Below are 44,796 nucleotides of genomic sequence, written 5' to 3'. Positions count from 1 at the left end.
GGCCGCCTCGATCAATTTGCGAAAGAATCTTGACGGTACCGCTCCAGAAGCCGTACGCTTGTTTCGGGCGTGCTGGTCGAATGCTCCAGCGTGAAAGACCTACGGGTGTAGCTTGCTCGGCCTGTTTGTCTCGATCTGTAACAGCTAGGACTGAAAAACTCGGCTACGTGTTACAGGTTGAGATTTTTCGGCTAGGTCTAATCTATTCATCTCGATCTGTAACAGGTGGGGGCGAAATAACCGGCTAACTGTTATAGATTGAGATTGAGAGGATTGGCCGGTACGTTTGTCTCAATCTGTAACAGGTAGACGCCCAAAACCGGTTTTAGTGTTACAGATTGAGACAATTCGGCCTGGTCGGTCCCTTTCATCTCAATCTGTAACAGTTAGGACCGAAAAACTCGGCTAGATGTTACAGATCGAGACAAACGGATTCTGACTCGCTCAAAAACAAAAAAGACCGGGGGCGGCGCGCCGTGTGACGTGCCGACCCCGGTTGAGAAATGGGGACAAGTTATGTGAGCAGGGCAATTACGCCAACTGCAAGTCGCTAGTCCAGACGACGGGTCTGCGCCACGTGCTTGTACCAGTAGGCGCTTGCCTTGGGCGTGCGCTTCTGGGTTTCAAAGTCTACGTAGAAGAAGCCATAGCGCTTGTTGTAGCCATTGGTCCAGGAGAACTGATCCTGCAGGCTCCACAGGAAGTAGCCGCCCACGTTGACGCCCACCTCCATGGCCTTAAGCAGCCAGCGCAGGTGCTGCTCGATGTAGTCGATGCGCGGCTGGTCGTCCACAAAACCGTCCTTGTAGGGGTCCTTGTAGCCCATGCCGTTCTCGGTGATGAAGATCTGCTTGTAGTTGGGGTAGCGCTGCTTAATGTAGACGAGCAGATCGAACAGACCCTCGGGATAGATGATCCAGTCCCAGTCGGTGGTGGGGATGCCGGGCTTGTTCACGTGCTCGCCAATGCCCTTGACGCGCCAGCGGCCGGTACCCTTCTCGCCCGTGCCGTTGTGGTGCAGGTCATTCTCGCCGTCGTAGGCCTTGAGGAAACGGCACTGGTAGTTGTTGACACCCAGGTAGTCGTTGTAGAGCGCGGCCTCGCGCATAATCTCGAGGTCCTTGTCCAGGATCTCGATGGTGCCGCCCGAGACGGCAGCCAGGCGGTTGGCGCACTCGAGGGTGTCGGGGGCATAGTCGCCGCGGAAGGTGGCGTCGAGCAGGAACTGGTTTTGCAGCACGTGCTCGTTGTTGGCGGCCTTGATGTCGGCGGGGTCGTTCTCGTTGAGCGGGTACTTGAACTCCAACGACTGAATGACGCCGATCTTGCCCTTAAAGCCGCCGTTGTGGAAGGCCAGTACAGCCTTGGCGTGGGCAAGCATCATGTTGTGCTCGCACTGGAAGGCCTCGGCCAGATGAGCCTTGACGCCGCCGGGGAAGGTGCCCTCGATGTAGGTGTTGGAGGCGTCGGCCCAGATCTCGTTAAAGGTGAACCAATAGGTCACCTGGTCGGCGTACTCCTTAAAGCAAAAGGTGGCAAAGTCCACAAAGGCGTCGATGGTCTCGCGGTTGAGGAAGTCGCCCTTCTCAAAGAGGGGCAGCGGCGTGTCAAAGTGATGCAGCGTGACAAACGGCTCAACGTGGTGCTTGTGGCACTCGGCGAAAAGGTCATGGTAGAACTGGACACCCTCGGGGTTGATTTCGCCGGTTCCGTTGGGGAAGATGCGGCTCCAGGCGATGGAGAGGCGAATGCCGTTGATGCCGAACTCCTCGCACAGCTCCAGGTCGACGGGGTACTGGTTGTAGAAGTCGGAAGCGGGATCGGGAGAGAAACGGCCCTGGGCCTCCAGGAAGTCGTCCCAGGCAACCTTGCCCTTACCGTGAGTGCGGGTCTCGCCCTCTACCTGGTAGGCAGCGGTGGCGCCGCCAAAGACAAAGTTCTCGGGAAACTGCGCAGGCGGGTTGGTGACGCTAGCAGGGTTAACGGACATGATGATCCAATCGTCTAAATCGAAGGGCCAGCCGGTCTTGGATGGTCGGCTGGCCCTGAGCGTTACTTACTTCGAGAGTTGCTCGCTTACGAAGGCGAGAGACTTGTCGCCGTTCTGGGAGAGCTCGATGTACTGCTTACCGCGGCAGGCGACGCACTTGTTGCCCACACGCTCGCAGTCTTTCTGCAGGTCGGCCAGGTAGCTGGCGGCCTGCGGGGCCAGGACGACCAGGTCAAAGTCGGGGAGCATGTCGACGTGGTTGCCATAGGCATCGGCGGCGGTCTCAAGATCGATGCCGCGCTCCTTGGCGGCCTTGGCCAGCGCGTTGGCGAGCAGGCCCGAAGTGCCGCCGCCCTGACAGAGCACGAGTACGCGCTTGCCGTTGAGGTCGCTGGCGGTCGTAGCCTCGGCAGCGGGTGCTGCGGAAGCGGCGGGGGCGTCAGCCTTCACGGTCTCGGCGGCAGCGCCGGCGGCAACACTCTTGGCGTCGGCCTTACCCTGGAAGGCGTCGTTGAGCTTGGCGGCCTTCTCGGCGTTCTTGGCGGCGAGCTCCTCCTGGGAGATCTCGGCCTCCTCGGCGCACTTCTGGGCGTCATAGGCACGGAAGAACGGGTAGTACAGGGCAAAGTCGATGACTAGGATGATGGCGAGCATCACAAAGGCGAGCGGCTGGAAGCCCAGGCCCATGATGGTGCCGATGGGGCCGGGGACGGTCCAGGGCAGGGTGTACATAAAGCCGTTCATGCCCAAGAAGTCGATAAAGATCTTGAGGATCCAGATGTTGGCGATCGGGGCAAAGACAAACGGGACAAAGAAGACGGGATTGAGCACGATAGGTGCGGCGAACAGCAGCGGCTCGTTGACGGCAAAGCACACAGGAACGATGGCGGCCTTACCGACGGCGCGCATCTCCTGGGACTTGGCCAGGAAGCAGAACATAAAGACCAGGACGAGCGTGGCGCCGGTGCCGCCCATGCAGACGACGAAGTACTGGGCTCCCTGCGTCAGGACGGCGGTGGCGTGCTCGCCGGCCTGGAATGCAGCCAGGTTGTCGGTCATGTTGGCAACGAGAGCGGCGGCGATGGCGGGCTCGACGATCGAGGGGCCGTGGACGCCGACGAACCAGAACAGGCTCATGGCACCGTAGATCACAGCGAGGCCGATGTAGCCGTCGGCGGCGGTGAACAGGGGCTGGAACACCTGGATGACGCCCTGGGCAAAGCAGAAGCCAAAGGCAGCGCGAAAGACGATGTCAAAGACCCAAAAGACGGTGATGCAGACGGAGAAGGGGATGATGTCCTTAAAGGTCTGCGAGATGTTGGGCGGAACCTGCTCGGGCATCTTGACGGTGATGTTGCGCTTAATAAAGAACTTGTAGATGATGCCGGTCACAAATGCAGCGATGAAGGCAGTCAGCAGGCCTTTGGAACCAAGATAGGTGGTGTTGAAGCCGCTGGCGGCGTCCGTGGCGATCGTGTCGCTCGAAAGGAGCAAGAAGCCGATGATGGCCGCGCACATGCACGAGATGAAGTTGATCTGGTTGTTCTTGGGCAAGTCGCGGTTCTGAGCGTCGGCGAAGTGCTTGGCCGTGGTGGCGGCGCAGGCGATGGCCAGGATGCCCATGGAGTAGTTGTAGCACTTCCACAGGGCGTTGTTGATGTCATCGGGCCAGTAGAAACCCCAGATGTTGGGGACCGAGGCTACCAGGCAGAAGATGGACGAGAAGATGATGATGGGGATGACGGAGATAAAGCCGTCGCGGATCGCCTTGAGGTACTTGTTGCGGGCGATCGCGTTGAAAAAGGGTTGGCCCTTTTCGATGATGGCGATGAGTTGCTCCATGCAATGCTCCTAAGAGTCGGTGGGTTAGCAACGATGGTAACTTTTGGCGTTCGGTTGCCAAAATGTTGACGTTGCCATTTTGCGACACAAAAAAAGACGCGAACTGATGGTTCCTGTGCCTGCGAACCGTCGATTCCTTATGCGTAAACGTTTGAGCCGCCCGGTGGCTCTGTGTTTGCACAATGGCAACGTTAACATTTGGACTACAAAAGCCGTTCGGGGAAGCAAAAATGTCGGTGAACGGTAGGTTTTGGGTGGTGAGCGTATGGCGGAGGAGGCGTTAGATATACTTAAAGACGTTTCATTTGACTGCGTAGGGTGCCACCAATGGCATCGTTGACATAGAAAGATCGACCTATGGCCGCTGTTAAAAAATCGGTTTCCGTTAAGGACGTGGCGCGTCTCGCGGGCGTCTCGGAGCAGACAGTCTCGCGTACGGTGCACGATTCGCCCAGCGTGCGCCCCGAGACCAAGGAGCGCGTGCGTGCCGCCATGCGCGAGCTGGGGTATCGCCCCAATTTTGCCGGTCGATCGCTGCGCCGCGGCAAGTTTAAGACTGTCGGCGTCGCCATGTTCAACATTACCGGCACCGGCAACCTCGACCGTATGGAGGGCTTTGCCGCCGCGGCCGACAAACATGGCTATGCCATCACCCTCACTAAAGTAGATGGGCATCCGTATACCCTCGAGAGCGCATCGTCGCGCATGAGCGCGCTGCCGGTGGATGGCATGGTTGTGATCATGAATCGCATGCCGGCGGACTTTGGCACCTTCGAGCCGCTGCCCGGTATGCAGACGGTGCTCGTTACCATGCTGGAGCACCCGTTCTGTTCAACAGTCGATAACGACCAGTTCGATTGCTCGCGTCAGGTTGTCGAGTACTTGCTGGAGCAGGGGCACAAGACCGTGCACTTTATCTCGTGTCCCGAGCGCTCGCTTTCGGGCATGCGTCGCGAGGAGGGCTGGCGCGAGACATTGCGCGCGCATGGTATTGAGCCGCCGCGACTCGTCCGTGGCGATTGGACGGCACAGAGCGGATATGCCGCCGGCCAGGTGCTTGCGGACGATCCGAACTGCACAGCCATTTATGCTTCCAACGATGCCATGGCCTACGGCTGCATTCGCGGGCTCGAGTCGCGCGGGAAGCACGTGCCCCAGGACGTAAGCGTGGTGGGTGTTGACGATAGTTTGGGCGATATCGTGCCCGATCGTCGCCTGGCTACGGTGCGCTTTGACAACAAGCGCGTCGGCATGTGGGCGGTCGACAAGATTGCCGGCGTCGAGGGCGCTGCACCCGGTGTGGAGCACATGCTGTTTCCGGGTGTGCTCGTCGAGGGCGATACGGTGCGCGATGTACGCTAGGGTGCGGACCTGTTTGGGTTGCCGCTAATTGTGTTCGAGAATGTTCAGATTGGTTTAAAAACCGTTCACGGGTGAAAAGCAACCGTTCACAGCTCGAAATTACGTTTTGCGCTGTTCTTTTTTGTTTGAATGTTAATGTTCCTGCCATACACAGCGCAGCGCGTATGCCCGGACGCGATGCTCTCCGTTGGTTCATATGTGAAAGGAACGCAATATGGCAACCAAAGAAGAAATCTCGATGGTTGGATTCGAGATTGTCGCATACGCGGGCGACGCCCAGACCGATCTGCTTGCAGCGCTCGATGCTGCTCGCGAGGGTGATTTTGAGAAGGCCGAGCAGCTGCACAAGGATGCCAGCGATGCACTTATCGGCGCCCACGACACGCAGACCAAGCTGCTTTCGCAGGAGGCCGGCGGCGGTGAGATGGAGATGACCTTCATCATGGCTCACGCTCAGGATACTCTCATGACCACCATGATCCTGGAGAAGCAGACCCGCTTTACCATCGATGCCTATAAGCGCATCGCCGCACTCGAGGCTAAGCTCGCCTAACGAGCTCTCACAACCAAGTCCCCTTCCAAAAGCTCTGCCGCTACCCGCGGCAGGGCTTTTTCTGCACTCCTCCAAGTTGCGGTGAAATAGGGACTGAATAGGGACCGGCGGGCGCAAAACAATCCCTATTCCACCGCAACTCATCCCGAAATAGTCATTGGGGACAGTCTTGGTGCCCGTTCGTCTTGCCGTTCGGTTTTTCGCTGGGTGGGTATACTTCCTTTCACATTAAACGCCGGACTGAGGAGGTATCCAAATGCCGGATAACGGGTCAATACAAAAAAGAGACGCGCACGAGATGGCTCATGGGCGTCCTGTCCAGATAACCGAGCACACGACGGTAACCGAGCTGCAGCCCAGCCTGTCCGATGTCGTGTGCGCAAATAAAAAGCTGCAGATCGGTATCATCGTTGCGCTCGTGGTACTGGCCTTGCTGTCGGGCTTTGTGGCTCGTCCGCATTTTGCCGATACCAAGACTTGGGACTCCACCATCGAGGTTATCGACCAAAAGAAAGGTAACGTACTGGCGCTCACGGCCTCGTGCGTGGCGCTGTCTGCGGGCATTACCGCGCTGCCGGGTGATACGGGTACGCCGGTCGCTGAGCAGCTCGCACAGCTTTCGGGCAACTTGGGCATCGTGCTTGCCGTGCTCTACCTCGAGAAATATCTGCTGACTATTTTGTGGTCGGTTGGCTTGGGCATCTTAATCCCGTTTGCGTTGGCGCTCTTTGCGGTGTCGCTTGGCATTCACGGGCGCTGGAGCACGAGCGCCGTCCTGCGCCGTGTGGCGACGCGCGTGTTGGTGGTTGCCGTGATCGGCATGGCGCTTGTGCCCGCGAGCGTATGGGTGTCGCAGAAGGTCGATGAAACGTATCGCGTAAGTATTGAGCAAGCTGAGCAAAAGGCAGCGGACGCTGCGAGTGCGGCAGACAGCGATAACTCCAAAGCAAGCAAGAAAAAGTCCGAGGCCACGGAGTCCAAAAACGTACTCGAGCAGTTGACTGACGGGGCCTCGAGCCTGGTCACGTCGGTAACCAGTGGTGCCAAGCAGATGACCGACGAGATCGTGCGGCAGGTGACCGATCTGATCGAAGGCGTCATCGTGATGATCGTGACCTCGTGCGTGATTCCTCTACTGGTGCTCGTGGCGTTCCTATGGCTAGGACACGTGTTGCTGGGGATCGATATCTCCGGTCCCGCGAACTATCTGACGGGTCGTTTTCTGAGCGCTCCGTCCAAACATGCCAAGAAGAGCGGGCAGTCTGAGTAGGCGGCAAAGCGATCTTTGGAAGATCAACCGTAAGAAGGGCAGCCGAGACACGTTCTCGGCCGCCCTTTTGTTTGTTGAACACATGGTCGCTACGTCTGCGCCGGGCTCAAACGGTCGCCAATCATCCGTGAATGGTATTTGTTCAAAATAGAACAAAGACAAACAAATAATTGTTGCAGTTGATGTTCGAATGTGTTCAAATAAACATGAACAGTGAAGAACCGCACATTCAGATGCCCGGACCTGAACGCGATTCAACACTTCCAAACAGAAACTACGCACCTGCGTATCTCTCAAGGAGGATGTCATGAGGGTTGTAATCGCTTCCGATGCCGACGGTATGTCGATGAAGGAGTCCATCAAGGAGATGCTCATCGCCGACGGTCACGAGGTCGTCGACTATTCCGAGACCCCTGCCGCGGACTTTGTCGATTCCGCGACCGCCGTTGCCAAGGACCTGCTGGAGCACAAGGATTCCCAGGGCTTCGCATTCGATAAGTACGGCGTCGGCTCCTATATGGCCGCCGTCAAGATTAAGGGCATGGTCGTCGCCAACATTTCCGACGAGCGTTCCGCCTACATGACCCGCGAGCACAACGGCTCGCGCATGGTCACCATGGGCCCGGGCGTTGTGGGCACCGAGGTCGCCAAGAAGATCGCCCGCGAGTTCCTGCGCGCCCAGTACGCCGGCGGCCGTCACCAGATCCGTGTCGACATGCTCAACAAGATGGCCTAACGAGAGCCACCGAGAACTCGAACTTCTACCTCAACTTGTGAATTCAGACGAAAGGACGTTCTGATGAAGAAGACCATCGCAATCGGTTGCGACCATATCGTTACGGACGAGAAGATCTATCTGGCCGACCGCCTGGAGCAGGCTGGCTACAAGGTGCTCGACTGCGGCACCTACAGCCACACCCGTACGCACTATCCCATCTACGGTAAGGCCGTGGGCGAGGCTGTTGCCAGCGGCAAGGCCGACTTTGGCGTGGCCCTGTGCGGCACCGGCATCGGCATCACCAACGCCGTCAACAAGGTTCCCGGCGCCCGTTGCGCCCTGGTTCGCGACATGACCTCTGCCCTGTATGCCCGTCGCGAGCTCAACGCCAACATCGTGGGCTTTGGCGGTAAGATCACCGGTGAGTTCCTGATGGCCGACATTATGCTTGCCTTCCTTGAGGAGCCCTACGAGAAGACTCCCGAGCACGACGCCCTGATCGCCAAGATTGACGCTTGCAATAAGGCCGACGCCGAGGCTCAGGCTGACCCGCACTTCTTTGACGAGTTCCTCGAGAAGTGGGACCGCGGCGAATACCACGACTAGTGGGGTTACGCGGTTTTGCCAAACCGCGTAACGGGTCGACGCTGCGCGGCGCTCAGGCACCCCATCTCGCCGCTCAAACCGTCGCTCGCGTACATGAAGTACGCGTCGCTCCTCTTTCGCGGCGACCTGGGGCACCTGAGCGCCGCTCGCTGACGTAGGGGGTACCAGCAGGGTTGCCGCTGTTGTTGGGAAGCGTTCTGGTTCGGCTAGCTGCTCCGATAACACGTTTGCTTGCTTGGCTTGAGTGCTTTGCTCTTGGCGGTCCCCGGCATTCTGCAGCTTTTCAATTGACGGCTCGCGTTTCTGTGAGGGGGCGCGGGTCGGTTTTCTATCAGCCCTATTGACTTGGCGGGCTGTCGTAAGAAAGGGAAGGCTCCTATGGAGTTTGTTCTTGATAACGGTTCTATTCGTGTGGCGCTGAGCACGGCTGGCGGATCGTTCACTTCGATTAAAGCCAGCGGTCGCGAGTACCTGTGGCAGGGCGATCCTTCGGTCTGGTCGGGCCAGGCACCCATTTGCTTCCCGATCTGCGGTGGCCTTCGTGACGGCCGCGCGATGACCATGGGCGGCCGCGAGGTCGAGCTCGCTCGCCACGGCTTTGCGCGCAAACAGGAGTGGAAGCTCGAGGAGCAGGGCGACAACATGGTTGCGCTGAGCCTAAGCTCTGCCGACCATGCCGAGTTGCTCGAGCAGTACCCGTATCCGTTTAAGATCGTTGCTCGTTACACGATCGATTCGGAAAAGGTGGCCGTGTCGTACGAGGTGACCAATGAGGGCACCGAGGACATGCCGTTCTTTGTGGGTGGTCACCCCGGCTTTAAGTGCCCGCTCGACGAGGGCGAGTCCTATGACGACTATGAGCTTCGTTTTGAGCGGTGCGAGGCCACCGAGCTCTGTACCGCCGTTCCCTCGACGGGCCTGATTGATGTTGAGCATCGCAGCAAGAACCCCATGATCGGCCAGAACCTGCCGCTTACCCACGAACTCTTCGACTTCGCGGAGACCATCTTTGACGTGCTCGAGAGCCGCGTGGTTACGCTGACCAAGAAAACCGAGGACAAGGGCGTGCGCCTGACGTTCCCCGATATGCCGTACCTGATTGTGTGGAGCAAGCCCGAGGGCGACTTTGTGGCAGTTGAGCCGTGGGGTGGTCTGTCCACCTGCTCCGACGAGGACGATATTCTGGAGCACAAGCGTGGCTGCCTGGTGGCCAAGCCAGGGGAGACCGTCATCCGCGGCTTTGAGATCGAGATCCTTTAACGAGTTATCGTATGTTTGGGGCCGCGCGTGTCGTGCCCCGGAAACAGGAGTTCAGCATGATTCTGACCGTTACCATGAACCCGTCGATCGATACGCGCTATCAACTCGACAAGCTGATCATCGACGACGTGAACCGCGTGACGCCTGAAAAGACCGCTGGCGGCAAGGGCCTCAACGTGAGCCGTGTGCTGCTGCAGTTGGGCGACGATGTGCTCGCGACCGGCCTGCTCGGCGGCCACATGGGTGCCTATATGGCCGAGCTTATGGATGCCGACGGCGTCAAGAACGACTTTGTGCCCATCGCCGGTGAGACGCGCATTTGCCTGAATATCCTGCACGAGGGCAATCAGACCGAGCTGCTGGAGAGCGGCCCGCAGATCGCTCCCGCCGAGCTCGAGGCCTTTACGGCTAAGTTCGCCGAGCTTGCAGCGAAGGCGGATGTTGTGACGCTTTCGGGCTCGCTGCCGCGCGGCGTCGATGCTGGCTACTATGCCGAGCTCGTCAAGATCGCCGAGGAGGCGGGCGCCAAGGTGCTGCTCGACACCTCGGGTGCATCGCTGGAGGCTGCGCTGGAATCTGACGCTAAGCCTGAGCTCGTGAAGCCCAACCTGACCGAGATTAACGGCCTGCTGGGTACGTCCTTTACGACCGATGATGTCGATGCCCTGCGCGAGGCGCTTGCCGCCGATGGCCGCTTTGCCGGTATTCCCTGGGTCGTCGTCTCGATGGGCGCTGCCGGTTCGGTGGGCTTCCATGAGGGCCGCGCGTTCCGCGCCAAGACGCCCGCGATTGCGGCTGTGAACGCGACGGGTTCCGGTGACTCGACCATCGCCGGCTTTGCGCATGCCATTGCTGCTGGTGCCGACGACGTCACGGTGCTCAAGACCGCCAATACCTGCGGCAAGCTCAACGCCATGGATCCCAAGACCGGCCACCTGGTCATGGACCGCTGGGACGAGATCTACAGCAACGTTGAGGTCGTAGAGTTGTAGCGGTTGCGACTCCTAATAGAATGAGCGTGGATAATCTCCTGCTTTTGGTGCCCATGCGAGCTCAAAGTGGGAGATTTTCCACGCTCGAGTCATTAGTCGTTGGGGACGTTCTTGTTTGACTAGTCGTTTAAGAGCGTCCCCAATGACTACACGCAAAAACGGCGCCCGCTGGCAATGTTGCCGGCGGGCGCCGTTGTCTTGAAGACGAAATGATCCGTTTTCCTCCGTCCCCAAAGGAATCATTACAGCGAGTCGATAAAGCGCTGTTGGGCGGCGCGGCCGGCTTCATCCCACTTAAAGACGCCGGCGTTGTCGAGCACGTGGCCAAACACTACGCCGACTTCCTCGTGCAGGATGCCGATGGCGCTATCCGCCGTAAGCTCGTCGGCGCGGCGGGCATAGACGTCCTCGGCCCACGCGGCATGGCTGCGGCAAAGGTCGTCGCCCTCGAGCGCACTGGCAAGGTCGTAGCTGGTATCGGCTTTGGCTGCCAGCAGGTGCTCGCGGACAGCGCCGAGCTCGGGAACCAGGCGCGGCGGAAGAATAGCCAGGCCCATAACCTCGATCAGGCCGATGTTCTCCTTCTTAATGTGGTGATACTCGGCATGCGGGTGGAAAACGCCCAGCGGATGCTCGTCGGTCGTGATATTGCAGCGAAGCGCCAGGTAGGCCTCGTAAATCTCGCCGCCGGCGTTGCCGCGGGAGTCGACGCGGCGGATGACGGGCGTCACGGTGTTGTGCGCTACGCCGTCGGCCGTGTGCGCGATAACGCCCACAGACTCGTCGGTCCACTCGCGCCAGGCGAGGATAATCTTCTCGGCAGCGTCGAGCAGCTGAGCGCGGTCATGCGAGCGCAGGCGCAGCACCGAGAGCGGCCACTGCAGCACAGTGCCGGTGACCTGGTCAAAACCGGGCATGCTAAACTGCGAGACCTCGGTGGCATGCATCATGGGGAACTCGTGCGCGCCGCCCTGGAAGTGGTCGTGCGACAGAATCGAGCCGCCCACGATAGGCAGGTCGGCGTTGGAGCCGATGAAGTAATGCGGGAACAGGTCCACAAAGTCGAGCAGGCAAGTCAGGCCCTTGCGGTCGACGTGCATCGGACGATGCTCGGAGCTCATGGCAATGCAGTGCTCGTTAAAGTAGGCGTACGGGCTGTACTGGAAGCCCCAGCGCTCGCCGTTGAGCTGGATGGGGATAATGCGCAGGTTTTGGCGAGCGGGGTGAGCGCCGCCGTCGGCTGCGGCGGAGCGTCCGGGATAGCCCTCGTTTTCGATGCAGAGCTGGCAGGCGGGATACTTCTCGCCCGTGTTCTTGGCGGCACCTGCCGCGGCGATATCGCGCGGATCCTTCTCGGGCTTGGACAGGTTGATGGTGATCTCAAGATCGCCCCAGTTGGTGGGGGTGCTCCATTTGATGTTGCGCGCGATGGCGGCGCGGCGCACGTAGCCGGCGTCGCAGCACAGGCCGTAGAACCAGTCGGTCGCGGCGCGGGGCTCGTTGACGCCCATACGTCCGTTGAACTCTTCGTTTACAACCGAAGGCCTCGGCATGAGCGCACCCATGATGCGCATGGCGATGCGGTCGCGGCCTGACGCCGTGTCCTCGGCGGCACCGTTGGTAACGGCGGCCTCGGAAAGCGCGGCAAGCGTGCCTTCAAGATCAAAGTCGGGCAGGGTATTGGGGTGCAAGAGCGAGAGTTTCTCAACCTGGAGCGCCCAGGCCATATCGAGCGCGGGACCCGTAACGCCGATGCACTCCAGAATGGTGTTGTATGCCCAGATGCGATCGTCCTGGCCGATCATCGATCGGTGGATGGCGTACTCGATCAGGTTCTGCGCAGCCTCGCGCACGTCGGTCATTACAGCCATGCCGCATAAGCCCCCTTGTCAGAGATGGCGTAGTGACGGGCAGAGCCCTCGCCCAGCCAGCCGTTCATCTTGGCAATGAAGGTGTCGACCAGATCGAGCGGCACGAAGGCCTGGATGGTGCCACCAAAGCCGCCACCGTGAATGCGAACGGCGCCGCGGCCGTCGAGCACGTGCTCGGCCAGCGCCAAGGCATACATGGAAGGCTGTTCAGATCCCAGCTTGGCAACGACATTCTGCAGGTACATGGCAGAGCTGGCGCCGGACTCGCGCGTCAGGGCCAGGAACTGGTCAATGTCGCCAGCGTTGAGCGCTGCCCAGCGCTTGTCGACCAGGCCGTTCTCGTACCAGTAGTGAACGGCGCGCAGGCAGGCGCGGTCGCCCAGCTTGGCGCGCAGCTCGGGGAGTTTAGCGTCAAAGTCGGCAACGTCGACCTCGCACAGGCGTGCCTTGCCAAACTCGGCGGCGACGTCCTGCATCTCGCGCGGAACGGCGGCGTAGTCGTCGGTAGCTGCCACATGGTCGGCGCCAACCTTAACGAGCACAAGCGCATAACCGTGATCCTCAAAGTTGAGCTCGAGCTTTTGGGTCTTAGGCTGGGCCTGGTCCTCAAAGTCCATGTAGGCAAGGCCGCCCAGGCACACAGCGGCCTGGTCCATCAGACCGCAGGGCTTGCCGTAGTAGTTGTTCTCGGTGCGCTGACTCATCTGGGCGAGCGTGACGGGCTCAATGGCGGGCGCGCCCCAGAGTGCCTCCATGGCACGACCGTACGCGGCCTCGACGGCGGCAGAGCTGGAAAGGCCGCCACCCGAGGGGGCGGAGCAGGTGAAGGCGAAGTCGAAGCCCTGGGGCTCAACACCAAGCGCTGCGACCTCGTGGGCCATACCGCGCACGAGGCTTGCGGACGTGCCCTTCTCGGACTCCTGAACATTCAGCGTGTCGAGGGTAATCTCAAACGTGGGGTAGCCCTCGTCGGCGACGCGGACCTTGTTGGAATCGGTTGCCACGGCGATGCCGTCGACGGCGACATCGAGCGAGCCGGCGATAACGTGACCGCCCTCGTGATCGGTGTGGTTGCCGCTGATCTCGGAACGGCCGGGCGCGTGCACATAGAGCACCTGGCGGTCGCCGATGGGGCCAAACTCCTCCTCAAACAGCTTGGTGAGGGCGGCGAATGTCTTTTCGTCGGGGGTGGTCATGGGAGTCCTTTCCTTGGCGCGCACGGGTGAGTTTTGCGTCGTTATGAGTACGTTAACAACTTGAAGCGGCATGAACCAAGTGTTCACGATGCCGCACGTTACGGGCTATGTTAACGTACTCATAACACAACACTTATCACTTTTTGAGAATCTGGTAATCGGTAGAAATTCAGCCGTGAACGGTATTGCCGTATGGACTTATAGAGCAGAAGAGTTGCGGATTGAAAAAGTAGAGTACGTTAACATGCGTTCGACGATAGCGGGCTTCGGCGCGGGGTGTGTTTCTGCCCGGGCCGGCATGCACGCTATTCAGATCTCGCAAGGGTGAAGGTGATCCTGTGGCAAGGCGCCCGTCCAACGATACAGGTACGCGTCCGGTCTCCATGGCCGACGTCGCCCGCGCTGCTGGCGTTTCGCAGCAGACGGTTTCGCGCGTCGCCAACGGCTTGCCCAACGTTAACGAGCAGACGCGCCAGCGCGTGCAAGCCGCTATGCAAGAGCTCGGCTTTCGTCCGAGTTATGCCGGTCGCTCGCTGCGCGACGGCCGCTACCATTCGGTCGGTCTGTGCGTCAACGATGTCACCAAGTTTGGCAACCTCTCAATGATCGACGGCATCGCCAGCGCTGCTCGCGAGCATAATTGCGCCATCACGCTGGTCGAGATGTCCAAGACCGAGGAGTTCTCGCTTGCCGAGGCAACGCGTCGTATGGCTGCGCTGCCCGTGGACGGCATCATCATCGGCATGAGCCGTATGGCGCCCGATTTTGAGACGTTTGATCCACTGCCGGGCATTGGCACGGTCATCGTTACCATGTATGCGCATCCGCGCGTGACCACAGTCGATTCCGACCATTACGGCTGCTCGCTGTTGCTTATGGACCATCTGTTTGAGCTGGGGCACGAGCAGATTCGCTATATTGGCGGCCCGTCGTTCTCGGTCGACGAGCAATTTCGTCGCGCCGGTTGGCAGGATGCGCTCGAGCGTAAACACATCGAGCCGGCAGAGCCGCTCGAGGGCGACTGGTCTGCTAACAGCGGTTACGAGGCCGGCAGGTACCTGGCCGAGCATGACCGCGCCATGACGGCGATTTACGCGGCAAACGACCAGATGGCAAACGGCGCTATTGCAGCGCTGCGCGATAGCGGCTTGCGCGTGCCCGAGGACGTGAGCGTGGTGGGCGTCGACGATTCGCTCGATGATTTTGTCGCACACAACGAGCTCACGACCGTGCGATTCGATCTACATCAGCGCGGACGCGAGGTATTCGAGCATGCGGTTCCCGAGGCGGGTGCGGCGGACAAAACCGTTGCCATTCGTATTCCCGGACAACTCATCATTCGACATAGCACGGCGATACCGCGCGCATAGTTTGTGCTGATAAACGGCGATTTATCGCATTTCAATAACAATCGGTAAGGATGCCGGCAGATAGCTGTTGGGATGCAGCCGAGTGTTATGATAGACGGGTTCTTTTGTCTATCTAGGAGGCTTTGCCTGATGGAGATCACCAAGGATATCCGCTACGTTGGCGTCGACGATCACGACATTGACCTGTTCGAGGGCCAGTACGATGTGTCCGAGAACGGTATGGCATACAACAGCTACGTTATCTTGGGCGAAAAGATTGCTGTCGCCGATTCAGTCGACGGCGGTTTTGTCGACGAGTGGCTCGGTAACATCGAAGCCGTGCTCGACGGTCGCACGCCCGATTACCTGGTCGTTCACCATATGGAGCCCGATCACTCCGCCGGCATCGCCGCCTTTATGGAGCGCTATCCCCAGGCACAGATTGTGGCCAGCATGGGCGCCTTCCGCATGATGGTCAACTACTTTGGCACCGACTACCCCGAGCGCAAGATGGTCGTCAAAGAGGGCGACGTGCTCGATCTGGGCGGTCACAGCCTAACGTTTGTCGGCGCCCCCAACGTTCACTGGCCCGAGGTGATCTTCTCCTACGAGTCTACCGACAAGGTGCTCTTTAGTGCCGACGGCTTTGGCAAGTTTGGCGCTAACGACATCGAGGATCCCGAGGGTTGGGCTTGCGAGGCTCGCCGCTACTACTTTGGCATCGTTGGTAAGTTCGGCAAGTTCGTGCAGGCCGTGCTCAAGAAGGCCGCTGATCTGGACATCCAGATCATCTGCCCGCTCCACGGCCCCGTGCTGACCGAGAACCTGGGCTACTACCTCGACACCTACAACACCTGGTCGAGCTATCAGCCCGAGGACGAGGGCATCACCATTGCCTACGCGAGCGTCTACGGCCATCTGAAGGCTGCCGTTGAGGAGCTTGCATCTGCGCTTGAGGCTCGCGGCCAGAAGGTTTCCGTCTTTGACCTGGCTCGCGACGACATGGCCGAGGCCGTTGAGGACGCGTTCCGCTATGACCGTCTGGTGCTCGCCTCCATCACCTATCAGGGCGAGATCTTCCCGTTTATGAGCACCTTCATCCACACGCTCGCCGAGCATGCCTACCAGAACCGCACCGTGGCGCTCGTCGAGGCCGGTTCCTGGGCACCTGCCGCCGCTAAGGTTATGACCAAGGAGCTCGAGGGTATGAAAGACATCACGCTGACGCAGAATAAGGTGACCGTCCTGGGTTCGCTCAACGACGCCTCGCGCGCTCAGATCGAGGTTCTCGCCGACGAGCTGTCCAAGTAGCGACACATTCACTTCTGATGCTCAACCACCACAAAGGAGACCTTTGTGGTGGGTTTTGTTTAAGCGCCGGCGATGACGAGATTTGGGCGGGTGTCGTCGGCGATCTCGGCGATTGAGATGGCGACGGCGTGATCGGGGTCACGGTCCATTACGATGGCGTTGACGTCGGTCAGCTCGGCAAAGCGGTACATGCCACGTCCGTTGACCTTACTGGCGTCCATGAGGGCGACACTTTGACGAGCGGCACCGACCATAGCCGCTTTGGTCTCGGCCATCTGCGGAAAGTCGGTCGTAAAGCCGCAGCCGGGAACAAAAGCGCCAGGGCACATGACGGCAAGATCGGCGTGGACCATTTGGAGCGCCTGCATGGTAAGTGGGCCGTGCAGATAGCGATGGCCTTTGCGCAGTGCCCCGCCCAGCATGACGACATCGACTAAGGGCATGCTCTCGTCGATGTAATCGGCAATGGTAATGTCGGCCGTGATGACGGTGATGCCATCGCGCTGGTCGAGGAGCCGGACGAACTCGAGCGCTGTGGTGCCCGAGTCGACGAGCAGAGTGTCACCATTGCCGACGAGTTCAATGGCGCTTTGCGCGATGGCCTGCTTGGCGGCGACGTTGACATTGATGCGGCGATCCTGCGTGGAAACGGTCAGGCGTTTGTGGAGCGATACGGCACCGCCATGCGTGCGGCGCAGCTTGCCTGCTTCGGCGAGCGCGTCCAGGTCGGCTCGGGCGGTGACGGAGGACACGCCAAAGGTCTGGGCGATTTCTGCTACCTGCACCGAGGCATTATGATCGAGCATCTCCATGATGGCGGAACGACGCTCGTCGGCGAAAGCTCGGGTTGTTGCGTGGGCCATATCTGCTCCATCATCGTCTGAAATTTGCAGGAATTGTGTTGACTCTATTTTCGTTCATTTTCTTTTTGAGTAAGAAAATACCTTTCGATTACTTATCTTTTCTATAAAAGAAAGACGATCAAGGCTCAAAACTCAATATCGAACACGCGCGCTCGGGTTCGATCCCTTCCGTTTGCTTTTCAAAAATGAAGGTTGAACCTCGCGCGATGACAATATCTCGCACGTGCAAAGCCGCTGAATTTCATACAATGAGCGCAGCAAAACGCAAGGTAAAACGCCTTGTGAACAACTACGCCCGATGTCCAGATGCGGGCGAGGGAGAGGAGCAAACGCTCATGGCACTTGTTACCACCGAAAAGATGCTCAAGGACGCTCAGGCCGGCCACTACGCCGTCGGCGCGTTCAACGTCGAGAACCTCGAGTTTGTTATGGCCGTTCTGGCCGCTGCCGAGGAGACCAAGTCCCCCGTCATCATGCAGACCACCCCGGGCACCATCAAGACCGCTGGTCTGGACTACTTCTACGGCATGGTCAAGGCTGCCGCCGAGCGCGCTTCCGTGCCCGTCGCTCTGCACCTCGATCACGGCGATGGCTATGACCGCTGCATGCAGGCTTTCCGCACGGGCTACACCTCCGTTATGATTGACGGCTCGCACGAGTCCTTCGAGGACAACATCGCCCTGACCAAGTCCGTCGCCGATGCTGGCCGCGCCATGGGCGTGCCCGTCGAGGCTGAGCTCGGCAAGGTCGGCGGCAAGGAGGACGACGGTCCCGCGGTTGAGGGCGAGAGCCCCTACACCGATCCTGCCGAGGCCAAGGAGTTCGTCGAGCGCACTGGCTGCACCTCCCTCGCTATTGGCGTTGGCACCAGCCACGGCGTGTACACGAGCGATCCGCACATCGAGCAGTCCGTGGTCAAGGCCATCCGCGACGCCGTCGACGTGCCGCTGGTCCTGCACGGCACCTCCGGTGTGCCCGATGAGCAGGTTGCCGAGGCCGTGAAGAACGGCATCTGCAAGGTTAACTACGCTACCGAGCTGCGTCAGGCCTTCACCAAGGGCTTCATGGCCTACATGGCCGAGAACCCCGCCTGCTTCGATCCCAAGAAGCCGGCCAAGGAGGGCATGCGCGAGATCACCGAGCTGGTTAAGATCCGCATGACCAACCTCAACTCTGTGGGCAAGGCAGAGTAACAGCAAGGGTACTCCGACTCGCTACATATCCCGGGGAGGGACGGGGGCTTAGTTCCCCAATCGTCCTCGGGCATGCAAAAAGCCTCGCTGCGCACTTCGTGCGGCGAGGCTTTTTGCCCCCTGCGGAAAGATTGGGGAACTAAGCCCTCGTCCCTCCCAGGTTGACCTACTCGAGGTCGTCGCCCTTGTGGCGTTAGGGCGGAAAATAATAAGAAGCCTTCGCGCTGCGGAATGATTTTGGAAACTAAGTACGGGGACCCGCCCAAGCCGTTCTGCTCAATCGCCCTTGTGGTGTTGGGGCTGAAAGGGTGGGACGCGTGGGTTATTTGGTTGTTAGGGTTAGTAGGTCGTTGGGGGTTTTGAGGTTGTAGGTGGCGTTTGGGATGTCTTGGTGTGATCCCCATGCCGCTCTGGCAAAACTGACCCCTGCCGAAGTTGCGCATTGTTCGTCGTAGACGGTGTCGCCAACGTAGACGACGTTGCCAGGATTCGCGCCCGTACGCCGGAGATATTCGAGCATGGGTGCGGGTGCGGGTTTATGTTCGGTTGTGTCTTCGACAAGGATGATGTGCTCAAAATACTTATCGAAACCAAGGGGTGCAATTTCTTTTGTGTATTCGTCGCGCGCACGTGAGGAGACGATGCCAAGTTTGCAGCCGCTATCGGCGAGTGTTGCGATGACTTCAAGCAAACCTGGAAACACGCTGATGGTGCTTTTAAAGCTGGCGGCAACTTGGCACCAGCGATCCAACGTTGCCTGCGAGTAGATTCCAAGTTTCTCAAGGGCATCCTTGCCGGGTATGCCGAGGGCAAATTCAAGCTCGTGTCGGGGGAGCGTTTTGCCGGTCTCTTCTTGGACAATCTGGACAAGCGATGATAGAACGCTTTCTTCTGTATCTGCCAATGTCCCATCAACGTCAAATACGATATGGTCAAAGTGCTTCATATGATTGCTCCTCTCTGTTGTTTGCCTGCAAGTTTGATGCGGTGACAGAAGAAAGGCTAGCGGGATTTCTGCCTGGTGCTATCGAGATTCTGCCTCGCTGCTCGATAGCTCGAAGGAGTGCATCCCATTTGTTCTTTAAATACCTGGCCAAGATGGCTTGCTGTCGCAAAGCCGCATTGGCGCGCGACTGTCTGGACCGTTCGCGTGGTGTGTGTCAAAAGTTCGCAAGCACGGTTTACGCGGTATGCGCGCAGATATGCCGCCGGGGTCGTTCCTGCGCAAGCTTCGATAATGCGGTAACACTCTCTTTCGCTTACGCCGGCTGCAGATGCCATCTGGGGCACATCTATAGCGGCTGCATAGTTCGCGCGGATATAGTCCAGGATTGCCTTGAACTGTACGTCGCGGTTGGTCATCCAAGAGGCGTTGTCGGAGGAAAAGAGCGGTTCGGCCTTGGCGTAAATCTGAATCCAGAGCTCTGACAAGCTATTCCGAAGCGCCATCTCGTTCTGCGGCCGTTGAAGGTCGTGGTTAAAGGAACTCTTTAGCAAATCGATAAAGGGCATATCGTCGGGGTTGGTGGGCGACCATTTGAGCACATCGACGCCTCGACATTGCAGTAAAGGATTGATATAGCGCTTTTGAAGGCGTCCCGCGGGATCGCCGAGCATCGACGGCTGAAAGATATGCAACATTTGAATGGCTGGTGCCGAATTGGGTGATTGCAGCGTGCTGTGCAAAACGCCGCCGTTGATAAAGCCGGCGGACCCTTCCTCAAAGCGTACGTGCTCATGAGCCGCGCGCGTTCGATAGTCAATCGCTCCCTGCTCCATGTAGAAAAGCTCAACTTCGGAATGCCAGTGCCAGGGGACGGAATTGCCCGGATAGCGAGCGAATTCTGCGCGTTCGGCAATATAGGGCCAGTCATCGGCGGTCTCGGGAAACGCTTCCTCGCGTCCTCCGCGGTGCAATTCTATGTGATCCATGTTTCGCATGGCATCAGTATAAAGCGCGATGGGCTTAGATTGCTCTTGCCTGTTCGGGGAACGCCTTGTTTAGGGATGCTTGGAGCTTTTCGAACGATGCTCGCAAGTTGAGGTTCTGGTCGGTTGAGCGTTTTGCTTTTGTGGTGGGGGAGTCGAGGAGGCCATTTCTCTGTGTCGGGGGGAAGGAGAAAAGGTCTGCATGTGTTAGGGATGGCTGCTGTGTTGCGTCATTGGAAGAATGCATGCTTATGCGGCCTCCTCGATGTCCACCAAAAGGTTGCGCACAGGGTGTGCTGCTAGGTCCCGTGCGTTGGCAGTATTATGCAGCGGACCGTTCAAAGAAGCGCTAAAGAAAGGCTTAACCTGGTTTGGTGTTACGATGAAACCGCAGGTCAAGGCTATTGAGTAACACTCTTGAAAGGTTTTGGGCTTAAGGGCTTTCTAAGGTTTGTGACGTGGATGTGGCTCGCCTGTGTGGGGCGTGTGAATGCTCGCTGTTAGCGCTGCGGCTCTGCAGCCCGTACCTGCTCGATGACCTTTTCCATCGTGGCGTCGATGCGGTCTTTTTTGAGCTCGCATTCCCAGATGGTTATGGGTGTCCAGCCCATTTGAGTGAGTGCCGCCACGGCAGCGCGGTCGCGCTCGACGTTGCGACGGAACTTTGCCTCCCAAAAATCAACATTGCGCTTGGGCTGGCTCGGGTTGCACTTGGGGCAGCGGTGCCAAAAGCAGCCGTTGACGAAGATGGCGATCTTGCGGCCGGGGAAGGCGATGTCGGGCTTGCCGGGTACCTTCCATTCCAAACGATAGCCCGTAAGGCCCGCGGCCCGTAGGCGCTGACGTACGAGCAGCTCGGGCTTGGTGTTGGCGCGCTTGTTGCCCTTCATGGACTTTTTGATGGCGGCGCGCCGGCGGACCAGTTCGCGCTCGTCAGCGGAGAGGTCCGAGGTATCGATGCCGTCCAGCAGGCCGGGCTTGGGGCGCTTTTTGCTGCGGCGCTTAGGTTTGCGCCTGGGTTTGGCGGCTGTGTTGGGCGCGGCGTCATCGGCGGCGCTTGCCTCAAGCCGGTCTTCCTTCAGCTCAATCAGGGCATCAATGAGCCCCTTGTCGGCGGGCATCCACTCAACGGTGGCAAGCGAGGTGCGCGGAATCCAGCGGATATCGAGCTGGCGGTCGTGCTTCTGAGGCTCATCGGATTCATCGGCGAGCGAGCAGTAGTAGCACTCCATGGAGAGATGAAAATCGGGGTAGTCATACTCAACGGTGTAGAAATCACGTAGGTTGGTGACCTTTACCTGTAGCTCTTCCATAAGCTCGCGGCGCACAGCGTCTTCGGGTGTTTCGCCGCGCATGAGCTTGCCACCTGGGAACTCCCACAGTCCCTGCATGTCGCCGTAGCCGCGCTGCACGGCAAGCAGCTCGTCAGATCCATCCTTGCGAATGATCCCAGCGGCAACATGAACAGTCTTCAACAGGAGTCCTCTCTCCACATCAACACATGGCAGGCTACCCTTACCTTACACAACGGTAAGGCAAGCGTAAGCCATATCGATGGTAGCCGACTCGGCTCCTTGCGACTATAGATGCCGTAGACTAATCGCAAGAAAGGACTCGGTATGCAAACCACCCAAATGGCGACCCCGGTACTGGAGGTCGCGCATCTCGAAAAGGTATATGGAGCGCTGGGCAACGTGACCCGCGCGCTCAACGACGTCAACTTTACCGTCAACCGCGGCGAATTCGTCGGCATCATGGGAGCCTCGGGCTCGGGCAAGTCGACGTTGCTCAACTGCGTGTCGACCATCGATGCCGCCACGAGTGGCGCCATCCGCATCAACGGCCAGGATGTGACGCGCATGAAGCAGGCCAAGCTCTCGCAGTTCCGCCGCGAGGAGCTGGGCTTTATCTTCCAGGATTCCAACCTGCTCGATACGCTCACGGCACGCGAGAACATCGCCCTGCCGCTCACCATCGCCCGCGCAAACTCGGCAGAGATTTCGACCCGCGTGCAGGATGTGGCAGCGCGCCTGTCCATCAGCCAGGTGCTCGACAAGTATCCCTACCAGATGTCCGGTGGTCAGCAGCAGCGCGTTGCCGCGGCTCGCGCGCTCGTCACCGACCCCACTATGATTATGGCCGACGAGCCCACCGGCGCCCTCGACTCCAAAAGCGCTCGTCTGCTGCTCGAGAGCCTGGAGGCCCTTAACCGCCGCCTACGCGCCACCGTGCTCATGGTCACGCATGACAGCTTTGCCGCCAGCTACACGAGCCGTGTGCTGTTTATCCGCGACGGCAAGATTTTCACCGAGCTGCGCCGTGGCGACACCGACCGCCGAGAGTTCTTCGACCGCATTATGGAGGTCGTTGCCATGATGGGCGGTGAGGGCTCCGATGCTCTGTAAACTCGCTTGGGGCAACGTCCGCCGCGCCGGGCGCGACTACCTCGTCTACCTTTTGACGCTCACCCTGGGCGTCACGGTCTTCTATGCCTTTAACACCATCTCGATGCAGGTCGACATCGCCGGAATCGATGAAGAGGGCTTGGCACAGGTTATGGGCAGCATGCTCGGCTTCCTGACGTACTTTTTGGCCGGTGTCATGGCCTTTTTGATGGTGTACGCCAATAACTTCATCATGAAACGCCGCAAGAAGGAGTTTGGCCTGTACCAGGTGCTCGGCATGGGGCGCGGGCGCGTCGCCACGATCATGGCGCTCGAGACGGTGATCGTTTCGGTCGGCGCCTTTGTCGCCGGCATTGTGCTGGGCGTGGGGCTTTCCCAGCTCATGACGTTCTTTACGGCTTCACTCTTCAAGACGCAGATCGCCGATTTTCACTTCTTTTTCTCGGTGCATGCGTTCAACCTGACCCTTGCCTGCATGCTCGTAATGTTTGTGCTCACGCTACTGCTGAACCTTCGCGCCGTGCGTCGCACCAGGCTCATTGAGCTCATGGGTGCCGAGCGTCGCAACGAGAGCATCAAGACGCGCAACCCCTGGATCGCGATTGCCATCTTTGCCGTGGGCGTGGCGCTTGTGGGCGTGGCCTATTACCGTCTGCTACGTGATGGGTTCCCGCTGACTGCGACGGACAGCAAGCTGCAAGAGGCCATGAGCCAGTTTGGCATTACGACCGCTATGGTTACAGTGGGTACCTTTGCGCTGTTTTGGGGACTCTCGGGCATGCTCATCAAGCTGCTGCAGAGCCTGCGCAGCGTGTATTGGCGCGGTCTCAATATGTTTACCGTGCGCCAGCTTGCGGCCAAGGTCAACACGGTGTGCTTTTCGATGGGCGTCATCGCGATGATCCTGTTTTTGGCCATCACCTCGGTGACGTGCGGTATGTCTATTGCCAATGTGATGAACGAAAACCTGGAGCGCTATAACCCTGTTGACGTGTCTCAGACGTATGTCTATTACACGCCCGAAACGCTCGACTACTACAAGGAGTATGTCAATCCGTCTGAGGCCGATCGCATGGTGCTGGCCGATGTAACGGTCGATTTGTACGCTGCATGGCATGGCGAGCGCAAGTCGGCGGACAACAACGATGAGACAGGCAAGAAGGTCAATATCGCCGATGTTGCCGGTGAGCATGTGCAGATCGATTCGTATCTGAGTTACCCGCTTGGCGGCTCGGGCCCCTCGGTGGTGGCGGGTGAGATGTGCAAGGCCATGGGAGAAAAGCTTCCCAAGGCGCTCGAGGGAAGCAACGCCGATGCGATGGGTCTGTATGTGACGCCGGCGAGCCAGTACAACAAACTGCGCCAGATGATGGGCGAGGAGCCGGTGAGCATTGGCCGCGACCAGTATCTGCTCACGTGTGATATGGGCGGTGAGCTGGGCGACCTGTACACCAAGTATATGGCTGGCGGCCATGCCCTCACCTTGGGCGGGCATGAGCTCAAGCCCGCAACCGATAAGTCGGACGAGGACACGGCGGCCATCGCCAACTCGGCGATGGGCAGCAATCCCGGTACCGTGGTCGTAGCCGATGAGCTGCTGTCCCAGCTTAATCTGCAGCCGTATTCCAGTAATCTGCTCGTTAATTACAAACAGGGTATGGATACGACCGAGGCAGACGAGAGCATTAAATACACCTTGCTCGATAATCTGCTCGTTGACGGCAAGGAGCCGGGGTCGTGGGGAGTCTTCATCATGCGTTCCGAGATGTACACGCAAGCAGCGCAGATGAACGGCATGATTAGCTATCTGGCCATCTACATTGGCTTTGTACTGGTCGTTGCGTGCGCGGCAATCCTATCGATCCAGCAGCTCTCCAATGTGGCCGACGGCAGCCGCAGCTATCGTGTGCTGGCACAGATTGGCTGTGACGACCGCCAGATTCGCCATTCGGTGATGGCGCAGCAAGCGGTATTCTTCCTGTTCCCGCTGGCAGTGGGCCTGGCGCACTCCTTTGTGGCGCTCAAGGTGATCATCGAGCTGGTGAGCATATTCGGAGATATGAGCATCGCCGGCACCGTGGGCCTCACCTGCGCGATTTTCCTGGCGGCCTATGGTGGCTACTTCCTGGTAACGTACCTCATGAGCGCCGGCATGGTACAAGCTGCCATCGCCACCCGCTACAGCGAGTAACAAGCGGGCAAAACCGTCGCAAAATCAGAGCGAATAACCGCCGCGAAGGGAGTCCAGCTCCCTTCGCGGCGGTATTTTGCGTATCTAGAGCATCTCAGATGCAAGTGAGTAGGCTTTTTTGGATCTGCCGAGCACATCGCGGCAAGTGCTCAATAAAATCGCAGGTCAGGGCTGTGGCGTTTTGAGGTGTGCTCGGCATCCCGCCAAAAGCCTACTCACTTGGTTTTACTGCTAGAAAACCGCCGCGAGGGAAAGTAGCTCCCTCGCGGCGGTTTTTGGCGTTTGCCCAGATAAAACCTGCCAAAATAAACCTGTCCCTTTTTGGCAGGTTATCGCTTCCAAAAGTGGAGGATGAGCGTCGTGCGGTTTTGCTGTTCGGTTTTGACCAGGATGTTGTGGATGTGGGTCTTGACGGTGCCCACGGCAAGGAATAGCTCGTCAGCGATCTCTTGGTTCGATTTGCCCAGTACGACCAGACGCATAACTTCGGTCTCACGGTTGGAGAGCTTGTAGGCGTTGCGATAGAAGGGCATCTGCTCTTCGATGTGTCGATCAAGATCGCTGACGTTCTTTTCCTCGGGCGCCTCCTGCATGCGGATTGAAAGCACGTGGTAGGAGTAGATGATCAGCAGAATCGCAAAGTAGCAGGCAAAGACGTTTTCGCTAAAGTTGCGCTCGGACAGATATAGTTGCAGCCAAGAGGGCGCCAGACTCATGGGGACAATCAGAATGTTGTAGAAATCCTCGGCAACGATGCAACCGACCAGAATAGCGCCGATAATCAGGTGCTTTCGTTGGTTGTTAACGCGTGCCTTCAGCTCGACTTGTGTGCTCTTGCGTGCCGTCCAAAAGATATATAGCCCCACGAAAACAAGGAATACCTGACGCATCGTGTAGTAGAGCCATTGATGAATGGGGCCGTAGGGGACAGCGACGATAATCAGCAGCTCGCTCAGCAAGAACGTTGCGACGGGAATGACAAACTGCTTTTTTGAATGCTTGTCGAGCAAATCCATGGCAATGAGCCAAATAAAAGCCTGCGAAGCGGTCGCCACAAAGGTCCGCAACACAGGCATGGTAATTGAGTAATAGTCGCTGGCTGGAAAACTCTGGTTTTGCAGCGTGTATTCAAAAAAGAAAATCTCGGTCATCTCGATGGCATAGCAGATAAATACGCCGCTGCCATAGATAAAGAAGCGTCGACGGGACGAGGCATAGGCGGCAAGCGAGAGCACCGCCGTCACAATACAGATCACGAGTATCGCTAGGGTATAGAAGAACATCAGGGTGTTCATCTGTCACCGTCCCATCTCATTTATTCTATGGCCGAGTTCTGTATACCTTGTGGGATATAGACGTCTCAACCCTTCGTTTCATTGCGGATTAGGCGCCGAGATACAGCATAGCCGTATACCGTTCGCGGTTCTAGATGGTAAACCCCCTGTAAACTCTTGACCTGCGGGTTTATATTGGTTTAGAGGGGGTGTAACTCCGTGAACGGTCTTTAATCCCGAATAAACTAGGTAAAAATTGCATACGGGTGAATGATGGTCTTGTCAACACGAGGCGTGATGTTCGAGCGCCTCATAGTAATAGTCGGCAAGACCGGCGGAAAGGAAATCGACATGGCACTGCCTAAGGATTTCATCGACACCAACGACTTTACCAAAGAGCAGATCCTGGCTATCGAGGATCTTGGCCTAGCAATGAAGAAGGCCATCAAGGTTGACGGTTATTATCCGCACCTGCTCCGCAACAAGAGCCTTGGCATGATCTTCCAGCAGGTCTCCACCCGCACTCGTCTTTCCTTCGAGACCGCTATGACCGACCTCGGCGGCCATGCTCAGTTCTATGGCCCTGGCACCATCCAGCTCGGCGGTCACGAGTCCCTGGGCGACACCGCTCGCGTTATGGGCTCGCTGCTCGACATCATGATGGCTCGCGTTGACCGTCACAAGGACGTCGTCGGCCTCGCCGAGGGCTCCGCTGTGCCCGTCATCAACGGCATGTCCGAGTTCAACCATCCCACGCAGGAGATGGGCGACCTCATGACCATGCTCGAGAACCTCCCCGAGGGCAAGAAGATCGAGGACTGCACCCTGGCCTTCATCGGCGACGCCACCCAGGTCTGCGTCTCCCTCATGTTCATCGCCTCCAAGGTCGGCATGAAGTTTGTCCAGTTTGGACCTAAGGGCCACCAGATCCCCGACGGCGGCCTGCACGTTGGCACCGTCGAGGAGCGCGCCGAGTTCGGCAAGCAGATGATGGCCATCGCCGAGGAGAACTGCAAGGTCTCCGGCGGCTCTGTCGTCATCTCCGACGACATCGAGTGCATCAAGGGCGCCGACTTCATCTACACCGACGTGTGGTATGGCCTGTACGACGAGGAGGTCTCGGGCGAGAACTACATGGACGTGTTCTATCCCAAGTATCAGGTCACCATGGACATGATGAACTTTGCCGGCCCCAACTCCAAGTTCATGCACTGCCTGCCGGCCACCCGCAACGAGGAGGTCGTCGACGAAGTCATGGACGATCCCGAGCGCTCCCTGTGCTGGGTCGAGGCCGAGAACCGCAAGCACTCCATCCGTGCTCTCCTTGCCGCCCTGGGCAAGCGCACCCCGCTCAACGACGAGGGTGTCGAGTACTCCGCCAAGGCTGAGCTCCACGCCGCTCTCGAGGCTCTCGAGCAGCTCTAAGCCTCAAGGCTTCTAAAAGCACGTTTGCGGGCGGCGGATGCTCGTCTCCTGTCGCCCGCTCACCGAGGCCCAAGCAATTGCCTTAATACCTTAGGGCCTCGGATCTGTCCAAGACTGAGCGAAGGAGCTCATCATGAGCGACGGAAAGAAAAAGCTTTCCTTCTTGACGGTCATTTCGACCATCATCTGCGTCGTCTTCGTTTGCGAGGCCGCCGCTCCTGCTGCTGCCATTGGCAACCAGCAGTTCTTCTGGTGGATCTTCCTGATCCTGACCTTCCTGCTTCCCTACGGCATGGTTGTTGCCGAGCTCGGTACCACCTATGACGGCGAGGGCGGCATTTACGACTGGGTACGCGATGGCCTGGGCGACAAATGGGGCGCCCGCATCTCGTACTACTACTGGGTCAACTACCCGCTGTGGATCGCCTCGCTGGCTACCATGTTCCCCGACATTTTGGGCATGGTCTTTGGCGTCGAGTTCAACTTGATCGCCAAGATGGGTATCGATCTTGCCTTTGTGTGGATCGTCTACCTCATGGGCCGCTCCAAGGCGGCCGACTCCGAGTGGGTCCTTAACGGTGGCGCCATCATCAAGGTCGCCGTCGCCGTTATCGTTGGCGCTTTGGGCATTTGGTATGCCATGGAGAACGGTTTTGCGAACGACATGTCCGCTGCCACCTTCCTGCCCGAGCTTACCAACACCAACGCTCTCGGCTACCTGTCGATCATCATCTTTAACTTCATGGGCTTCGAGGTCATCTGCACCATGACCGACGACATGGCCGATCCCGCTCGCGATATCCCCAAGGCTATCATCGTCGGTGGCCTGTCCATCGCCGTGATCTACCTGTTCGCTGGCTTTGGCATCGGCGCTGCTGTGCCGGCCGATTCCATCGACCCCGACTATGGCATGATTGTCGCAGTCCAGACCATGGTGGGCGACTCCATGATCTTCAAGGTCATCTGCATCGCCTTCCTGATCACCCTGTTCGCCAACATGGCCGCCTGGTCCTTCGGCGTCAACTCCGTCGCCCGCTACGCTGCCGAGCACGGCAACATGCCCAAGGTCTTCGCCTCGATGATTTCGGATGATGACATGCCCAACGGCGCCAACCTGGTCAACGCCGTCGTTGCCTCCCTGGTGCTGTGCCTGCAGCTCGTTCCCATCGACGCCATCTCCAACGGCGTCTTCTGGATGCTCTTCGGCACCTCCGTCGTCTTCCTGCTGCTGACCTACATCCCGATGTTCCCGGCGTTCCTCAACCTTCGCAAGAACGACCCCGACCGCGAGCGCATCTTCACGTTCCCGTTTAAGGGTGCCATGATGAAGGTCATGCTGGCCATCCCTTGCATCGAGCTGATCCTGGCCATCGTTGCAACGCTGGTGCCGCTCTCCGCCGCCGAGATTGGCGACAAGCTCCCGATGATCGTTATCTTCATCGTGCTTCTGCTCATCGGCGAGGTTGTCCGCGTCGTCAGCGCCAAGGGCCGCGAGACCGAGTACAAGGGCCTCACTCCCGAGCTGGCAGCTCAGCGTCTCGCTGAGGAGGCCGCCGAGGCCGAGGAGAACTAGAGCACCCGGTTCTGGGGCTCCAACCCTCCTCGCGTACCAAAGTACGCTTCGTCGGGCTTGTCGCTCCCGACTCCAGGCACTCTAGCCTCTTCGGAGGCGTGCCCAAGCGACAGGTTTGCTAACCATTCCCCGGGGTGGGTGTGAGCGATAGCTCCGGTAACCACCGCCCACCCCAATCTCTCTTCCGTATCCTTCGTGCGTTTTGTCTCCGCGCACTTGGTTACGTCGTCGCTTGCCGGTGCGACTCCGTGAAAACCGGCGCCGGGCGCCCCGACCTTTGCCGGGGAACGGGCGCCTACCATCTCTTGGTTTTAGGCTGCGGGTAACCCGCCCGCAGCAAGCGATCGTTCGATTTGGAGGAAATCTTATGCGTACGATCACCGAGTCCGAGTCCACCCCCAAGGCCGACGGCTTCTTTATGCCCGCCGAGTTCGCTCCGCAGGATCGCGTGTGGATGGGCTGGCCCCACCGCACCGACACCTGGGCCCACGGCGCCAAGCCTGCTCAGAAGCAGTATGCCGCCATCGCCCGCGCCATCTCCGAGTTCACCCCGGTCTATATGTGCGCCAACCAGGTCGACTATGCCAACTGCAAGGCCGTCTTCGAGAACGACGAGAACGTCACCGTTATCGAGATGACCACCGACGACGCCTGGTTCCGCGACACCGCCGCCACCTACGTCATCAACGGCAAGGGCGAGAAGCGCGCCAACCACTGGCACTTCAACGCCTACGGCGGCCTCGTCGACGGCCTGTACTTCCCGTGGGACAAGGACGAGCAGATCGCCCTCAAGATGGCTGAGCTCTCCGGCTGCCGTCGCTATCGTCCCGACGACATGATCCTCGAGGGCGGCTCCATCACCGTCGACGGCGAGGGCACCCTTGTCGTGACCGACCAGTGCCTGCTTTCCCCGGGCCGCACCTGCTCTGCGGTTCTGGAGGAGGAAGAGGATCCCGAGTCCATCTGGCCCAAGTTCCACAAGAAGTTTGAGCCCTGGAGCGAGGAGCTTCGCGCCTACATGGACGAGCACCTCAAGGATTACCTGGGTGTCGAGAAGGTCATCTGGGTCAAGGAGGGCATCGACCCCGAGGAGACCAACGGTCATATCGACGACGTTGCCACGTTCATCGCTCCGGGCGTCATGGCCTGCATCTGGACCGACGATCCCGAGTATCCGTTCTACGAGCAGTGCCACGCTGCCTACGAGACCCTCTCCAACGCCGTTGACGCCAAGGGCCGCAAGATGAAGGTCTACAAGCTCTGCATGCCCGTGAACCCGCTGTTCATGGACCAGGCCTCCTGCGACACCATCGACGCCGACGAGAACGCCGAGCCGCGCGTCCCCGACGAGCCGCTGATCGCGTCCTACATGAACTACCTGGTCACCAACCACGGCGTCATCGTCCCGCAGTACGGCGACGAGAACGACCAGCTGGCCGTCGACACGCTCCAGAAGATCTATGACGAGGTCTGGGGCGAGGGCGTCTACAAGTGCGTCGGCGTCCAGTCCGAGCAGGTCGTCTTCGGTGGCGGCAACATCCACTGCATTACCCAGCAGGAGCCCTCGGCGTAACTCAGGCACGCCACCTTGGCGTTCACTCGTCGCTTACGTAGCGTCAGTACGCTACGCTCCTCGTTCGCGCCAATCTGGCGCACCTGAGCACGCCGAGTAAACGTCTGACTTTCCGAGCCGTGATGCTTCGGGAACCCAGCCGATCAATCGGACGGTCGGTGAATCGGACCATCTCGGGGCATTGATGGTCGGTTTATTCGATGTCTTGGTCGGCTGGGTTTTTCTTTGGGCACTCCGTTGCCTCCACTTCGGAGTGCCCGCCTCTTTGATTGAGTACGCGTCTGATCTGGGATTTATTGCGGGTTAGGCCAATTGTTCGCTTGAATTTCCCAGGTCAGACGCGTATTCAATTGCTGATAGTTTCCGGTTGCGAGCGCGACCGTTTTGATCGGAGTATCTATGTACCAGCGTATCGTTATCTACACGCGCCTGTTCCGCGAGCGTTGGTCCAACAATTGCATCCTCTCTTCTCTTTGGGATGGCACCTGCACCGGTGACGCGGCCTGCAACCCTACCTTGGGCTGCGCCTTCGGTACAGATGCCATCCTTTTTGCTGTAGGGGGAGCGTGCCGTGGCAGGTAAAAAGTTCTCCCTGTTCGAGGTCATCCTCTCGGTTATCTGCGTTGTCTTTACCATCGAGGCGGCCGCTCCGGCATCTGCCATGGGTAACGTGCAGTTCTTCTGGTGGATCTTCCTCATCATTACGTTTTTGCTTCCCTATGGCCTGGTGGTGGCCGAGCTCGGTACGGCGTTCGATTCCGAGGGCGGTCTGTACGATTGGGTTCGCCTGGGCTTGGGCGACCGTTGGGGCGCTCGCTGCTCCTGGTGCTATTGGGTCAACTTTCCACTGTGGGTGGCAAGTATCGCCTGCATGTTCCCCAGTGTCATCAATGCGGTATGGGGCATCGAATTTTCGCTTGGGGTCCGAATTGCCATCGAGCTTGCCTTTGTGTGGGGCGTCACGGTCATGGCAATGCAGCCGGTGGCCGAGGCCGATTGGGTCATGGATGGCGGCGCCGTCATCAAGGTGCTCATTACCGCCGTGGTGGGAATCGTCGGTATCTGGTTTGCCTGCAATAACGGCTTTGCCAACGATATGTCGTTTAAGACCTTTGTCCCCGATCTGGGAGACACTAACTCACTGACGTATCTTTCAATCATCCTATTCAACTTTATGGGCTTTGAGGTGGTCGCGACCTTTGCCAGCACGATGAAGAACCCATCGCGCGATATCCCCAAGGCGGTTATCGCCGGTGGCGTTGCCATCGCGGCGATCTACATTATCTGTGGCGTCGGTATTGGAGCCGCGGTTCCCACCGAGCAGCTTTCACTCGATTCGGGCATTGTGGACGCGGTTGCCGCCATGGTGGGGCGCGCTCACCCGCTGACGATGGTCGTGGGCGTGGCCTTTTTGGTGACGCTGTTCGCCAACATGATCTGCTGGAGTTTTGGCGTCAACAACGTGGCGAGCTATGCCGCGCGCCACGGCAACATGCCGCGCCCCTTTGCGCTGGTGTCCAAGAAGACCGGCATGCCCAACGGCTCAGCACTCATTAACGGTTGTTTTGCCAGCTTGGTGCTGCTACTTCAGATTCCGCTGGGCGAAGGTTCCGACGTCTTTTGGGTTTTCTTCTCGATGAACGTCGTCTTTCTGCTCATGAGCTATATCCCGATGTTCCCGGCGTTTTGGCGTCTGCGTAAATACGACGGTCGCCCGCGTGTGTTCCGCGCGCCCTTCGAGGGCAAGGTGCTTGCGGTAGCGCTTGCGGTGCCGGTGGTAGAGCTCGTGCTTTCGATTGTTGCGACAATCGTGCCGCTTAACAGCTCGCCCGCCGAGATGTCAAAGTTGCCGATCCTCATGGGTGTGGTGATCGGCGTGTTGCTGGGCGAGGTTTCGCGCCTCATATCGCGCCGCGGCCGCAGCATCGACAATCCCGGCGTTGGCGCAAGGGGGACAGGTCGCTTTGCACCAAAACAGTAGCGCCGCGAGTTGTGCGGCGCTAGTTGCATCTTGGATTACTGCTCACGCTGCTCGGGATCAGATGCGAGCTTGGGTGCAAAGTAGGGGACGTGGCCCAGGTAGGGGCAGCTGTCCGAACGCGCCTCAACGGCGCAGGGGACATCGTCGTAGGTCATGGAAGAACCGAGTCGGGTGATGGCCTTGGCGGCGGGCGCGACGAGCATCTTGAGCGGAGCGATCGGTGTCATGGCATCTCCTTTCATCGGTGAGACACAGCTTGTTTATCTAAACGATACAGTACGTTTAATCGGTGAGTCTAATCTTGCGGCAAAGAATCTGTCAACATCCTCACAGCATCTAGACAGGGGAGGCGGGCATGAGTTTCGCGTTCTATATCTACACCACGATTATCATGGGTGTGGCTCTGGTGACCAGTGCCGTGGCATTGGTGGTTTGGCTCATGACGCGCCGTCGCGACAGCCTCGTGGCCGCGGCGGGTTTTTTGCTCTATATGCTCGATATGTCGGTCATCTTTTTTGACGAGTACAATCGGCTCAAATACGACTACGCCGTTACCTTTAGCGAGCCGCTGCAGCACCCCTTGCTGCGCTGCGTGCTTGGTATTGCCATCTATGCCTGCGTGGTGCTATGGATGTTTGCGCGCTTGCGCAAAAGGCCGACGTCGCGCATGCTCGGACTTGCTATCGTGCCGTTTTCAATCTTGCAATTGCTGCTGGTGCCTCGCAGCGGTGCTGCCGGAGAGATGCAGCAGTATCTCTTTTGGCTCACGCGTGACCTGGGCAATGTAGGATGTCTTGCCTATGCCGCCTGGCATTACCGGCACAGGGCCACGCGTGTTGAGAAACTCGACCTCGACCGCTCAAAGCTCTTTTGGAAGGTGGCACTCGTTCTTGCGTTTTGCGTAATCGCCGAGGACACCTACATGATTTTGCTCTGCCGCCCCGACTCTCAAAACCCCGTCATCAGCCTCTTTTTGTGGTATCTGTCCGAGCGCAATATCTCCGAAAACGTGCTGCTCGTGGTATGTGCGGTCCAACTCTTTTGCCAGTTTAGCCATATCCTGCGTGTGTATGCCCGTCATCCGCGTGCCGATGAGGACGTGGCGGCCCAGAGCGCAAGCTCTGGGGACGACCTCGCATCGCGTGTGGTGATCTATGCCGATGCCCACAAGCTGTCGCGACGTGAGCAGGAAGTGCTCACGCTGGTGCTGAAGGGCAACGACGCCCAAAACATCGCCAGCGAGTTGGTCATCAGCCCTGGCACGGTCAAGGCACACTTGCATCGCATCTACGTTAAAAGCGGCGTCTCCAACCGAGATGACCTCATAGATGCCTTTTGGCGTTCCTAGTCCTATTCTTTCTTGCATGCGGGTCTTGCCGTGTGGGCGGGCACGCCGTTGGGCGTAATGACGCGGTAATAATCTCAGACAATAAACCTGCAGGTAAAGCGTGTAAACCTGCTTAAACTGACCGTTTGCGGTCCCTGGCCTTGGCACGGATTTGCCCCTGTGTATCAATGGGTGTAGCGCGAAGCCGCGGACGTGGGACAGACGTCCGAGCACGGCTTGTAGGCACGCGCCGATGCGGGAGCGCTACGCTCCCAACCGAGTGCCCACGCGGGCGGTGCGTCCGCGTTGCAACCAAAGATGCCTGAGGAGGCTCACATGGACAAGGCTGATGTAGTTATCAAGAGCAACGCCGTCTTTACCGGCGATGGGCTCGAGCCGTTTAAGGGCGGCGTTGCCGTGCGCGGTGATAAGATTGTTGCCTGCGGTGACGATGCTCACCTGGCACCGTTTATCGGTCCCGATACCGAGGTACGCGACTTTGGCGACCAGCTCGTCATGCCCGGCCTGATCGACTCGCACACGCATTTTGCCCAGGGCGCGTTTATGACCGACCCCGATTTTGCCGTCAACCTCATTGACTGCACCAGTTTTGAGATGGCGATGGAACGTGTCGTGGCGTTTGCGGCCGACCATCCCGATAACGAGTGGATTCTGGGCTGCCAGATTATCCAGTTCCAGTGGGATGTCCCCGAGATGCCCACGGCCGCGATGATCGATGAGTACATCTCCGACCGCCCGGTCTTTCTGCAGCAGGTTGACTTGCATACCTTTAGCGCCAATACCTGCGCCATCAACAAGGTGGGAGTAACTTCGCAGACGCCCGATCCCGCAGGCGGCAAGATCCTTAAGGATGCCGAGGGCAATCTGACGGGCGTGTTTTCCAACAACGCCGGCGCCTTCTTTATGGACGAGGTCTACGACCCAGCGCCCGAGGTTGTTGACGCGTCGTTTGCAAAAACCGCCCGGCGCGCCAATGCCCTGGGAATCACTACGGTCGGCATGGTCAATCCTACGTTTGTGAGCATGGAAAACCCGTATGCGGTGTTGGCAGGTCTTAATGCCAAGGGCGACTTGCCGCTGCGCGTGTTCCTGTACACCGACCTGTTCGAAAACGAGTCCTTGACGCTCGAGCAGATCAAGGAGAAATACGCCTTCCCGGGTACGCAGGTGGAGTGGCACGGCTTTAAGCAGTTCCTTGATGGTGTGTGCTCCGACCATACCGCCTGGATGCTTGAACCCTATAGCAACGCACCCGACACCTGTGGTGAGCCCGCGGAGGAGCCGGAGCGCATCCGTGCTGCCATCCTGAGGGCGCAGGAATGGGGCGTTGACACGCGCATCCATGCAATCGGCGATCGCTCGGTGCGTTTTGTGCTCGATTGCTTTGAGGAGGGCGAGCGCTTGCATGGCAAGCGGGATTGTCGCCACTCCATGGAGCACAACGAGACGGTTCAACCCGAGGATATGCCGCGTTATGCCGAGCTCGGCGTCTGCCCCGGCATGCAGCCGTGGCACATGCTGCTCGATATGCCCGATCTCGCCAAGGACGATGCCGTGGGTCCCGAGCGTGCCGCGCTTTCGTGGCCCCTGCATAGCCTGCTTGCCAGCGGAGCCGTGGTGCACCTGGGCAGTGACTTCCCCGTTGTGGGCTTGGAGCCCATGGAGGAGGTGTACGGCGCGGTCTTCCGCATGCTCGAGGACGGCTCCAACCCTGAGGGCTGGTTCCCCCAGGAGCGCATTACCATGGCCGAGGCTCTGCGCGCCTACACCTATGGCAGCGCCTACGCCATGCATGCCGAGGACCGCATCGGCACGCTCGCGTGCGGCAAGCAGGCAGATATCTGCGTGTTCGACCGCAACCTCTTTGATTGCGAGCCGGCCGAGGTGCTCGAGGCTACCGCAGCCCTCACGATGATCGCCGGCAAGGTGGTCTTTGAGGCATAGCGCCATCGTTTGATTGGGCGGCTTGGTGCCAGTTGTCAGCCGCCTGACATCCATTCAGCACTACTCTCTCAAAGAAAGGGGAGAACAATGGCAGAAGAAGCAACCGTTGCCGTGGAGGAGGAGCGCGAGCTCGCCTCCCAACCGATTCCCGGTCTGGTGCGTAAGTACACCATCGTCACCGGCCAGGGCATGCTCGCCCAGATCATCATGGTGGTCCTTGAGGGCCTCGTGATGGGTTGGGGCCTGGGTGCCCACGGCCTGGCCTGTGTCTCGATCATTATGTCGGTCGAGTACATCAACCTGGCCTTTGGCAACCTATTTGGCACCGGCGTACCCGCCGTGGTTGGTAACCTTTTGGGTGCCGGCGACATCAAGGGCGCAAGCAAGGCTTTTAGCCAGGGCTTTTGGCTCACCACGATCGTGAGTGTGCTGCTAGCTGTGGTGATGGCCGTGTTTACCGAGCCCATCTGTGCATTTTTTGGCGCCACGCCCGACATCATGGTCGATACCGTTGCCGGCGTGCGCACCTTCGCCGTGCTGCTGCCGCTCACGGTCATTGGCCAGATGATCACCGCTGTGATGCGCGTGGACGAGAAAGTTCAGATTCAGGCCAACCTCATGACCGTTTCGGCCATCGTTGCCATCTGTTGGCTCGCGCTTTCCACGTTTGTGCTCAAGTTTGGCGTTATGGGCGCCGGCGTGTACTACGGGCTTTCCATCGGTATCTGGGCCATCGGTATCTTCTGGTTCATCGGGGGCAAAAAGTCCCAGCTCCAGATTAGCCCGGCCGACCTCAAGCTCGACCTCGCCGTCTGCGGCCAGATCCTCAAGATTGGCTTCCCGTTCTTCCTGGTCCAGGGCGCGACCTTTATCTTTAACACCGTTGCCAACTCGCTTTTGGGCTCGCTCGGCGGCGACATGGGCTCGCTCTACATCGCAGCCTTTGGCGTGATCAACGGCTACATCCTCTACATCACCATGATGGTTGCCCAGTGCTTCTCCTATGGCCTGCAGCCCATCGCTGCCTTCAACGCCGGCGCAAAGGCTTGGGCGCGCCTTAAGGAGACGCTCTCCTGCACGCTTAAGTACCAGGTTGTGACGCTGGCGCTGGTCACCGTCGCGCTCTGGCTTGCCGCCACTCCGGTGTGCGCCTTCTTTGCCGGCAGCGATCCTGCGCTCGTTGAGGTTGCCGCCAACGCCACGCGTACCGTCATCCTGGCTGTTGCCCTGGGCTATCTTGCCATGACCATGTCGATATATTTCCAGGCGGTCGAGAAGGTTGGTGTCGCCACGTTTACCGGCCTGCTTCGCTATGTGATCTGCTCAGTGCCGCTTATGTACCTCCTCGGCAACATGATGGGTGTCGAGGGCGTGTGGATCGCCCTGGTGGTGGCCGATGCCATTACCGGCATCATCTCCATTGCGCTCGCCGCGCACGAGTCCAAGCGCCTTGCCACGCTCTAGGCTCGGACATGGCTGGCGTACGATAGTCGAACAAGTTAACTCGCCTGCAAGCCACCACAATGGGGACAGCCCCCATTGTGGTGGCTTTTGTTATTTAGGGTCTGAGATTTCGGCTCTATAAATAATGCTTTTGAACGGGGCTACTATAAGATTGTGGTAAACGCTACTATAAGATTATGGCGAATGAAACTATTCGATTATGGTAACAGCGTAATAAGGGGCGTTGATATGGCTGAGTTCATTAACAGGGATTTGCATGAGTTGCTCATTCGCATGGCAGGCTGGTTTCCTGTTGTGTCGTTGACAGGGCCTAGGCAGAGCGGTAAGTCTACGCTGGTTCGGCATGCTTTTCCCGACTATTCCTACGTCACGCTTGAGGACCCTCAAACGAGGCGCGCGGCCTTGGAGGATCCGGTGAGTTTTATCCGCAACCGAAAGGGCGGACTCATCATCGATGAGGCGCAATACGCGCCGGATTTGTTTTCAATGATCCAGGTTGTTTCGGATGAGCGGGGAGACGCCGGTCAATACATCCTTACAGGCTCGCAAAACTTTTTGATGATGAAAAGCATCGGGCAGTCTCTTGCCGGGCGAGTCGGGATCTTGAAATTGCTGCCATTATCGTTTCGAGAAGCGGAGAGGGGCCAGCAGGGGCAGCTGGAAGTGGATTTGTTCGCGCTTGAAGGGGGATACCCTCGCCTGCGTTCCGCCGGAATGCCGTCCTCGGTTTATTTCCCCAGCTATATCGATACCTATGTTGAGCGCGATGTTGTGGGCCTGCTTGATGTGCGCAATAAGGCGGAGTTTCATAAGTTTCTGTCCATAATTGCTCAGAGCGTCGGTGCCCTCATCAATATATCCTCGCTTTCTCGAGATACGGGCGTGAACGTATCGACCATTAAAAGTTGGTTGTCCATCCTGGAGCAGAGCTACCTGACGTTTTCGCTGCAGCCCTATTATGCAAATGCCAAGAAGCGTCTAACTAAAACGCCCAAGCTCTATTTTTACGACACGGGGCTGCTCTGCTACTTGCTCAAAATTGGATCACTGGAGCAACTATTGGAGAGCCCTTATCTGGGGGCCGTTTTCGAAAACCTCATCGTTTCCGAAACGGCGAAGAGCCATCTCAACGTGGGCGAGAATCCCGAGCTGTATTTCTATAGGGACGACAGCAAGCGTGAAATCGATTTGCTCGACTGTACAAACTCAGGGAGTCCCAAGGCTATCGAAATAAAATCATCCAGAACGTATCACGATAAGTACGCCCGTCACCTACAGACTGTATGCGATGAGATCGACATTGCAAAAGATGCGCGCTATGTTGTGGCCCGCGTGGACTCAACGTATGAGTCGAAAGACTGTAGTGTGGTTTCGGCGCGTGATTGGCTTTTACGATAACAAGCTCGGCGTAATTAATAACCGCCGCGAAGGGAACCGGCCCCTTTTGCGGCGGTTTTTTGCCTATCTGGTGCGTCTTAGATGCAAGTGAGTAGACTTATTTGGATATGCCGAGCACATCGCGACAAATGCTCAATAAAACCGCAGGTCAGAGCTACGGCATTTTGGGACGTGCTTGGCCTCCTGCAAAAAGCCCACTCACTTGGTTTTTTCTGTTAGAAGACCGCCGCGAGGGAAGGCAGCTCCCTCGCGGCGGCTGACATTTGCCCAGATAAAACCTACCAAAATAAACCTGTCTACTCTTTGAGCCAGAGCCGACACTAATTCAAATGGCGAAATCAAAGGGTGCTCTCCGTATGGAGGGCGCCCTTTTTATCGCGGGATGTTTTGCGTGGCAGTCATGAGGCCCAGGCGGTTGCTGACGCCGAGCTTGCGATAGATGGCGTTGACGTGCTTCTTGACGGTTGACTCGCTAATGAATAGCTCGTTTGCCATTTGTTTGTTCGTTTTGCCGTCGAGCATGAGCCGCATGACTTCGGCTTCGCGCGGTTGGATATTGTGTTCTGTAATGAAAGCATTCAGCTGGTTTGTGTCTTCGGTCTGGGTGAGTTTAATGCCCCGAGGATAGAGGTTGGCGAGCGCGAGGCTCGCGTGCCGAGCGACTTCGAGCAGGATTGCGAGCTCGGTGTCGGTGAAGTCTCCGGCTGTGCGTTCGCGAAACAGGGTGATGCTTCCTAGCGGGCTGTCGTTGTGCGCGAGCGTGGCCGTACAGCCAAAGTAGACGCCCTGCGGTTCCATCCATTTGCGATAGATGGGCGTGGCATCGCGTCGCTCGACGTCGACGAGGTCGAGGTCGCGGTAGACGCCGACCTTATGTAAGTCAAAACTCCATGTTGTATAGTCCATCGCGGCGTAGCGGTTGTAGTAGTCGCTCAGCGCGCGGTCGTCCATTCCGCTGCTTGCGGGGTGGACGTAGCGTGGGGCATCACTGCCCGCCGCCTCGATCAGGTCGAACATGGCGATCCGATGGGGCACGAGCCCTGTTGTTCCCTCGAGGGTCTCCTTTTGCAGCTTATCGACACCGTGTGATGCGTGGATTGCAAGCGCGAGCTCGTTGAGAGCAGTCCAGGTCGTACTGTCCAACTCAATAGTCTGCTGTTTATTGCATGGGGGCATAGGGCGTCCTTTCCATTGTGGAACCCAGTATGTCACGTTCTCGGCCTGAATAGAACTTTAGGTCAGCGAATGGTATACCGTCGGTCGCTGAAAGGGGCTCGAGGGACCATTGAGAACATCTCGGTGCGGCCGCATCATGGTCTCGTCAAGCAAAAGCACCGAGATTTAGGAGCTTGAAATGAAGACCATCTACGAGAGTGAGTCCACACCTAAGAAGGACGGGTTCTATATGCCCGGCGAGTATGAGGAGCAGGAGCGTACCTGGATTCTGTGGCCGCACCGCTCCGACGTGTGGCGCTGCGGCGCCAAGCCGGCGCAGAAGGTCTTCACCGAGATCATCAAGACCATTGCACGTTTTCAGCCCATCGCTGTGGGCGCCAACACCGAAGACTTCCCCGCGGTGTGTGAGATCTTCGACGGCGTTGAGAACGTGCGCGTGATTCATATGGAGTACAACGACTCCTGGATCCGCGACCCCGGCCCGGCGTTTCTTGTCAACGACAAGGGCGACGTGGCACTCTCGCACTTCCACTTTAATGCTTACGGCGGTTTCATTGACGGCCTGTATTTCCCGTGGGACAAGGACGCTTCCATTGGCCTGCAGGTGGCACAGCTCGAGCAGGTTAACCGCTATCGTCCCGAGGATTATATCCTCGAGGGTGGTTCGTTTAACTGTGATGGTCAAGGCACCGTCGTGACCACCGAGATGTGTCTGCTCAACGAGGACCGCAACCCCCAGTACACCAAGGAGCAGATCGAGGAGAAGCTTGCCGAGTACCTGGGCATCGAGAAGGTCATTTGGATCAAGGATGGCATCGACCCGTTTGAGACCAACGGGCACGTGGACGACGTCGCATGCTTTAGTGCGCCCGGCGAGGTCTGCTGCATGTGGACCGATGATCCCAACCATAAGTTCTACAAGGAGTGCCAAGAGGCGTATAAGACGCTTTCCGAGACGACGGATGCCCGTGGCCGCAAGCTCAAGATCCACAAGGTGATTATGCCTGCGACCTCGGTATATATGACCGAGGAGGAAGCCAGCACGATTGACCCCGTCGAGGGCGTGCTGCCGCGTACCCCCGAGGATGCTTTCGAGCCGAGCTACCTCAACTTCCTGCCCATCAACGGCGCAGTGCTTGTACCGCAGTTCGGCGATCCCAATGACGCCCAGGCGCTCAAGGATATCCAGGCTGCTTATCCGGACCGTGAAGTCATCGGTATCATGACTCGCGAGGTTATCTACGGCGGCGGCAACATCCACTGCATCACCCAGCAGCAGCCCAAGGCGCGCTGTAAATAGCAGTTCCATGGTGAACAGTGCTTGATTGTCCGCACGCGAAAGTCCGCCGACTTCAATGGTCGGCGGACTTTTTGTGTGGTGGTTTCAGCTGAACGGCGGGCCGTGCGGCTTGGGTGTGCGGGCACACAATCTGGGGAAACCAAACAGATTGGGGCCTTATATGATCGACTCGAAGGGAAACGTGCGACCCGAGGGCATGTTTAACAGGGCGTACCTGGCCCCCGAAGCCCAGCGCGCATACGATACGCTGCTCGAGTGCGTGCTCAACGGGCAGAAGGGTTGCGAGGCTTCGGCGCATGCGGGCATGGATACCATCAAGGCGCTCGTATAGCTTTACGCTTTCGGATGTGACACATAGGACTGCGTGCGCCGCTCCCGGCTATATTGCCCCCGAGGTGCTTCAACTCATGGAGATAGCCGGCATCAGCGATTTCGAGAGCTTGGCAGCGTCCACGAATGCCCCCGTGTTTACGCCACAGACGGATGACTTTGGACTCGCGGTCCATATCTTTAAGATGCTTAACCGCGGAATACACCCATACGCTTCTGGTGAGCTGGACTTGGACATATTTGACCTGGACGACGATGACATTCCGCCTGCACCATTGATAAACAGCTGCGTGTGTAATGGGCACAGCCCGTTTGTGGGGACGTTGGTCGGATACGTTGTCCCAAAGTACGCTCTTGAGCTCGATGATTTTAGCGGCACTATGGGCGAGGCACTCCGTCGATCGCTGTATGGCAGGGCGGAGGAGCGTCTTGACGCACGCACATGGGCGCGCCTGCTCGACCGCTATCTATCCGAGACAGTTGTGTGCAAGCGTGGCCATCTCCACCACTCGTTACAGCACGAATGCCCTTGCTGCCGAGGAGAGCGCGCCTTGTTGACTCGTCTTGGTTGATGGTTTGGGCCGTCTTGTAGAAAGCCCGTGAGGCGACATGCAAGTTAATCCTGCGTGTCGCCTCCGTACATATAGACGATAAATCCGTCGCCGGTGTCCTGGCTGTGATCCTCCAAGATGCGCTTCATGTTGAGGTGCTCGTAGAACTGCCAGTCGGAGTTGCAGTCGCTCATCAGGAAGAATTTGGTGCACCCGGCTTTGGCGAGTTCGGCGCGCGCAAGGTCGATGAGCGCACGGCCGAGCCCCTTGCCCTGCCATTCGGGCACGATGATGATCAGGTTGAGCTGGCCCTGGGCATATTCGTTGCCCGTGGCGGCAAAGCGGTCGGCTGTTGCCTTCTCGCGGCTATCGCCAAAGAGCGAGCCTTCGAGCTTGGCATCGGCGGTCTTTGCCATCTCGGTTGCCTGGACGAACATCTCGTTGTAGCAGGGCTCCCACGTGGGATTGGTGCGTGGTTTGCCGTCTTCGAAGATACCGATGCAGCAAGCGGCGATGATGCGGCCTTCAGCTTCGGCAACGAGCGCGATGGGGGAGCGCTGCAGCTGCATGGCGATGTTAAAGCGCGCACAGAAATCGGCGGCTTCGACGTCGCCTCGGTTGCGCAGCGTGTTGCACCACAGCTGGTTGTAGATGGCGGCGATGCCGGCCAGGTCATCGAGCGTGGCGGCACGCAGAGTTACGTTGTCAAGGCTCATGGGGGCTCCTTCCAAGTTGGGTCAGGCCACCCCTGAGTGTGACATGGACGCAGGACGGCCGCATCGACCATTCGGCAGGCGAGCCTCGAATCCTCGGGGACGGAGGGTCCTAAGAAGGAATGAGGGCGGATTTTCGGACACTTGCTCGATGAGAGTGGATAATCTCCCACTTTTAGCGCTGGTATAGGCCAAAAACGGGAGATTATCCACTCTCATTCTGGATAGTCGTTGGGGACGTTCTTAAACGACCAGTCATTAAAGAACGTCCCCAATGACTACCCCAAGGAACATCCCAGACTGCCGGCAGAGACGATATGAGCAGGACATAAAAACATTGAGAGCCCCTGCTGCATGAAGGACCGCGGATTAGGCCGACAATGGTGAGTGTCTAATTCAGCCGCGGCGGCCACGCCGCATTCATGGAAGGGGCTCCCATGCTCGATACTACCACCTTCGTCGGCCTCGACGTCCACGCCCGCTCGATAAAGGCCGTCTCCCTCGACGTCATGACCGGGGAGGTGCGCGCCGCGACCTTCGGCTACGACGCCGGCGCCGTCGCGGAGTGGGTACGCTCCGTGGACCCCGGGGCCAGGTGCGTGTACGAGTCCGGGGTCACGGGCTTCGACCTGCAGAAGAGGCTCTCCGGCCTGGGGGTCGACTGCGTGGTCGGCGCCGTCTCGAAGATGATCAAGCCCAGCGCGGACAGGCGCAGGAAGAACGACCGCAACGACGCCGAGTTCCTCGCCCGCATGCTGTCGGTCGGCAACGTGGTCGAGGTGTGGGTCCCCGACGACGAGTGCGAGGCCGCCCGCGACCTGACCAGGGCGCTCGAGGACGCGAGGGACGACCTCTCGCGCTCGAAGCAGCGGCTCTCCAAGTTCCTGCTAAGGCACGGGCTCGTCTTCGACGAGAGGACGCCCACCGGCCGCAGGAAGGGCAACTGGACCCGGGCGCACTGGTCCTGGATCGAGTCGATAAGGTTCGCGGAGGGGGCCGACGAGGAGGTGCTCGCCTACTACGTCGACGCGGTCAGGCGGGCTGCGGAGGAGAAGGCGAGGCTCGAGGGGCTCGTCGAGGCCGAGGCCCGCAAGCCCAGGTGGCGGAAGAGGGTCGACTCCCTGCGCTGCCTCAAGGGCGTCGACACCGCTTCCGCCGCCGACCTCGTGTTCGAGGCCGGCGAGTTCTCCAGGTTCAGGAACGCCCGCTCGTTCGCCGCGTGGGTCGGCCTGACGCCCTCCGAGCACTCCAGCGGGGAGAGCGACCGCAGGGGCGCGATCACCAAGGCCGGCAACAAGCACCTGAGGAAGACGCTGGTCGAGGCCGCGTGGCACTACCTGACGTGCTCGGGGCGGCCGAAGGACCTCGCCAAGGGCCAGGCCCCGGACCGGGGCGCCCGGAGGCATGCCGCCAAGGGCGTGCGGAGGCTGGTCGAGAGGCGGGAGGCGCTGCTCGCGCGCGGGGTCCACGGCAACAAGGCGAACGTGGCCACGGCGCGCGAGCTCGCCTGCTGGGTGTGGGCGGTCGGCCTCATGGCCGAGGAGGCGTAGGGGGGGCGGTCCCCCGCACATAAGCCAGTCACCCCGGAAGCGGTTCGATCCGAAGCCGTTGAGGCGAACCTCAGGTCCCTTTTCTGCGAGCGCCCAGGGCGCCACACGCGTGCACAGACTGCCGGTTCGACGTAGAAGCCTCAGCCGTAGCAACGGATTGCCCAGCGAGAGATCGCCACGGGCGGATATTAAACTGCAAAGACGAGCGTCGGTAAGACACGCCGAGGTCGCCGCGGACGGGTTGATATAGGGAGTGAACTGCGTCCCGAATCTTGGCCTTCTTTATTAGAAGCGA

At 58.8% G+C, this 44,796-nt stretch carries 36 protein-coding genes; 24 read left to right on the top strand and 12 right to left on the bottom strand.

Annotation, left to right across the window (positions count from 1 at the left end; genetic code table 11):
- Nucleotides 1-550: 550 nt before the first annotated feature.
- Both lacG and DW136_RS08010 read right to left on the bottom strand, forming a co-directional pair.
- Entirely contained in the window at nt 551-1,990 is a 1,440-nt protein-coding gene (gene lacG, locus DW136_RS08015) for a 6-phospho-beta-galactosidase (RefSeq protein ID WP_118289372.1), read from the bottom strand.
- Between the two features lie 66 nt (nt 1,991-2,056).
- Nucleotides 2,057-3,832 (bottom strand): lactose/cellobiose PTS transporter subunit IIB, encoded by a 1,776-nt coding sequence (locus DW136_RS08010; protein ID WP_118289371.1) that lies wholly within the window; start codon nt 3,830-3,832, stop codon nt 2,057-2,059.
- A 357-nt stretch (nt 3,833-4,189) separates the two neighbouring features.
- Here DW136_RS08010 and DW136_RS08005 point away from each other — a divergent pair, with 357 nt between their 5' ends.
- The 7 genes from DW136_RS08005 (at nt 4,190) to DW136_RS07975 (ending at nt 10,593) form a co-directional block, all read left to right on the top strand.
- On the top strand, nt 4,190-5,194 hold the full coding sequence (locus DW136_RS08005) for a LacI family DNA-binding transcriptional regulator (protein ID WP_118289370.1): 1,005 nt from the start codon (nt 4,190-4,192) through the stop codon (nt 5,192-5,194).
- A gap of 214 nt (nt 5,195-5,408) precedes the next feature.
- On the top strand, nt 5,409-5,747 hold the full coding sequence (locus DW136_RS08000) for a PTS lactose/cellobiose transporter subunit IIA (protein ID WP_089572387.1): 339 nt from the start codon (nt 5,409-5,411) through the stop codon (nt 5,745-5,747).
- A 298-nt stretch (nt 5,748-6,045) separates the two neighbouring features.
- A complete protein-coding gene (locus DW136_RS07995) occupies nt 6,046-7,017 on the top strand; it encodes a hypothetical protein (protein ID WP_118289369.1) in 972 nt (323 codons plus the stop codon).
- A 307-nt stretch (nt 7,018-7,324) separates the two neighbouring features.
- The gene (lacA, locus tag DW136_RS07990; protein WP_006234830.1) at nt 7,325-7,753 is read left to right on the top strand and encodes a galactose-6-phosphate isomerase subunit LacA; all 429 of its coding nucleotides are present in this window, start codon (nt 7,325-7,327) and stop codon (nt 7,751-7,753) included.
- Nucleotides 7,754-7,816: 63 nt separating this feature from the next.
- Entirely contained in the window at nt 7,817-8,341 is a 525-nt protein-coding gene (gene lacB / locus DW136_RS07985; RefSeq protein WP_006234831.1) for a galactose-6-phosphate isomerase subunit LacB, read from the top strand.
- Between the two features lie 378 nt (nt 8,342-8,719).
- Nucleotides 8,720-9,601, top strand: a complete 882-nt coding sequence (locus tag DW136_RS07980) for an aldose 1-epimerase family protein (RefSeq protein WP_118289368.1) — start codon at nt 8,720-8,722, stop codon at nt 9,599-9,601.
- A 56-nt stretch (nt 9,602-9,657) separates the two neighbouring features.
- Nucleotides 9,658-10,593, top strand: coding sequence for a hexose kinase (locus DW136_RS07975; RefSeq protein WP_118289367.1), 936 nt, complete (start codon nt 9,658-9,660; stop codon nt 10,591-10,593).
- A 242-nt stretch (nt 10,594-10,835) separates the two neighbouring features.
- Here the strand turns inward: DW136_RS07975 and DW136_RS07970 are convergent, their stop codons facing one another.
- A complete protein-coding gene (locus DW136_RS07970; RefSeq protein WP_233542277.1) occupies nt 10,836-12,464 on the bottom strand; it encodes a UDP-glucose--hexose-1-phosphate uridylyltransferase in 1,629 nt (542 codons plus the stop codon).
- Nucleotides 12,455-13,660 carry a galactokinase family protein gene (locus tag DW136_RS07965; protein ID WP_199580213.1) on the bottom strand — a complete coding sequence of 402 codons (1,206 nt, stop codon included), beginning with the start codon at nt 13,658-13,660 and terminating at the stop codon, nt 12,455-12,457. Before DW136_RS07965 ends, DW136_RS07970 begins: the two co-directional genes overlap by 10 nt.
- A gap of 383 nt (nt 13,661-14,043) precedes the next feature.
- Here DW136_RS07965 and DW136_RS07960 point away from each other — a divergent pair, with 383 nt between their 5' ends.
- Both DW136_RS07960 and DW136_RS07955 read left to right on the top strand, forming a co-directional pair.
- A complete protein-coding gene (locus DW136_RS07960; protein ID WP_118206363.1) occupies nt 14,044-15,030 on the top strand; it encodes a LacI family DNA-binding transcriptional regulator in 987 nt (328 codons plus the stop codon).
- 129 nt (nt 15,031-15,159) lie between these two features.
- Nucleotides 15,160-16,320, top strand: coding sequence for an FprA family A-type flavoprotein (locus DW136_RS07955; RefSeq protein WP_233540576.1), 1,161 nt, complete (start codon nt 15,160-15,162; stop codon nt 16,318-16,320).
- A gap of 59 nt (nt 16,321-16,379) precedes the next feature.
- On the opposite strand, the gene DW136_RS07950 is transcribed toward DW136_RS07955, so the two are convergent.
- On the bottom strand, nt 16,380-17,183 hold the full coding sequence (locus DW136_RS07950) for a DeoR/GlpR family DNA-binding transcription regulator (protein WP_117629874.1): 804 nt from the start codon (nt 17,181-17,183) through the stop codon (nt 16,380-16,382).
- Nucleotides 17,184-17,518: 335 nt separating this feature from the next.
- On the opposite strand from DW136_RS07950, the gene DW136_RS07945 reads away from it, so the two are divergent.
- Nucleotides 17,519-18,376, top strand: a complete 858-nt coding sequence (locus DW136_RS07945; RefSeq protein WP_117629873.1) for a class II fructose-bisphosphate aldolase — start codon at nt 17,519-17,521, stop codon at nt 18,374-18,376.
- 322 nt (nt 18,377-18,698) lie between these two features.
- Here the strand turns inward: DW136_RS07945 and DW136_RS07940 are convergent, their stop codons facing one another.
- The 3 genes from DW136_RS07940 to vsr form a co-directional block, all read right to left on the bottom strand.
- A complete protein-coding gene (locus DW136_RS07940) occupies nt 18,699-19,322 on the bottom strand; it encodes an HAD family hydrolase (RefSeq protein WP_117629872.1) in 624 nt (207 codons plus the stop codon).
- 56 nt (nt 19,323-19,378) lie between these two features.
- Complete coding sequence (locus tag DW136_RS07935) at nt 19,379-20,308, bottom strand: AraC family transcriptional regulator (protein WP_158551686.1); 930 nt, start codon at nt 20,306-20,308, stop codon at nt 19,379-19,381.
- Nucleotides 20,309-20,805: 497 nt separating this feature from the next.
- Nucleotides 20,806-21,780, bottom strand: a complete 975-nt coding sequence (gene vsr, locus DW136_RS07930) for a DNA mismatch endonuclease Vsr (protein WP_118289365.1) — start codon at nt 21,778-21,780, stop codon at nt 20,806-20,808.
- A 144-nt stretch (nt 21,781-21,924) separates the two neighbouring features.
- Here vsr and DW136_RS07925 point away from each other — a divergent pair, with 144 nt between their 5' ends.
- Entirely contained in the window at nt 21,925-22,710 is a 786-nt protein-coding gene (locus DW136_RS07925; protein WP_118289364.1) for an ABC transporter ATP-binding protein, read from the top strand.
- Nucleotides 22,700-24,901, top strand: a complete 2,202-nt coding sequence (locus DW136_RS07920; protein ID WP_118289363.1) for an ABC transporter permease — start codon at nt 22,700-22,702, stop codon at nt 24,899-24,901. Before DW136_RS07925 ends, DW136_RS07920 begins: the two co-directional genes overlap by 11 nt.
- A gap of 329 nt (nt 24,902-25,230) precedes the next feature.
- On the opposite strand, the gene DW136_RS07915 is transcribed toward DW136_RS07920, so the two are convergent.
- A complete protein-coding gene (locus DW136_RS07915; RefSeq protein WP_117635778.1) occupies nt 25,231-26,196 on the bottom strand; it encodes a response regulator transcription factor in 966 nt (321 codons plus the stop codon).
- Between the two features lie 330 nt (nt 26,197-26,526).
- Between DW136_RS07915 and ptcA the strand changes: the two genes are divergently transcribed.
- From ptcA to DW136_RS07890, 5 genes are all read left to right on the top strand, one after another.
- Nucleotides 26,527-27,600: a putrescine carbamoyltransferase gene (ptcA, locus tag DW136_RS07910; protein WP_117583532.1), complete on the top strand. Its 1,074-nt coding sequence runs from the start codon at nt 26,527-26,529 to the stop codon at nt 27,598-27,600.
- Between the two features lie 133 nt (nt 27,601-27,733).
- Entirely contained in the window at nt 27,734-29,173 is a 1,440-nt protein-coding gene (locus DW136_RS07905) for an APC family permease (RefSeq protein ID WP_117583531.1), read from the top strand.
- 367 nt (nt 29,174-29,540) lie between these two features.
- The gene (locus DW136_RS07895; protein WP_117635777.1) at nt 29,541-30,746 is read left to right on the top strand and encodes an agmatine deiminase family protein; all 1,206 of its coding nucleotides are present in this window, start codon (nt 29,541-29,543) and stop codon (nt 30,744-30,746) included.
- A 399-nt stretch (nt 30,747-31,145) separates the two neighbouring features.
- Complete coding sequence (locus tag DW136_RS09905; protein ID WP_147327489.1) at nt 31,146-31,328, top strand: hypothetical protein; 183 nt, start codon at nt 31,146-31,148, stop codon at nt 31,326-31,328.
- Nucleotides 31,318-32,727, top strand: a complete 1,410-nt coding sequence (locus DW136_RS07890) for an APC family permease (protein WP_117802850.1) — start codon at nt 31,318-31,320, stop codon at nt 32,725-32,727. The genes DW136_RS09905 and DW136_RS07890 overlap by 11 nt, the downstream gene beginning before the upstream one ends.
- A 35-nt stretch (nt 32,728-32,762) precedes the next feature.
- On the opposite strand, the gene DW136_RS07885 is transcribed toward DW136_RS07890, so the two are convergent.
- Nucleotides 32,763-32,954, bottom strand: coding sequence for a hypothetical protein (locus tag DW136_RS07885; RefSeq protein WP_117766509.1), 192 nt, complete (start codon nt 32,952-32,954; stop codon nt 32,763-32,765).
- A 128-nt stretch (nt 32,955-33,082) separates the two neighbouring features.
- Between DW136_RS07885 and DW136_RS07880 the strand changes: the two genes are divergently transcribed.
- From DW136_RS07880 to DW136_RS07865, 4 genes are all read left to right on the top strand, one after another.
- A complete protein-coding gene (locus DW136_RS07880) occupies nt 33,083-34,075 on the top strand; it encodes a helix-turn-helix transcriptional regulator (protein ID WP_117635774.1) in 993 nt (330 codons plus the stop codon).
- 315 nt (nt 34,076-34,390) lie between these two features.
- Complete coding sequence (locus DW136_RS07875) at nt 34,391-36,019, top strand: amidohydrolase (protein ID WP_158571449.1); 1,629 nt, start codon at nt 34,391-34,393, stop codon at nt 36,017-36,019.
- An 87-nt stretch (nt 36,020-36,106) separates the two neighbouring features.
- Nucleotides 36,107-37,483, top strand: coding sequence for an MATE family efflux transporter (locus DW136_RS07870; protein WP_118289360.1), 1,377 nt, complete (start codon nt 36,107-36,109; stop codon nt 37,481-37,483).
- A 228-nt stretch (nt 37,484-37,711) separates the two neighbouring features.
- The gene (locus tag DW136_RS07865) at nt 37,712-38,881 is read left to right on the top strand and encodes an ATP-binding protein (RefSeq protein ID WP_199580211.1); all 1,170 of its coding nucleotides are present in this window, start codon (nt 37,712-37,714) and stop codon (nt 38,879-38,881) included.
- Nucleotides 38,882-39,253: 372 nt separating this feature from the next.
- Here DW136_RS07865 and DW136_RS10235 read toward each other — a convergent pair whose 3' ends face one another.
- Nucleotides 39,254-40,057 (bottom strand): LuxR C-terminal-related transcriptional regulator, encoded by an 804-nt coding sequence (locus DW136_RS10235; RefSeq protein ID WP_118289359.1) that lies wholly within the window; start codon nt 40,055-40,057, stop codon nt 39,254-39,256.
- Between the two features lie 178 nt (nt 40,058-40,235).
- On the opposite strand from DW136_RS10235, the gene aguA reads away from it, so the two are divergent.
- On the top strand, nt 40,236-41,357 hold the full coding sequence (gene aguA, locus DW136_RS07855) for an agmatine deiminase (RefSeq protein WP_118289358.1): 1,122 nt from the start codon (nt 40,236-40,238) through the stop codon (nt 41,355-41,357).
- Nucleotides 41,358-41,517: 160 nt separating this feature from the next.
- Entirely contained in the window at nt 41,518-41,688 is a 171-nt protein-coding gene (locus DW136_RS10005; protein ID WP_158554607.1) for a hypothetical protein, read from the top strand.
- A gap of 615 nt (nt 41,689-42,303) precedes the next feature.
- Here DW136_RS10005 and DW136_RS07845 read toward each other — a convergent pair.
- A complete protein-coding gene (locus DW136_RS07845) occupies nt 42,304-42,954 on the bottom strand; it encodes a GNAT family N-acetyltransferase (RefSeq protein WP_117806742.1) in 651 nt (216 codons plus the stop codon).
- Nucleotides 42,955-43,388: 434 nt separating this feature from the next.
- Here DW136_RS07845 and DW136_RS07840 point away from each other — a divergent pair, with 434 nt between their 5' ends.
- Nucleotides 43,389-44,501 (top strand): IS110 family transposase, encoded by a 1,113-nt coding sequence (locus tag DW136_RS07840; RefSeq protein WP_233546550.1) that lies wholly within the window; start codon nt 43,389-43,391, stop codon nt 44,499-44,501.
- Nucleotides 44,502-44,796 lie beyond the last annotated feature (295 nt).

It is taken from the genome of Collinsella sp. AM12-1, assembly GCF_003472325.1.
In the GTDB taxonomy this organism is placed as follows: Bacteria; Actinomycetota; Coriobacteriia; order Coriobacteriales; family Coriobacteriaceae; genus Collinsella.
The sequence above is the reverse complement of the archived record's forward strand: the minus strand, read 5'-3'. Positions and strand labels throughout refer to the sequence as shown.

Coding starts and splice junctions, on each gene's coding strand:
- DW136_RS07975 (WP_118289367.1), top strand. CDS start 9,658: ATGATTCTGACCGTTACCATGAACCCGTCGATCGATACGCGCTATCAA.
- DW136_RS07950 (WP_117629874.1), bottom strand. CDS start 17,183: ATGGCCCACGCAACAACCCGAGCTTTCGCCGACGAGCGTCGTTCCGCC.
- DW136_RS07905 (WP_117583531.1), top strand. CDS start 27,734: ATGAGCGACGGAAAGAAAAAGCTTTCCTTCTTGACGGTCATTTCGACC.
- DW136_RS07970 (WP_233542277.1), bottom strand. CDS start 12,464: ATGGCTGTAATGACCGACGTGCGCGAGGCTGCGCAGAACCTGATCGAG.
- DW136_RS07895 (WP_117635777.1), top strand. CDS start 29,541: ATGCGTACGATCACCGAGTCCGAGTCCACCCCCAAGGCCGACGGCTTC.
- DW136_RS07870 (WP_118289360.1), top strand. CDS start 36,107: ATGGCAGAAGAAGCAACCGTTGCCGTGGAGGAGGAGCGCGAGCTCGCC.
- DW136_RS08000 (WP_089572387.1), top strand. CDS start 5,409: ATGGCAACCAAAGAAGAAATCTCGATGGTTGGATTCGAGATTGTCGCA.
- DW136_RS07945 (WP_117629873.1), top strand. CDS start 17,519: ATGGCACTTGTTACCACCGAAAAGATGCTCAAGGACGCTCAGGCCGGC.
- DW136_RS07995 (WP_118289369.1), top strand. CDS start 6,046: ATGGCTCATGGGCGTCCTGTCCAGATAACCGAGCACACGACGGTAACC.
- DW136_RS10235 (WP_118289359.1), bottom strand. CDS start 40,057: ATGCCCCCATGCAATAAACAGCAGACTATTGAGTTGGACAGTACGACC.
- ptcA (WP_117583532.1), top strand. CDS start 26,527: ATGGCACTGCCTAAGGATTTCATCGACACCAACGACTTTACCAAAGAG.
- DW136_RS09905 (WP_147327489.1), top strand. CDS start 31,146: ATGTACCAGCGTATCGTTATCTACACGCGCCTGTTCCGCGAGCGTTGG.
- DW136_RS07955 (WP_233540576.1), top strand. CDS start 15,160: ATGGAGATCACCAAGGATATCCGCTACGTTGGCGTCGACGATCACGAC.
- DW136_RS07915 (WP_117635778.1), bottom strand. CDS start 26,196: ATGAACACCCTGATGTTCTTCTATACCCTAGCGATACTCGTGATCTGT.
- lacG (WP_118289372.1), bottom strand. CDS start 1,990: ATGTCCGTTAACCCTGCTAGCGTCACCAACCCGCCTGCGCAGTTTCCC.
- DW136_RS08005 (WP_118289370.1), top strand. CDS start 4,190: ATGGCCGCTGTTAAAAAATCGGTTTCCGTTAAGGACGTGGCGCGTCTC.
- DW136_RS07865 (WP_199580211.1), top strand. CDS start 37,712: ATGGCTGAGTTCATTAACAGGGATTTGCATGAGTTGCTCATTCGCATG.
- lacA (WP_006234830.1), top strand. CDS start 7,325: ATGAGGGTTGTAATCGCTTCCGATGCCGACGGTATGTCGATGAAGGAG.
- lacB (WP_006234831.1), top strand. CDS start 7,817: ATGAAGAAGACCATCGCAATCGGTTGCGACCATATCGTTACGGACGAG.
- DW136_RS07840 (WP_233546550.1), top strand. CDS start 43,389: ATGCTCGATACTACCACCTTCGTCGGCCTCGACGTCCACGCCCGCTCG.
- DW136_RS07845 (WP_117806742.1), bottom strand. CDS start 42,954: ATGAGCCTTGACAACGTAACTCTGCGTGCCGCCACGCTCGATGACCTG.
- aguA (WP_118289358.1), top strand. CDS start 40,236: ATGAAGACCATCTACGAGAGTGAGTCCACACCTAAGAAGGACGGGTTC.
- DW136_RS07920 (WP_118289363.1), top strand. CDS start 22,700: ATGCTCTGTAAACTCGCTTGGGGCAACGTCCGCCGCGCCGGGCGCGAC.
- DW136_RS07880 (WP_117635774.1), top strand. CDS start 33,083: ATGAGTTTCGCGTTCTATATCTACACCACGATTATCATGGGTGTGGCT.
- DW136_RS07885 (WP_117766509.1), bottom strand. CDS start 32,954: ATGACACCGATCGCTCCGCTCAAGATGCTCGTCGCGCCCGCCGCCAAG.
- DW136_RS07980 (WP_118289368.1), top strand. CDS start 8,720: ATGGAGTTTGTTCTTGATAACGGTTCTATTCGTGTGGCGCTGAGCACG.
- DW136_RS07960 (WP_118206363.1), top strand. CDS start 14,044: ATGGCCGACGTCGCCCGCGCTGCTGGCGTTTCGCAGCAGACGGTTTCG.
- DW136_RS07925 (WP_118289364.1), top strand. CDS start 21,925: ATGCAAACCACCCAAATGGCGACCCCGGTACTGGAGGTCGCGCATCTC.
- DW136_RS08010 (WP_118289371.1), bottom strand. CDS start 3,832: ATGGAGCAACTCATCGCCATCATCGAAAAGGGCCAACCCTTTTTCAAC.
- DW136_RS07875 (WP_158571449.1), top strand. CDS start 34,391: ATGGACAAGGCTGATGTAGTTATCAAGAGCAACGCCGTCTTTACCGGC.
- DW136_RS07935 (WP_158551686.1), bottom strand. CDS start 20,308: ATGGATCACATAGAATTGCACCGCGGAGGACGCGAGGAAGCGTTTCCC.
- DW136_RS07940 (WP_117629872.1), bottom strand. CDS start 19,322: ATGAAGCACTTTGACCATATCGTATTTGACGTTGATGGGACATTGGCA.
- DW136_RS07965 (WP_199580213.1), bottom strand. CDS start 13,660: ATGACCACCCCCGACGAAAAGACATTCGCCGCCCTCACCAAGCTGTTT.
- DW136_RS10005 (WP_158554607.1), top strand. CDS start 41,518: ATGATCGACTCGAAGGGAAACGTGCGACCCGAGGGCATGTTTAACAGG.